The sequence below is a fragment of the Curtobacterium sp. PhB170 genome (assembly GCF_003752345.1).
Taxonomy (GTDB): domain Bacteria; phylum Actinomycetota; class Actinomycetes; order Actinomycetales; family Microbacteriaceae; genus Curtobacterium.
In genome coordinates this window covers 627,664-684,222 of sequence record NZ_RJUM01000008.1, presented here as the reverse complement: position 1 = coordinate 684,222, position 56,559 = coordinate 627,664, and the positions used below count along the sequence as shown (strand labels likewise).

Annotated in this window: 53 protein-coding genes and 1 riboswitch (2 of these 54 cut by a window edge); of the genes, 22 read left to right on the top strand and 31 right to left on the bottom strand. The window is 69.6% G+C overall.

Going from position 1 to position 56,559, the window contains the following annotated elements; genetic code table 11:
* Nucleotides 1–1,109 carry the 3' portion of an AI-2E family transporter gene (locus tag EDF40_RS03730; RefSeq protein WP_243692372.1) on the top strand. 127 nt of this gene lie to the left of the window's left edge, so only the last 1,109 of its 1,236 coding nucleotides appear in the window; its start codon lies beyond the left edge, outside the window; the stop codon is at nt 1,107–1,109.
* Here EDF40_RS03730 and EDF40_RS03725 read toward each other — a convergent pair.
* Together EDF40_RS03725 and dapE are read right to left on the bottom strand one after the other, a co-directional pair.
* Entirely contained in the window at nt 1,088–2,332 is a 1,245-nt protein-coding gene (locus EDF40_RS03725; protein WP_123340790.1) for a hypothetical protein, read from the bottom strand. The genes EDF40_RS03730 and EDF40_RS03725 overlap by 22 nt on opposite strands.
* A complete protein-coding gene (gene dapE / locus EDF40_RS03720) occupies nt 2,317–3,399 on the bottom strand; it encodes a succinyl-diaminopimelate desuccinylase (protein ID WP_123340708.1) in 1,083 nt (360 codons plus the stop codon). Before dapE ends, EDF40_RS03725 begins: the two co-directional genes overlap by 16 nt.
* 131 nt (nt 3,400–3,530) lie before the next feature.
* Between dapE and dapD the strand changes: the two genes are divergently transcribed.
* Nucleotides 3,531–4,517: a 2,3,4,5-tetrahydropyridine-2,6-dicarboxylate N-succinyltransferase gene (dapD, locus tag EDF40_RS03715; RefSeq protein ID WP_123340707.1), complete on the top strand. Its 987-nt coding sequence runs from the start codon at nt 3,531–3,533 to the stop codon at nt 4,515–4,517.
* A gap of 116 nt (nt 4,518–4,633) precedes the next feature.
* Here dapD and EDF40_RS03710 read toward each other — a convergent pair whose 3' ends face one another.
* The 7 genes from EDF40_RS03710 to typA all read right to left on the bottom strand — a co-directional run bounded on the left by EDF40_RS03710 (nt 4,634) and on the right by typA (nt 12,763).
* Entirely contained in the window at nt 4,634–5,932 is a 1,299-nt protein-coding gene (locus EDF40_RS03710; protein WP_123340789.1) for a citrate synthase, read from the bottom strand.
* A gap of 184 nt (nt 5,933–6,116) precedes the next feature.
* The gene (gene dapC, locus EDF40_RS03705; RefSeq protein ID WP_123340706.1) at nt 6,117–7,235 is read right to left on the bottom strand and encodes a succinyldiaminopimelate transaminase; all 1,119 of its coding nucleotides are present in this window, start codon (nt 7,233–7,235) and stop codon (nt 6,117–6,119) included.
* Nucleotides 7,236–7,248: 13 nt separating this feature from the next.
* Complete coding sequence (gene fdxA / locus EDF40_RS03700) at nt 7,249–7,566, bottom strand: ferredoxin (protein WP_069711637.1); 318 nt, start codon at nt 7,564–7,566, stop codon at nt 7,249–7,251.
* 35 nt (nt 7,567–7,601) lie between these two features.
* On the bottom strand, nt 7,602–8,792 hold the full coding sequence (locus EDF40_RS03695; protein WP_185002719.1) for a PIG-L family deacetylase: 1,191 nt from the start codon (nt 8,790–8,792) through the stop codon (nt 7,602–7,604).
* Between the two features lie 19 nt (nt 8,793–8,811).
* Nucleotides 8,812–9,354 carry a hypothetical protein gene (locus EDF40_RS19105; RefSeq protein WP_123673112.1) on the bottom strand — a complete coding sequence of 181 codons (543 nt, stop codon included), beginning with the start codon at nt 9,352–9,354 and terminating at the stop codon, nt 8,812–8,814.
* A gap of 226 nt (nt 9,355–9,580) precedes the next feature.
* Nucleotides 9,581–10,774, bottom strand: coding sequence for an amidohydrolase (locus EDF40_RS03685; RefSeq protein ID WP_185002715.1), 1,194 nt, complete (start codon nt 10,772–10,774; stop codon nt 9,581–9,583).
* A gap of 66 nt (nt 10,775–10,840) precedes the next feature.
* Nucleotides 10,841–12,763, bottom strand: a complete 1,923-nt coding sequence (typA, locus tag EDF40_RS03680; protein WP_111084979.1) for a translational GTPase TypA — start codon at nt 12,761–12,763, stop codon at nt 10,841–10,843.
* A gap of 121 nt (nt 12,764–12,884) precedes the next feature.
* Between typA and EDF40_RS03675 the strand changes: the two genes are divergently transcribed.
* The 3 genes from EDF40_RS03675 to EDF40_RS03665 all read left to right on the top strand — a co-directional run bounded on the left by EDF40_RS03675 (nt 12,885) and on the right by EDF40_RS03665 (nt 14,909).
* The gene (locus EDF40_RS03675; RefSeq protein WP_123340702.1) at nt 12,885–13,634 is read left to right on the top strand and encodes a CPBP family intramembrane glutamic endopeptidase; all 750 of its coding nucleotides are present in this window, start codon (nt 12,885–12,887) and stop codon (nt 13,632–13,634) included.
* 9 nt (nt 13,635–13,643) lie between these two features.
* On the top strand, nt 13,644–14,123 hold the full coding sequence (locus tag EDF40_RS03670; protein WP_123340701.1) for a peroxiredoxin: 480 nt from the start codon (nt 13,644–13,646) through the stop codon (nt 14,121–14,123).
* 234 nt (nt 14,124–14,357) lie between these two features.
* Nucleotides 14,358–14,909 carry a PH domain-containing protein gene (locus EDF40_RS03665; RefSeq protein ID WP_123340700.1) on the top strand — a complete coding sequence of 184 codons (552 nt, stop codon included), beginning with the start codon at nt 14,358–14,360 and terminating at the stop codon, nt 14,907–14,909.
* 92 nt (nt 14,910–15,001) lie between these two features.
* On the opposite strand, the gene EDF40_RS03660 is transcribed toward EDF40_RS03665, so the two are convergent.
* The gene (locus tag EDF40_RS03660; RefSeq protein WP_123340699.1) at nt 15,002–16,720 is read right to left on the bottom strand and encodes an ABC transporter family substrate-binding protein; all 1,719 of its coding nucleotides are present in this window, start codon (nt 16,718–16,720) and stop codon (nt 15,002–15,004) included.
* A gap of 256 nt (nt 16,721–16,976) precedes the next feature.
* Between EDF40_RS03660 and EDF40_RS03655 the strand changes: the two genes are divergently transcribed.
* Genes EDF40_RS03655 through EDF40_RS03645 form a run of 3 tightly spaced genes read left to right on the top strand, consistent with a single transcriptional unit; the run spans nt 16,977 to nt 21,036 of the window.
* Nucleotides 16,977–17,957, top strand: a complete 981-nt coding sequence (locus EDF40_RS03655) for an ABC transporter permease (protein WP_123340698.1) — start codon at nt 16,977–16,979, stop codon at nt 17,955–17,957.
* Between the two features lie 3 nt (nt 17,958–17,960).
* Nucleotides 17,961–18,899 carry an ABC transporter permease gene (locus EDF40_RS03650; RefSeq protein ID WP_123340697.1) on the top strand — a complete coding sequence of 313 codons (939 nt, stop codon included), beginning with the start codon at nt 17,961–17,963 and terminating at the stop codon, nt 18,897–18,899.
* A complete protein-coding gene (locus EDF40_RS03645) occupies nt 18,892–21,036 on the top strand; it encodes a dipeptide ABC transporter ATP-binding protein (protein ID WP_123294114.1) in 2,145 nt (714 codons plus the stop codon). Before EDF40_RS03650 ends, EDF40_RS03645 begins: the two co-directional genes overlap by 8 nt.
* A 181-nt stretch (nt 21,037–21,217) precedes the next feature.
* Here the strand turns inward: EDF40_RS03645 and EDF40_RS03640 are convergent, their stop codons facing one another.
* The 5 genes from EDF40_RS03640 to EDF40_RS03620 all read right to left on the bottom strand — a co-directional run bounded on the left by EDF40_RS03640 (nt 21,218) and on the right by EDF40_RS03620 (nt 27,249).
* The gene (locus EDF40_RS03640) at nt 21,218–21,724 is read right to left on the bottom strand and encodes a PH domain-containing protein (protein WP_123340696.1); all 507 of its coding nucleotides are present in this window, start codon (nt 21,722–21,724) and stop codon (nt 21,218–21,220) included.
* A gap of 62 nt (nt 21,725–21,786) precedes the next feature.
* The gene (locus EDF40_RS03635; RefSeq protein ID WP_123340695.1) at nt 21,787–23,529 is read right to left on the bottom strand and encodes an ABC transporter ATP-binding protein; all 1,743 of its coding nucleotides are present in this window, start codon (nt 23,527–23,529) and stop codon (nt 21,787–21,789) included.
* On the bottom strand, nt 23,526–24,476 hold the full coding sequence (locus EDF40_RS03630) for an ABC transporter permease (RefSeq protein ID WP_123340694.1): 951 nt from the start codon (nt 24,474–24,476) through the stop codon (nt 23,526–23,528). The genes EDF40_RS03635 and EDF40_RS03630 overlap by 4 nt, the downstream gene beginning before the upstream one ends.
* Entirely contained in the window at nt 24,466–25,395 is a 930-nt protein-coding gene (locus EDF40_RS03625) for an ABC transporter permease (RefSeq protein WP_123340693.1), read from the bottom strand. Before EDF40_RS03625 ends, EDF40_RS03630 begins: the two co-directional genes overlap by 11 nt.
* A 228-nt stretch (nt 25,396–25,623) precedes the next feature.
* Nucleotides 25,624–27,249 (bottom strand): ABC transporter substrate-binding protein, encoded by a 1,626-nt coding sequence (locus tag EDF40_RS03620; protein ID WP_123340692.1) that lies wholly within the window; start codon nt 27,247–27,249, stop codon nt 25,624–25,626.
* A gap of 306 nt (nt 27,250–27,555) precedes the next feature.
* Here EDF40_RS03620 and EDF40_RS03615 point away from each other — a divergent pair, with 306 nt between their 5' ends.
* Entirely contained in the window at nt 27,556–29,553 is a 1,998-nt protein-coding gene (locus tag EDF40_RS03615; protein ID WP_123340691.1) for a S9 family peptidase, read from the top strand.
* Here EDF40_RS03615 and gcvP read toward each other — a convergent pair.
* From gcvP to gcvT, 3 genes are read right to left on the bottom strand one after another with little or no spacing between them, the layout of a single operon-like run.
* A complete protein-coding gene (gcvP, locus tag EDF40_RS03610) occupies nt 29,550–32,495 on the bottom strand; it encodes an aminomethyl-transferring glycine dehydrogenase (RefSeq protein ID WP_123340690.1) in 2,946 nt (981 codons plus the stop codon). The two genes, EDF40_RS03615 and gcvP, sit on opposite strands and share 4 nt — an antisense overlap.
* Complete coding sequence (gcvH, locus tag EDF40_RS03605; RefSeq protein ID WP_123294121.1) at nt 32,492–32,869, bottom strand: glycine cleavage system protein GcvH; 378 nt, start codon at nt 32,867–32,869, stop codon at nt 32,492–32,494. The genes gcvP and gcvH overlap by 4 nt, the downstream gene beginning before the upstream one ends.
* A gap of 4 nt (nt 32,870–32,873) precedes the next feature.
* Complete coding sequence (gcvT, locus tag EDF40_RS03600) at nt 32,874–33,992, bottom strand: glycine cleavage system aminomethyltransferase GcvT (RefSeq protein WP_123340689.1); 1,119 nt, start codon at nt 33,990–33,992, stop codon at nt 32,874–32,876.
* Nucleotides 33,993–34,041: 49 nt separating this feature from the next.
* A riboswitch (glycine riboswitch) is annotated at nt 34,042–34,147 on the bottom strand.
* A gap of 196 nt (nt 34,148–34,343) precedes the next feature.
* Between gcvT and EDF40_RS03595 the strand changes: the two genes are divergently transcribed.
* From EDF40_RS03595 to EDF40_RS03580, 4 genes are read left to right on the top strand one after another with little or no spacing between them, the layout of a single operon-like run.
* Nucleotides 34,344–34,718 carry a BlaI/MecI/CopY family transcriptional regulator gene (locus EDF40_RS03595; RefSeq protein ID WP_111084962.1) on the top strand — a complete coding sequence of 125 codons (375 nt, stop codon included), beginning with the start codon at nt 34,344–34,346 and terminating at the stop codon, nt 34,716–34,718.
* Nucleotides 34,719–34,731: 13 nt separating this feature from the next.
* Nucleotides 34,732–35,469, top strand: coding sequence for a M48 family metalloprotease (locus EDF40_RS03590; protein ID WP_123340688.1), 738 nt, complete (start codon nt 34,732–34,734; stop codon nt 35,467–35,469).
* A 40-nt stretch (nt 35,470–35,509) separates the two neighbouring features.
* Nucleotides 35,510–35,992, top strand: coding sequence for an FBP domain-containing protein (locus EDF40_RS03585; protein ID WP_123673093.1), 483 nt, complete (start codon nt 35,510–35,512; stop codon nt 35,990–35,992).
* Nucleotides 35,989–36,243 carry a hypothetical protein gene (locus tag EDF40_RS03580; protein WP_111084959.1) on the top strand — a complete coding sequence of 85 codons (255 nt, stop codon included), beginning with the start codon at nt 35,989–35,991 and terminating at the stop codon, nt 36,241–36,243. Before EDF40_RS03585 ends, EDF40_RS03580 begins: the two co-directional genes overlap by 4 nt.
* A gap of 40 nt (nt 36,244–36,283) precedes the next feature.
* On the opposite strand, the gene EDF40_RS03575 is transcribed toward EDF40_RS03580, so the two are convergent.
* Nucleotides 36,284–37,168, bottom strand: coding sequence for a LysR substrate-binding domain-containing protein (locus EDF40_RS03575; RefSeq protein WP_123340686.1), 885 nt, complete (start codon nt 37,166–37,168; stop codon nt 36,284–36,286).
* Between the two features lie 68 nt (nt 37,169–37,236).
* On the opposite strand from EDF40_RS03575, the gene EDF40_RS03570 reads away from it, so the two are divergent.
* On the top strand, nt 37,237–37,725 hold the full coding sequence (locus EDF40_RS03570) for a GNAT family N-acetyltransferase (protein ID WP_123340685.1): 489 nt from the start codon (nt 37,237–37,239) through the stop codon (nt 37,723–37,725).
* A gap of 84 nt (nt 37,726–37,809) precedes the next feature.
* Nucleotides 37,810–37,995 (top strand): hypothetical protein, encoded by a 186-nt coding sequence (locus EDF40_RS03565; RefSeq protein ID WP_123340684.1) that lies wholly within the window; start codon nt 37,810–37,812, stop codon nt 37,993–37,995.
* Nucleotides 37,996–38,190: 195 nt separating this feature from the next.
* On the opposite strand, the gene EDF40_RS03560 is transcribed toward EDF40_RS03565, so the two are convergent.
* Nucleotides 38,191–39,378, bottom strand: a complete 1,188-nt coding sequence (locus EDF40_RS03560) for a MalY/PatB family protein (RefSeq protein WP_243648879.1) — start codon at nt 39,376–39,378, stop codon at nt 38,191–38,193.
* Nucleotides 39,379–39,488: 110 nt separating this feature from the next.
* Here EDF40_RS03560 and EDF40_RS03555 point away from each other — a divergent pair, with 110 nt between their 5' ends.
* On the top strand, nt 39,489–40,265 hold the full coding sequence (locus EDF40_RS03555) for an isocitrate lyase/phosphoenolpyruvate mutase family protein (protein WP_123340682.1): 777 nt from the start codon (nt 39,489–39,491) through the stop codon (nt 40,263–40,265).
* An 82-nt stretch (nt 40,266–40,347) separates the two neighbouring features.
* On the opposite strand, the gene EDF40_RS03550 is transcribed toward EDF40_RS03555, so the two are convergent.
* Nucleotides 40,348–42,276: an amidase family protein gene (locus tag EDF40_RS03550; RefSeq protein ID WP_123340681.1), complete on the bottom strand. Its 1,929-nt coding sequence runs from the start codon at nt 42,274–42,276 to the stop codon at nt 40,348–40,350.
* Entirely contained in the window at nt 42,273–43,070 is a 798-nt protein-coding gene (locus EDF40_RS03545; protein ID WP_123340680.1) for a hypothetical protein, read from the bottom strand. The genes EDF40_RS03550 and EDF40_RS03545 overlap by 4 nt, the downstream gene beginning before the upstream one ends.
* Nucleotides 43,071–43,207: 137 nt before the next feature.
* Between EDF40_RS03545 and EDF40_RS03540 the strand changes: the two genes are divergently transcribed.
* On the top strand, nt 43,208–43,819 hold the full coding sequence (locus EDF40_RS03540; protein WP_123340679.1) for an HD domain-containing protein: 612 nt from the start codon (nt 43,208–43,210) through the stop codon (nt 43,817–43,819).
* 273 nt (nt 43,820–44,092) lie between these two features.
* A complete protein-coding gene (locus EDF40_RS03535; protein ID WP_111084949.1) occupies nt 44,093–44,380 on the top strand; it encodes a hypothetical protein in 288 nt (95 codons plus the stop codon).
* A 527-nt stretch (nt 44,381–44,907) separates the two neighbouring features.
* Here EDF40_RS03535 and EDF40_RS03530 read toward each other — a convergent pair.
* The 4 genes from EDF40_RS03530 to ychF form a co-directional block, all read right to left on the bottom strand.
* Nucleotides 44,908–45,372 carry a phage tail protein gene (locus tag EDF40_RS03530; protein WP_123340678.1) on the bottom strand — a complete coding sequence of 155 codons (465 nt, stop codon included), beginning with the start codon at nt 45,370–45,372 and terminating at the stop codon, nt 44,908–44,910.
* Nucleotides 45,373–45,764: 392 nt separating this feature from the next.
* Nucleotides 45,765–46,085, bottom strand: a complete 321-nt coding sequence (locus EDF40_RS03525; RefSeq protein WP_123340677.1) for a hypothetical protein — start codon at nt 46,083–46,085, stop codon at nt 45,765–45,767.
* A gap of 565 nt (nt 46,086–46,650) precedes the next feature.
* The gene (locus EDF40_RS03520) at nt 46,651–48,003 is read right to left on the bottom strand and encodes an AAA family ATPase (RefSeq protein ID WP_185002713.1); all 1,353 of its coding nucleotides are present in this window, start codon (nt 48,001–48,003) and stop codon (nt 46,651–46,653) included.
* A 435-nt stretch (nt 48,004–48,438) separates the two neighbouring features.
* Entirely contained in the window at nt 48,439–49,512 is a 1,074-nt protein-coding gene (gene ychF / locus EDF40_RS03510; RefSeq protein ID WP_123340675.1) for a redox-regulated ATPase YchF, read from the bottom strand.
* Between the two features lie 134 nt (nt 49,513–49,646).
* Here ychF and EDF40_RS03505 point away from each other — a divergent pair, with 134 nt between their 5' ends.
* The 4 genes from EDF40_RS03505 (at nt 49,647) to EDF40_RS03490 (ending at nt 52,228) form a co-directional block, all read left to right on the top strand.
* The gene (locus EDF40_RS03505) at nt 49,647–50,111 is read left to right on the top strand and encodes a hypothetical protein (RefSeq protein WP_123340674.1); all 465 of its coding nucleotides are present in this window, start codon (nt 49,647–49,649) and stop codon (nt 50,109–50,111) included.
* 64 nt (nt 50,112–50,175) lie between these two features.
* Complete coding sequence (locus EDF40_RS03500) at nt 50,176–50,814, top strand: exonuclease domain-containing protein (protein ID WP_123294211.1); 639 nt, start codon at nt 50,176–50,178, stop codon at nt 50,812–50,814.
* Nucleotides 50,815–50,915: 101 nt separating this feature from the next.
* Entirely contained in the window at nt 50,916–51,374 is a 459-nt protein-coding gene (locus EDF40_RS03495) for an SRPBCC family protein (protein WP_123340673.1), read from the top strand.
* 95 nt (nt 51,375–51,469) lie between these two features.
* A complete protein-coding gene (locus tag EDF40_RS03490; RefSeq protein ID WP_123294141.1) occupies nt 51,470–52,228 on the top strand; it encodes a GntR family transcriptional regulator in 759 nt (252 codons plus the stop codon).
* 170 nt (nt 52,229–52,398) lie between these two features.
* On the opposite strand, the gene EDF40_RS03485 is transcribed toward EDF40_RS03490, so the two are convergent.
* The 5 genes from EDF40_RS03485 to EDF40_RS03465 form a co-directional block, all read right to left on the bottom strand.
* The gene (locus EDF40_RS03485) at nt 52,399–52,806 is read right to left on the bottom strand and encodes a tautomerase family protein (protein ID WP_123340672.1); all 408 of its coding nucleotides are present in this window, start codon (nt 52,804–52,806) and stop codon (nt 52,399–52,401) included.
* A 122-nt stretch (nt 52,807–52,928) separates the two neighbouring features.
* Nucleotides 52,929–54,122, bottom strand: coding sequence for a Gfo/Idh/MocA family protein (locus tag EDF40_RS03480; protein WP_123340671.1), 1,194 nt, complete (start codon nt 54,120–54,122; stop codon nt 52,929–52,931).
* 146 nt (nt 54,123–54,268) lie between these two features.
* Entirely contained in the window at nt 54,269–55,381 is a 1,113-nt protein-coding gene (locus tag EDF40_RS03475; protein ID WP_123340670.1) for a transaldolase family protein, read from the bottom strand.
* Nucleotides 55,378–56,247, bottom strand: a complete 870-nt coding sequence (locus EDF40_RS03470) for a sugar phosphate isomerase/epimerase (protein ID WP_111084937.1) — start codon at nt 56,245–56,247, stop codon at nt 55,378–55,380. The genes EDF40_RS03475 and EDF40_RS03470 overlap by 4 nt, the downstream gene beginning before the upstream one ends.
* Before the next feature lie 3 nt (nt 56,248–56,250).
* Nucleotides 56,251–56,559, bottom strand: partial view of a Gfo/Idh/MocA family protein gene (locus EDF40_RS03465; RefSeq protein ID WP_123340669.1) — the final stretch only. It continues 723 nt past the right edge of the window; 309 of the gene's 1,032 nt are visible here — the last part of the coding sequence; its start codon lies beyond the right edge, outside the window; the stop codon is at nt 56,251–56,253.

The window sequence follows — 56,559 nt, the reverse complement described above, 5'->3', positions numbered from 1 at the left end:
TCCTCGTCGTCGGTGCCGGCCTCGCCGTCCTGGTGGCGCTGGTCGTGCTGCTGCAGGACATCGTGGTGCCGTTCCTCATCGCGCTGCTGGTCTGCGCGCTCCTCATGCCGATGTCGTCGTTCCTGCAGCGGCACCGGTGGCCGAAGTGGACGGCGGTGCTGTCGAGCCTGGTGGCCTTGGTGCTGGCGCTCGGTGGGCTGGCGCTGCTCGTCACCGAGCAGGTGCGGTCCGACCTGCCGTCGCTCGAACGCCGGCTCCACCACAGCGTGCAGTCCCTGCGGACCCTGCTCGACAGCGAGCCGTTCGGGATCACGGCGAAGGACGTCGACTCGTGGGTGTCGAACGGCTTCGACTACCTGCAGGCGCACGCCGCGACGATCCTGTCCGGGTTCCAGGCCGCTGGAACCGGCGCCGTGCACGTGCTCGAGGGGCTGTTCATCATCGTGTTCACGACGCTGTTCGTGCTCATCGACGGCCCGCGCATCTGGGGGTGGGTCGTCCGGCTCTTCCCACGGCGCGCACGTGCTCGCATCGACGTCGCCGGGCACGCCGGCTGGAAGACCCTGACGAGCTTCATCCGCGTCCAGCTGGTCGTCGCCGTCACCGATGCCCTCGGCGTGACCATCGGCGCGCTCGCCCTGCAGATCCCGCTGGCGATCCCGATCGGCGTGATCGTGTTCTTCGGCGCGTTCGTCCCGGTCGTCGGGGCGATCGTCGCCGGTGCGGTCGCGGTGCTCATCGCCCTGGTCTTCAACGGCTGGGTGCCGGCGCTCGTGATGCTCGGCATCGTGGTGGTCGTGCAGCAGCTCGAGAGCCACGTCCTGCACCCGTTCCTGACCGGCACGGCCGTCAAGGTCCACCCGCTCGGGGTCGTCCTCGGGGTGACCGCGGGCACGACGATCGCGGGTGTCGTCGGCGCGTTCTTCGCGGTGCCGTTCATCGCCACCGTCAACGCGATGGTCGTGGCGGCGGCGAACTGGCGGCCGGGTGACCCGGAGCCGATGTCAGCGACGGTGCCGAAGCGCGAGCGGAGCGGTCCCGCCGCACGGCTCCTGGCCCGTGCCCAGGCCCGTGAGCGCCGTGCCGATCACGGCGGGGTCCAGTCGTAGCCGTCGATCCACCAGCAGTAGTACAGCCAGACCCACTGCAGCCCGACGAACGCCACCACGACGGCGACCCGGTACACGCGGGACCGCGGCAGCGCCACGATGCCGAGCAGCGGCGCGATCGGCACCAGGATCCGCCAGGTGCTCGACTGCGGGAAGAACACGGCGAGCAGGTACACGACGTAGGCGATGCCCCAGAGCCGCAGCTCGATCCCGATCACCCGTGCCGCGGGCATGCAGACGAACGCCACGAAGCCGACGACCACGACGGCCAGCAGGATCCCGCCGGCCGGCTGGTGGAACCACCACCCGAAGCCCTGGATCCACGGCGCGAACGGCACGAGCTCCTGCCACCCGACGTAGGACGACCGCCAGGCGAGCTCGGTGTCGGTGTAGGCCTTGGGCACCCCGGTGACGGCCCACGCGATCGCCGACCACGCCAGGCCGACCAGTCCGGACACGACCGCGACCACGGCGGGCGGCACGAGGCGGCGCAGGGTGAGCGGCTCCGACGACCGCACCCACGCGGGCCGGATCGCCCACGCGCCGACGAACAGCACGACGAGCAGCGCGAACGCGAGCCCGGTCGGCCGGGTCATACCGAGCAGCAGCACGACGGGCAGCATCGTCCACCACCGCCGGTCGACCATGAGCAGCAGCGCGACGAGCAGCAGGAACAGCCCCATCGACTCGGCGTACGCCACCTGGAACATCGCCGACACGGGCGCGACGCAGAACAGCACCGTGGCGAAGGTCGCGCGCGCCGGGTCCAGGAAGCGCCCCATCAGGCGACGGAACACGAGTGCGGCGCCGAGCCCGGCGAGCAGCGAGACCGCCACCGCGACGAACTCGAACGACGCTCCGGTGAGCAGCATCAGGCCACGCACCAGGAACGGGTACGCGGGCATGAACGCCCACGCGTTCTCGGTCACGTGCCCTGCCGCATCCACGGGCAGGGTCGACGGGTAGCCGCCGGTCGCGATGACGCGGTACCAGGCGCCGTCCCAGATGGACGCGAACGACAGGTACGCCGGGTGCTGGACGGTGAACGAGTTCGCCGCCTGCACGCTCGCGAAGGCCTGCATCATCAGTCCGGTGACGAACCGGGCGAGCACGTAGACGACCGTGATGCGAACCCACCACGGCACCACCCGGTAGCGGGCGCGCCAGCGGGTGCGTGCAGGGGTCGGCCGGGTGGCCCCGGCCGTCGTCAGGCCGTCAGCCACCGACGGAGGCCGGCCTCGACCGCGGTGATCTGCGCGACCGGGACCTGCTCGTCGTCGTGGTGGGCGAAGACCGGTTCACCGGGTCCGTAGTTGACCGCGGGCACCCCGAGCGCCGAGAAGCGGGCGACGTCGGTCCAGCCGTACTTCGGGCGGGGCTCCGGGCCACCGACCGCCGACACGAAGTCCTGCGCGAGCGGGGCGTCGAGGCCGGGGCGGGCACCGGCGGCGAGGTCGACGATGGTCACGTCGTAGCCGTCGAAGAGCTCGCGGATGTGCGCCACGGCCTCGTCGGCCGAACGCGACGGCGCGAAGCGGTAGTTCACGTGCACCATCGCCTCGTCCGGGATGATGTTGCCCGCGATGCCGCCGCTGATCCCGACGGCGTTGAGGCCCTCGCGGTACTCGAGCCCGTCGACCGTGACGGTGCGGGGCTCGTAGGCGGCCAGCGTGGCGAGGATCGGTGCCGTCTTGTGGATCGCGTTGTCGCCGATCCAGCTGCGGGCGCTGTGCGAGCGCTTGCCGAACGTGCGGATCTCGGCGCGGAGGTTGCCGTTGCAGCCACCCTCGATCTGCGCGCCGGACGGCTCCCCCAGGATGGCGAAGTCGGCGGCCAGCAGTTCCGGACGGGTCCGGGCGAGACGGCCGAGGCCGTTCAGCAGGTCGCTGACCTCTTCGTGGTCGTACCAGACCCACGTGACGTCGACCGAGGGCTCGACCAGGTCGTACGCGAGCTTGAGCTGCACTGCACAGCCGGCCTTCATGTCGACGGTGCCGCGACCCCACAGGATCTCGGTGCCGTCCGCGGTGGTGCGGAACTCGGTGGGCAGGTTGTCGTTGAGCGGCACGGTGTCGATGTGCCCGGCGATCACGACGCGGCGGTCGCGGCCGAGGTTCGTGCGGGCGACGATCGCGTCGCCGTCCCGGATCACCTCGAGGTGCGGCAGCGGTGCGAGCACCGCCTCGATCGCGTCGGCGAGGGCCTGCTCGTTCCCCGACACCGATTCGATGTCGCAGATGGCACGGGTGATGTCGATGGACGAGGCGGTGAGGTCGAGCTGCTCCGGCATGCGGTCACCTTATCTGCCGTCGCCCCCGTCGCGCTGGCCCACGGCACGGCGGCCGGGAGGCACGGTGCGGTTCCGCAGCGTCCGTCCGGTCGGTCCGGTGCTCCCGTCCAGTGCGTCGGTACCCTGGTGCGGTGACCGACACGACCGCTGCCATCGACCCGACCGCCACCGCCGACCGCCCGACGCACGCCTGGGGCCACGGCCTCGCGACGATCGCCGCCGACGGCACGACGCTCGACACCTGGTACCCGGAGACCCACCTCGGCCCGCTGCCGACCGACGCGGTGTTCCCGGCAGCACTGCAGGCGCACGTCGGCGACGACCCCCGCCGCGAGGTCCGGATCGAGGCCGTCACCACCGAGGTCACCATCGACGCCGCCCCGACCAGCACCGAGGACGCGTACCTGCGCCTGCACCTGCTGAGCCACCTGCACGTGCGTCCGAACACCATCAACCTCGACGGTGTCTTCGGGTACCTGCCGATCGTCGCGTGGACGAACGCCGGGCCGGTCCACCCGGAGTCCCTGACCCGCCTGCGCCCGTCGCTGCAGCGCGCGGGCATCGCCGTGCACGCCATCGACAAGTTCCCCCGCCTGGTCGACTACGTCGTGCCGGACCGCGTCCGCATCGGTGACGCCAACCGCGTCCGTCTCGGTGCGCACCTGGCACCGGGCACGACCGTCATGCACGAGGGCTTCGTGAACTTCAACGCCGGCACCCTCGGCGACGCCATGATCGAGGGCCGCGTCTCGCAGGGCGTCGTCGTCGGCAACGGCACCGACATCGGCGGCGGGGCGTCCATCATGGGCACGCTCTCCGGCGGCGGCACGCACCGGGTCTCCCTGGGCGAGCGCGCGCTGCTCGGTGCGAACGCGGGTCTCGGCATCTCCCTCGGCGACGACTCCGTCATCGAGGCCGGCCTGTACGTCACGGCCGGCACGAAGGTCGTCCTGGTCGGCGCCGCACCGAACCCGGACGGCACGCCGAAGACCGTCAAAGCCGCCGAGCTGTCCGGCACCCCGAACGTCCTCTTCCGGCGCAACAGCGTCAGCGGCGCCGTCGAGGCGCTGCAACGCAAGGGCGAGGGCATCCAGCTCAACACCGCGCTCCACGCGTAGGACGCGTCGGACGGGAGGCCCGTGGCCAGGCCGCCACGGGCCTCCTGTCCGTCACTTCGTGAGCAGAAATGGTCGGGTCCCATCTCGGGACCCGACCATTTCTGCTCACCAAGCGGCTACCGCGCGGGGAGGTCCCGCTTCGGCGCACCCACGTAGAGCTGCTGCGGGCGACCGATCTTGTTGAGCGGGTCGTTGTTCAGCTCGCGCCACTGCGCGATCCAGCCGGGCAGGCGGCCGATCGCGAACAGCACCGTGAACATGCGCGGCGGGAAGCCCATCGCCTTGTAGATGATGCCGGTGTAGAAGTCGACGTTCGGGTAGAGCTTGCGGTCGATGAAGTACTGGTCGCTCAGCGCGATCTGCTCGAGCTCCTTCGCGATGTCGAGCAGGTCGTCCTGCACGCCGAGGGACTCGAGGACCTCGTCCGCCGACTCCTTGACGAGCTTCGCGCGGGGGTCGTAGTTCTTGTAGACGCGGTGTCCGAAGCCCATGAGCTTCACGCCGCGCTCCTTGTTCTTCACCCGCTCGACGAAGCGCTGCACCGGCTCGCCGGAGTCCTTGATCTGCTGCAGCATCTCGAGCACGGCCTCGTTCGCGCCACCGTGCAGCGGCCCGTACAGGGCGTTGATGCCGGCCGAGATCGAGGCGAACATGTTCGCCTTCGTCGAGCCGACCAGGCGGACCGTCGCGGTGGAGGCGTTCTGCTCGTGGTCCTCGTGCAGGATGAGGAGCCGGTCGAGGGCCTTCGACAGCACCGGGTTCGGCTGGTAGGTCTCGGCCATGGTGCCGAAGTTCAGGCGCAGGAAGTTGTCGACGAACGACAGCCCGTTGTCCGGGTACAGGAACGCCTGCCCGATGGACTTCTTGTGCGCGTAGGCGGCGATGACCGGCAGCTTGGCGAGCAGCCGCACGGTCTGCAGCTCGACCTTCTCCGGGTCGTCGACGTCCATGTCGTCCTCGTAGTACGTCGACAGGGCGCTGACGGCGCTGGACAGCACGGACATCGGGTGCGCGGAGTGCGGGAGCGCGTCGAACAGGCGCCGGAGGTCCTCGTGGAGCAGGGTGTGCCGACGGATGCGGGCGTCGAAGTCGGCGAGTTCGGACTCGTCGGGCAGCTCGCCGTAGATCAGGAGCCACGCGACCTCGAGGAAGGTGCAGTTCGACGCGACCTGGTCGATCGGGTACCCGCGGTACCGCAGGATGCCCTCGTCGCCGTCGATGTAGGTGATCGCGCTCTTGGTCGACCCGGTGTTCACGAACCCGTAGTCGAGCGTGTTCATCCCGGTCTGCTTCTTGAACGTCGAGATGTCCATCGTGGACGCGCCGTCGACGCTCGGCAGGATCGGGAACTCCGCGCTGCCGCCCGGGTACGTCAGCGTCGCGGTCTCGCCCGTCTGTTCGGCGGCGGGACTCACGGGCACGGGCGTCGTGGGCGGTGTGGCCGTCTTCTGAGCGTCGTTGGCAGTGTCAGTCACGTTGACAGCCTAATCGCGGCGTCTGTCGCTCGTGCACACATCGATGGTCACGACTTGGTGGGAACCCCCGGTTGCGCTCCGGGCGGAGTGCACGATCCGGCCGGTCGCGGGGTCCGTCCCCGCGCTACGCGGTGCCGAGCCGACGGCTGCTGGCCAGCCGCTGGGCCGCCGCGGCGATGCGCTCGTCGGTCGCCGTGAGGGCCACCCGGACGTGCTCCCCGCCCGCTGTGCCGTAGAACGTGCCCGGTGCGACGAGGATCCCGCGGTCGGCCAACCACGACACCGTGTCGAGCGCCGGCTCACCGCGGGTCGCCCAGAGGTACAGGCCGGCCTCGCTGTGTTCGATGCGGAAGCCGGCGTCCTCGAGTGCCCGTCGGAGCATGTTCCGGCGCGCCCGGTAGCGGGCCTTCTGCTGCTGCACGTGGGTCTGGTCCGCGAGTGCGACGATCATCGCTTCCTGCACCGGCAGCGGTGGCATCAGCCCCGCGTGCTTCCGGACCGCGAGCACGTCGGCGAGCATCAGGGCGTCACCGGCGACGAACGCCGCACGGTACCCGGCCAGGTTCGACTGCTTCGACAGCGAGTACACGCTGAGCACGCCGTCGACCGAGTCGCCGACGACCCGGGGGTCGAGGATCGTGGGGGTCGGGGTGGTCGCGTACTGCGGGTCCCAGCCGAGCTCGGCGTAGCACTCGTCGCCGACGATGACGGCACCGAGTTCGCGGGCGCGGTCGACCGCTGCGCGCAGGTCGTCGATGGAGAGCACGCGGCCGTCGGGGTTGCCGGGCGAGTTCAGCCACACCAGCTTCGTCGTCGCCGGCCACGCCGCCGGGTCGTCCGAGGCGAGGGCGTCCGCACCGACCAGGGCCGCGCCGAGCTCGTAGGTGGGGTACGCAGCGGCGGGGAACACCACGGTGTCGCCGGCGCCGATGCCGAGCCAGAGCGCCAGGCCGGCGATGAACTCCTTCGACCCGATCGTCGGCAGGGTGTGCGCCTCGGTCAGCTGCACCCCGTGCCGGCGGCCGTACCAGTCGGCGATGGCCTGCCGCAGCGCCGGGGTGCCGGCGACCTGCGGGTAGGCGTGCGCGTCGGTGGCGTCGGCGAGGGCGCGTCGGACGACCTCGGGGGTGGGGTCGACGGGCGAACCGACGCTGAGGTCGACGATGCCGCCTTCGTACCCGGCCGCGCGCTGCTTGAACGGGACGAGCTGGTCCCAGGGGAAGTCGGGCAGGTCGAGCGCCACGTGCGTGTCCGGCTCAGCCGCGGGGCGGTTCGGCCATGACGACCGGGTGGTCCTTGTGGATCACACCGACCTTCGCGGCGCCACCGGGCGAGCCGACTTCCTGGAAGAACTCGACGTTGGCCTTGTAGTAGTCGGCCCACTCGTCCGGCAGGTCGTCCTCGTAGTAGATGGCCTCGACCGGGCAGACCGGCTCGCACGCACCGCAGTCGACGCACTCGTCGGGGTGGATGTACAGCGAGCGATCGCCCTCGTAGATGCAGTCGACGGGGCATTCGTCGATGCAGGCACGATCCTTGACGTCGACACAGGGCTGGGCGATCACGTAGGTCACGGTTCGGGTGCTCCCTTCGACGAGCGGGTTCGAGTCTACTCGCGGCCCGGGGCCGTCCGGGACCGCAGCCCCGACAGGTCCGGCCACGCGAGCACCAGGGCGGCGATGACGGCGGGCGCGAACGTCCAGACGTACCCGGCCGCGTTCGCCAGCACGAGCGGGGAGCCCTGGCCGCCGACGGAGACGAGCACCTGCGTGGCGACGAGGATGCCGATGCCGATCGCGGCGACCATCGCCCGCGACCGGTACAGCAGCCGGATGCCCACGGTCAGCCCGATCACGAGCAGCGTGGTGATCACCATGCCGATCGGGAACACGGCGGCGCCGACGGTCTGCTGGTGCGTCACGGTGCCGAGGCCGCCGGTGACGAGCCCGAGCACGAGCGCGACGGCGACCGCGGCGACCTTGCCCTGACCGGACATCTCGGCGTAGGTCTGCGGCGCCGGGGGCTGCGGGTCGGCGTCGTGCCGGAAGGCCTCGACCGCGGGGGCGTGCTCGCGGACGCCGTGCGGCATCACCCACGACAGCGCGGTCGGGTCGGCGGGGTCGACCGGGTCGACCGTGACCTGCGAGCGGTACTGCTCGACCGCGGCACGCACCTTCGCCCGCACCGGCAGGACGTCGACGGTGACGTCGGCGTCACCGGTGTCCGGGGCGACGATCATCGAGAACGCCACCTCCTCCGCCCGGGCCGCGTACCGAGCAGCGTGGTGCACACGCACGTGGTCGGGGTGCCCGTACCCGCCGTCGTCGGCGTAGCTCACGACCGCGTCCGCACCGGTGGAGCGGATCGCGGCACGGACGTCGTCGACGACCTCGCCGAGGTCGGCGGCGGTCAGCGAGTCGACGGGGGCGTCGTCGGCGGCGGTCGCCCGGCCGTCGGGCCCCCACTGCATGCCGGAGTCGACGTACCGTCGTTCCGGCAGGTCGGTGGGCCGCGCACCGCGACCGCCGAGCCACAGGTGCGCCGGGCCGCCGAGGGCCGCGAGCGCCGCGTCGATCTCGGTCTCACGGTGCGCGGCGACGCGCTGCGCGTCGCCGGCCAGGGGTGCGAGCCGCTCGGTGAGCATCTCGCCGCGCTCACCGCGGGTCGCCGTCAACACGGTGACCTCGGCGCCGAGCTCGAGCAGGGTCGCGATCGTCCCGCCGGACGACAGGGTCTCGTCGTCGGGGTGGGCGTGCACGAACAGGACGCGCTCGGGGCGCGTGACGGAGGCCTTCGACATCGCCCCCAAGGGTACGGGACTAGCGGGCCGTGACGATGTAGGTCGCGGTGACGCCGTCGTCGCCGTCCGAGAACGTGAGCACGACGCGGTACCCGTCGCTGCGGAACATCCCGAAGGCACTCGACGAGTCGGCACGCTTCGCCGACTCGGTGTAGCCGGCGTCGGCGAGCTGCTGCGCGGCGGAGGCGAAGTCGTCGACCGACCCGGCGCGCACCTGCACGACCCACCCGGAGCCGTTCGGTCCCGCTCCCCCGCCGAGCACCGTGCCGTCCACCAGCGGCACGTCGGACGACGGGAACCCATCGGGCACCTTGCCGTCAGAGGTCACGTTCGCGCCCTTGAGCGCCGTGTCGAGCGCGCCGTCAATGCCGCCCGCGACCGAGGACATGCCGTCCTGGATCGCCTTGCCGTCGATGCCCGCGACGCCGTCCGCGACCGTCGAGGCCACCGAGGACCCGAGGTCCGTCGCCTGCTTCACGGAGTCGGACGAGCAGCCGGTGAGTCCGGCCAGGGCGATGCCGGCGGCGACGGCGGCGATCAGCGGGGTACGGAGGGAACGCATGCGCCGACGGTAACGGGTGAGCCGGGAGGCACGGCGCGAGTTGGCTGTGAACGTCCTGTCCCCGGAACGGTCACCCGCGCGGCGGGGCCGCCCCGCGCCTCCCGTCCGCCCCGCGCGTACCTGGCCGAAACGGGCGTGCCTGGCCGAAACGGGCGTACCTGGTCCTTCGTTCCGACCAGGTACGCCCGTTCCCGCTTCCCACCGCCCGCGCGATGGGAAGGAAGCGTCAGGCGACGTAGGCGCGCGTCGCGGCCACCAGGGCGTCGACGCCCACCGGGATCGCGGTCTCGGCCTGCGGCGCGTAGAACGGCGAGTGGTTGCTCGGGATGTCCTCGCCACGGCGGAACAGCTCCGGGTCGGTGATCCCCGTGAACCAGTACACGAGCGGGACGCCCGCCGCCGTCGCGAGCTGCCCGACGTCCTCCGACGCCATCGCCAGCCCGATCTCGAGCTCGCGCGCACCCGGCACGGCGGCGCTGACGGCCGCGAGCACCCGGGCAGCGGACTCCGCGTCGTTCACGGTCACCTCGGCACCGGGCGACCGCACGATCGTCGGCTCCGGCAGCCCGCCGGCGTCGCTCTCGGCACGGACGATCCGCTCGATCGACGCGATGATCCGCGCACGGGTCTCCTCGTTGCGGGCACGCGTCGAGATCTCGATGACGGCCTGGTCGGGGATGATGTTGGCGCGGGTGCCGGCGTGGAAGCTGCCGACGGTGACGACACCGGCGTCGCTCGGCGAGACCTCGCGCGAGACCACGGTCTGCAGCCGGACGACGGCGGACGCGGCGGTAACGACCGGGTCGAGGGAGGCCTGCGGTGCGGAGCCGTGCGCCCCGCGACCGTTGAAGGTCACCGTGAGCCGGTCACTCGACGCCATCACGGGGCCGGAACCGATCGCGACGATGCCGACCGGGGCCGGAGCCGAGTGCTGACCGAGCACGACGTCGGGCTTCGGGAACCGGTCGACCAGGCCGTCCTCGACCATGGCGCGGGCGCCGGAGATGACCTCCTCCGCCGGCTGGAAGACGCCGACGACCGTGCCGCTCCACTGGTCCCGGGTGGCGACGAGGCGCTCGAGCGTGCCGAGCAGCCAGGTGACGTGGATGTCGTGGCCGCACGCGTGCATCGTCGGGACGTCGTTGCCGTCCTCGTCGGTGCCGCGGTGCTGGCTGGCGTAGGACAGACCTGTGCGCTCCTGGACCGGCAGGCCGTCCATGTCGGCGCGGAGCCACACGACCGGGCCCTCGCCGTTCGACAGGACGCCGACGACACCGGTGCCACCGACGCCGGTGGTCACCTCGATGCCACCGAGTTCGGCGAGGCGGTCGGCCACGATGTCCGCAGTGCGGTGCTCCTGGAAACCGAGCTCGGGGTGGGCGTGCAGGTCCTGGTACAGCGAGAGGAGGTCGAGGGTCACGGCATCCACCGTAACCCCCGACCTCCTCAGGTCGTGCTCTTGCTGACGCGACGCGTCGCTTGGTGCTTACGCGTCCTGACGCTTCAGGCGGGCGTACGAGCGCTGGCGGGCCTGCGCGTCGAGCTCGACCTTGCGGATGCGGACGACGGCCGGGGTGACCTCGACGCACTCGTCCTCGCGCGCGAACTCCAGGCACTCCTCGAGGGAGAGCTGGCGCGACGGCGTCATCGACTCGAAGGAGTCGGCGTTCGCCGAACGCATGTTCGTGAGCTTCTTCTCCTTCGTGATGTTGACGTCCATGTCGTCGGCGCGCGAGTTCTCGCCGATGACCATGCCCTCGTAGACCTCTTCGGTGGGGTTGACGAAGAACGTCATCCGCTCCTGCAGGTTCGTGATGGCGAACGGCGTGACGACACCCGAACGGTCGGAGACGATCGAGCCGTTGATGCGGGTCTGGATCGGGCCGGCCCACTCGTCGTAGCCGTGCGAGATCGCGTTGGCGATGCCGGTGCCGCGGGTCTCGGTCAGGAACGACGTGCGGAAGCCGATCAGGCCGCGCGACGGGACGATGAACTCCATGCGCACCCAGCCGGTGCCGTGGTTCGTCATGTTCTCCATGCGGCCCTTGCGAGCGGCCATGAGCTGCGTGATCGCGCCGAGGTACTCCTCCGGCGTGTCGATCGTCATGTGCTCGTACGGCTCCTGCAGCTTGCCGTTCTCGTCACGCTTCGTGACGACCTGCGGCTTGCCGACGGTGAGCTCGAAGCCCTCACGACGCATCTGCTCGACCAGGATGGCGAGCGCGAGCTCACCACGGCCCTGGACCTCCCAGGCATCGGGGCGACCGATGTCGAGGACCTTGAGCGAGACGTTGCCGATGAGCTCGCGGTCGAGGCGCTCCTTGACCATGCGGGCGGTCAGCTTGTGGCCCTTGACCTTGCCGACGAGCGGGCTGGTGTTCGTGCCGATCGTCATCGAGATCGCCGGGTCGTCGACCGTGATGGTCGGCAGCGGGCGGACGTCCTCGGGGTCGGTCAGCGTCTCACCGATGGTGATCGTGTCGAAGCCGGCGACGGCGACGATGTCACCGGGGCCCGCCGACTCGGCCGGGTAGCGCTCGAGGGCCTTGGTGATGAGGAGCTCGGTGATGCGGGCGTTCACGACGGTGCCGTCGTGCTTGACCCACGCGACCGTCTGGCCCTTCTTCATCGTGCCGTGGAAGATGCGCAGCAGCGCGAGACGACCGAGGAACGGCGACGCATCGAGGTTGGTGACGTGGGCCTGCAGCGGGTGCTGGTCGTCGTACTTCGGCGCGGGGACGTGCTGCAGGATCGCTTCGAACAGCGGCTCGAGGTCGTCGTTGTCGGGCAGCGAGCCGTCGGCCGGCTTGTTGCGCGACGCGGCACCGGCACGACCCGAGGCGTAGACCACGGGGACGTCGAGGATCGCGTCGAGGTCGAGGTCGTCGACCTCGTCCGACAGGTCGGACGCCAGGCCGAGGAGCAGGTCCTGCGACTCGGAGACGACCTCGTCGATGCGGGAGTCGGGGCGGTCCGTCTTGTTGACGAGCAGGATCACCGGGAGCTTGGCGGCGAGCGCCTTGCGGAGCACGAAGCGCGTCTGGGGCAGCGGGCCCTCGGACGCGTCGACGAGCAGGACGACACCGTCGACCATGGAGAGGCCTCGCTCGACCTCACCACCGAAGTCGGCGTGACCCGGGGTGTCGATCACGTTGATGGTGATGGGGCCGTCCGCGCCGAACTCGGTCGCGTGCTTGCCGTTGTAGAGCACCGACGTGTTCTTCGCGAGGATCGTGATGCCCTTCTCGCGCTCGAGGTCGTTCGAGTCCATCATGCGGTCTTCGCCCTCGAAGTGGGCGTCGAACGAGTTGGTCTGCGTGAGCATCGCGTCGACGAGGGTGGTCTTGCCGTGGTCGACGTGTGCCACGATGGCGACGTTGCGCAGGTCGGACCGGGTGGCGAGCGCCATACAGGACATCCTTCAATTTCTGGGAGAGTGTCGGGCCAGTGATTTGTCGGCACCGCACCCGCGGGCAGAACGCCCGACACGCCAGTCTACCGGTAGTTCGCAACCGTCAGGAGTACAGCAGATGAGCCGACGGCGAACGTGGGTCGAGATCACCATCGTGCTGCTGCTCTCACTGGGTGCCAGCGCGCTGTACTCGATCCTCCAGATCATCGACGACCTGTCGCAGACGACCCCGCTCGGCGAGCAGTCCACGGCGCTCAACACGTCGTCGACGACAGTGCAGTACGTCGACCTGGCCCGGCAGCTGCTCGGCATCGCGGTGGACCTGGCACCGGTCGCGCTCGTCTGCTTCCTGCTGTGGAGCATGTCCCGCCCGCACCTGTCCCGGCTCGGCATCGACCGGTTCCGGGTGAAGCCCGACCTGGGCGGTCCGGCGCTCATCGCGCTGTGCATCGGGATCCCGGGGCTCGCCCTGTACTTCGCCGGGCGTGCGCTCGGCATCACGGTGAACGTGGACCCCGCTGCCCTGAACTCGTACTGGTGGACGGTGCCGGTCCTGCTGCTCTCCGCGATCCGCTCCGGCCTGCAGGAGGAGGTCATCGTGATCGGGTACCTCTACGCCCGGCTCGGCGACCTGGGCTGGGGGCGGTGGCAGGTGATCCTGTCGACGGCACTGCTGCGCGGGAGCTACCACCTGTACCAGGGCTTCGGCGCGTTCGTCGGCAACGCCGTGATGGGCATCGTGTTCGGCTGGATCTACACGAAGTGGGGCCGCCTGATGCCCTTGATCATCACGCACTGCCTGCTCGACGCCGCGGTGTTCGTCGGGTACCCCTGGGTCGCGAGCGCGTTCCCCCGGTTGTTCTCGTAGCGTGAGCACATGAGCATCCCCGAGGTCGGCGAGTCCGCGCCGACGTTCACCCTGCCGGGCATGATCGTCCGCGACGGGGTCCGCACCGACGACGAGTACGACCTGTCGTCGGAGATCGGCCGGACCGTGGTGCTCGCCTTCTACCCCGGCGACGCGACGGCCGTCTGCACCGCGCAGCTGTGCAGCTACCAGGCGGAGCTCGACGAGTTCGACGAACTGGGCGCCGTGGTGTGGGGCATCAGCCCGCAGGCCCTCGACTCGCACGAGACGTTCGCGCGCGGCTCCTCGCTCACGTTCCCCCTGCTGAGCGACACGGCCGGCTCGGTGATCCGCGACCACGGCGTGCGTGCGCCGGGGATCGGACTTCGCCGATCGGTGTTCGTGATCGGCCCCGACGGCATCGTGCGGTGGCGGCACGTCGGGCTGGTCGGTCTGCGGTTCCCGAAGGCCGAGACCATCCGAGAACAGATCGAACTGCTGGTCTCGTAACCGGATCCCGCGGATCCCGCGGATCCGACGGTTCCCGCCGTTCCCGGCGTGGGGAATCTCGGAATCCGTCGCCATGGGGTATTGACACCCGAACTGGGGGCGACGACCATTGTCGGCACGAGAGGTCCACGCAGGATCTGCCTCCCCGGGGAATCGGGTCGTCCGGAGATACGCGCTGGTGTGTCACACCCGCTCCCCGGGCGTCTCCGGGGAGGCATCTCGTAACCTCGTCCGGTGCACACCACCATCGTCGCCCCGGGTCTCCGTCGTCTCGCCATCGTCCTCTGGGTCGTCGCGGTGGCGCTCGTCCCCCTGGCACTGCTCGGTGGCAGCAACCCGTGGCTCGTCCCGGTCCCGAGCATCTGCATCGCGTTCGTGGCGTGGGCCGCGCTCTGGCGGCCGCGCATCGAGCTGACGCCCGAGCACCTGCGGATCGTGGACGTCCGCCGCACCAGCACCTACACGTGGTCGCGCGTCACCGAGGTGCGCACGAAGTACGGCATCGAGGTCGTCACGAGTGAGGGCGTCCGCCGCGTCTGGATCGCGACGCGCCCGACCGCGCGGCTCACCGCCCAGGTCCAGGGCCGACCGGGAGGCCCGGATCACCTCGACGTCGACGCTGCGGCCGCGCGGATGCTGGCCCTCGTACCCGCCCCGGCCCCGCAGGACGGCCCGCCGCCCGCGACCGTGACGGCGGCGCCGATCGCCCACCGGGTGCACGGCTGGACGGTCCTGGCGTTCGTCGTGCTCGGGATCGCGGCGTCGCTGGCGGCGGCCCGGCTGTAGCGTCCGGGCGTCCACGCCCCCGCCGACGCAGAACGACACCCCCGACGTCGTGCGACGTCGGGGGTGTCGTTGCGGGTCGTGCGACCGCGGGACTACTTGGTGTAGCCCACGTCCTGCCACTTGACCGAGTACTGCTGGAACTGCGCGGGCCCGTAGTTCACGAGGTCCTTGCGCACACCCCAGGCGTACGGCTCGGCGAACAGCGGGATGGTGCCGGCGACGGCGACGATCTTCTTGTCGATCGCCTGTGCGTCCTTGATGCGGGCGTCGGCGTCGAGCTCGGCGTTCGCCTTGTCCCATGCCGCGCCGAGCGAGTCGTCCGTCACGCCGGTGTAGTTCTGGCCGGCGTCGGCGGGGTAGTAGATCGACTTGAGCGACGAGATCGGGAACGGCGTGCCCTGCCACGCGAAGTACGTGGCGTCGAAGTCACGGCCGTCGGTGGTGATGTACTTCGTGAAGAAGTCGTCCGAGGGGACGGTGTCGATCGTGACCTTGAAGCCGGCGAGCTTCGTCTGCTGCTGCACGAGCTGCGCGACGTTCGCCGAGTTCGGGTTGTCCGACGGGATCACGAAGCGGACGTCGAGTTCCTTGCCGCCCTTGGTCGCGTAGCCGTCCGAACCGACCTTCCAGCCGGCGTCCTCGAGCTTCGACTTCGCCTTGTCGGTGCTGTAGCCGTAGACCGACGAGACGTCGTCCTTGTACCCCTCCTGACCGGGCAGGTACGTCAGGTTGTTGAGCACGTCACCCGGGCTCTTCACCGGCGACAGGATCGCCTGGGCGAGGACCTTGCGGTTGATGGCCTGGGCGAACGCCTGGCGCACGTCCTGGTCCTTGAAGACGTCCGAGGTGCCGTTCAGCGTGATCTGCCGCTGCGTGGTGCCGAGCGAGCGCTCGATCTTCGAGTCGGAGCGGGAGTTCGCCGTCTTGAGGTTGTCGGCGCTGCCGTTCAGGTTGAACGCGTCGAGTTCCTTGTTGCCGTACGCCTGCGCGACACCGTCACGCGAGACCGTCTTGAAGACGATGGTGTCGAGCTTGCCCGGGTCGCCCCACCACTTCGAGTTCTTCTCGAACGTGAGGACGCCGCCGTTGGCGTCGAAGGACTTCACGATGTACGGGCCACCGGAGACGTAGGTCTTGCCGTCAGCGGCGTACGGGCCCTTGGCCCAGGCGGTGTTGAAGTGCTCGGGGGTGTCGACGGCCCAGTACGGGTAGATGGAGCCCAGGACGCTCGCCCAGTCGGCGTTCGTCTTCGAGAACGTCATGATGACGTCGCGCTCGTCCGAGCCCTGCTTGACCGAGTCGACGTCCTCCCACACGTTGGTGGCGAGGGGCGCGAAGGCCTTGTTCGTGCCGTTCAGCGCCTTCCAGTTGGCGATGACGTCCTTCGCGCTGATCGGGGTGCCGTCAGACCACACGGCCTTCGGGTTGATCTTGATCTCGACGGTCTGGGGTGAGTCCTTGGTCAGCTCGACCGAGGTCGCGAAGTCCTTGTTCACCTCCCACTCGCCGTTCTCCTTGAACTGGATGAAGCCCGGCAGGTACGCACCGGAGATCGTCTGGTCGTCGACGGTTCCGGAGTCGAGGTTGTTGATCTGGAAGTTCGCCGGAGCGGTGTCGATCGGCAGGGTGATCGACCCGCCGTCCTTGACGTCCGCGCGGTCCGCGACGGTCCAGCCGGTCGACTTCAGCGACGACTCGGCGACCGCGGAGCTGCTGTTGCCCGCCTGTCCACCGCCGGAGCAGCCGGCCAGCACGACGGCCGCAGCCGCAGCGGTGGCCAGCACGGCGATGCCCTTGATCCTCTTTCGCATGGCGAGGATTCCCTTTCGTTGTGGTTCGCGCAGTTCGCGCTGGAACGCGGCGACCCCCGCCGCCACGCCTGTTGGTTGAGAACCCTAGTCACATCCGAAGGCTCCACAAGGGTTGATGTGGGGAATCGAAACATGCTCGTAACGAATGTTGCATAGCGTCACAACGGAAGTCCCACCCCTCCGTCGCGAGCGGCTAACCTGTCGCCACCGACAACGCCGTCCGGACGGACGGCCGCACCCCACGAGGTCCCAGTACATGCTTGCCTTCATCGCAAAGCGGATCGTCAACTACATCGTCCTGACGATCGTCGCGACGACCCTCGGTTACATCCTCGCCAGCAGCACGCTCAACCCGGCTGCCCGGTTCCTGGGCCGCAACCCGGCCGTGCCGCAGGGCACGATCGACGCGTCCCTGCGGAAGCTCGGTGCCGATCCGGACACCCCGCTCATCGTCCGGACGTGGACCTGGTGGTCGAACCTCGTCACGCACGGGTCGCTCGGCATGAGCACCCGCGGCACCGAGGTCACGGCCGACATCGTCGCCCGCTCCGGCACGAGCCTGCGCTTGCTGGTCATCGGCACCCTGCTCGGCGCGATCCTCGGGGTGCTGCTCGGTGTCTGGAACGCCGTCCGCCAGTACCGCACGTCGGACCAGGTCTCGACGTACCTGTCGTTCGCGGTGCTCGCGACCCCGACCTTCGTCATCGCGGTCGTCCTGATGATCCTGGCGACGGCGATGAACCAGGGGCTCGGCACCCAGGTGATCCGGTTCACGGGTGAGTACACGCCGGGGGTGAACGGGTTCTTCCCGGTGCTCGGCGACCGACTGATCCACCTGTTGTTACCCACGATCTCGCTGACCATCGGCGCCGTCGCCACGTACTCGCGGTACCAGCGCTCCGCGATGCTCGACGTGCTGTCGAACGACTTCATCCGCACCGCGCGGTCGAAGGGCCGGACGCGTGGATCGGCCATCATGCGCCACGGCGTCCGCGTCGCCCTCATCCCGATGTCGACGTTCTTCGCGTACTCGTTCGGGCTGATCCTGACCGGCGCGAGCATCACCGAGCTGGTCTTCAGCTGGCACGGCATGGGCGAGTACTTCGTCCAGGGCATCACCAACAACGACATCAACGCGGCCTCGGGCACGATCCTCTTCACGGCGATCCTCGTGCTCATCGCAGGAACCCTCGCGGACCTGCTCTACGCCGCGCTCGACCCGCGAGTGAGGGTGTGACCCGTGTCTGTTCTCGACCCCACGACCACGACCACCGCCGGCGACCCCGGTGACGGCAACGCCGGCACCCCGGCGCACGTCATCGAGGTCAAGGGCGGCCGCACGCCGCTCTGGCGCAAGGTGTTCGGCACCTGGCGTGCCCGCATCGGTGGCGGCGCCCTGCTGCTCATCCTGCTGTGGGCCTTCGTCGGCCCGCACCTGTACCACTGGAACGCCGTCGACTCCGACGGTCTGGCGTTCGGCATGCCGCCGAGCGCCGCGCACTGGTTCGGCACGAACGACATCGGCCAGGACATCTACGCGCAGACGCTCGTCGGCCTGCAGAAGTCGCTGCTCATCGGCCTCATCGCCGGTCCGGCCGCCACGCTGATCGCCGGCATCGTCGGTGCGATCGCCGGCTACTTCGGCGGCACCGTGGACCGCGTGCTCGTGTGGGTCATCGACCTGCTGCTCGTGATCCCGTCGTTCTACGCGCTCGTGCTCCTCAGCCCGGTGTTCAAGAACCTGACGTGGGTGGCGCTCATCGTCGGCCTCGCGGTGTTCAGCTGGATGGTGATGGCCCGCGTGATCCGCGGCCAGACGATGTCCCTGCGCGAACGCGACTACGTCAAGGCCGCCCGCTTCATGGGCGTCCCGGCGTTCACGATCATCCGACGGCACATCCTGCCGAACGTGGCGTCCCTGCTCATCATCGACGCGACGCTCGGCGTCGGGGCCGCGATCCTGGCGGAGAGCTCGCTGAGCTTCTTCGGCTTCGGCATCCAGATCCCCGACGTCTCGCTCGGCACCCTGCTCGCCGCCGGCAGCCAGTCCGCCGTCACCCGCCCGTGGCTGTTCGTCCTGCCCGCCGCGACCCTCGTCGCGACCGTGCTCTCGACCAGCCTGCTCGGCGACGCCCTGCGCGACGCCATCGACCCCACCTCCGGAGCCAACCGTGACTGAGCCGCTGCTGACCGTGTCCGACCTGTCGGTCACGTTCAACCCGAAGACCAAGCCCGTCTACGCCGTCCGCGGGGTCGACTACACGGTGGCCCCCGGCGAGTTCCTCGGGATCGTCGGCGAGTCCGGCTCCGGCAAGTCGGTGTCCTCGATGGCCGTGATGGGTCTGCTCCCGTCGTCCGCCCACGTCGAGGGCAGCATCCGCTTCGACGGCCAAGAGCTCTTGGGCAAGAACGACCGCGAGATGTCCCGCCTGCGCGGCGGCGACATCGCGATGGTGTTCCAGGACCCGCTGTCCGCTCTGACGCCCGTGTACACGATCGGCCAGCAGATCATCGAGGGGCTGCGACTGCACGACCGCTCCCTCACCCAGCACGCCGCCCGCACCCGCGCCGAGGAACTGCTGCGCGTCGTCGGCATCCCGAACCCCGCTCGGCGCCTCGACGCGTTCCCGCACGAGTTCTCCGGCGGCATGCGGCAGCGCGCGATGATCGCCATCGCCATCGCGAACGACCCGAAGCTGATCATCGCCGACGAGCCGACCACCGCGCTCGACGTCACGATCCAGGCGCAGATCCTCGACGTGCTGCAGACGGCGAAGGACATGACCGGTGCCGCCGTGGTCCTGATCACGCACGACCTCGGTGTCGTCGCCGGCAACGCGGACCGCGTCGCCGTGATGTACGCGGGCCGCATCGTCGAGACGGCTCCGGTCGAGCCGCTGTTCCGCGAACCCGTCATGCCGTACACGATCGGGCTCCTCCGCTCGATGCCGAACATGACCGCGGCCCGCACCGAACGGCTCGTCCCGCTCGAGGGCCGCCCGCCCCTGCTCACGCAGAAGCCGACCGGCTGCCCGTTCGCCGACCGCTGCCCGGCGGTCATCGACGCCTGCCGCGACGGCGAACCCGCGCTGGTCGAGCCGACCGTCCCGCAGAGCGGCGACAACCCGGTCCTGACCGGGACCGTCCCGACGATCGGCAACGGCACGCTGCTCGACGACCACACCGCCGCGTGCATCCGTCGCGACGAGATCGCCGCGGGCACCCTCGAACGGTCGGAGATCTTCCCCCGCCCCGAGGACATCCCCGAGGCGGCGGTCGACCACGGCGACGACGTCGTGCTCGAGCTCACCGACGTCGTCAAGACGTTCCCGCTCACCAAGGGCGCGCTCTTCCGCCGGCAGATCGGCGAGGTGCACGCGGTCGACGGCATCTCCCTGACGCTGAAGCGCGGGCAGGTGCTCGGGCTGGTCGGTGAGTCCGGTTGCGGCAAGACCACCACGATCATGGAGATCCTCGAGCTCGCCGGCGCCCAGCAGGGCACCATCCGGGTGAACGGCGTCGACACCGCGTCGCTGTCGAAGAAGGACCGCCTGGCGATCCGCCGCGACATCCAGGTCGTGTTCCAGGACCCGATGGCGTCGATCGACCCCCGGCTCGACATCGGTTCGGTGATCGGTGAACCGCTGACGGTGCACGGCGTCGCGAAGGACGAGATCCGCCGGCGGGTCCGCGAGGTCCTCGAGCTCGTCGGGCTCGAGCCGAGCTACATCGACCGGTACCCGCACGAGTTCTCCGGTGGCCAGCGGCAGCGCATCGGCATCGCCCGCGCGCTCATCGTCGAGCCGAAGATCCTCGTGCTCGACGAGCCCGTCTCGGCGCTCGACGTCTCGGTGCAGGCCGGCGTGATCAACCTGCTCGAGGACCTGAAGCACCGCCTCGGCCTGTCGTACCTGTTCGTCGCCCACGACCTGTCCGTCGTGCGGCACATCGCCGACGACGTCGCGGTCATGTACCTCGGCCGCATCGTCGAGTACGGCGACGGCGACAAGGTGTTCTCCGACCCGCAGCACCCGTACACGCGGGCCCTGCTGTCGGCCGTGCCGGTGCCGGACCCGTCCGCCGAGGCCGCCCGCGGGCGGATCCTGCTCGACGGCGACCTGCCCTCGCCCACGGAGCGCATCGACGGCTGCCGGTTCCGCACCCGCTGCCCGCTCTACCAGCTCCTCGACGAGGGCCGGCAGGAGCAGTGCCGTACCGTCGACCCACGCCTGCAGGACGTGCACGGCCGTGGTGTCGCGTGCATCCAGACCGACCAGGAGCACCTGCTCACCGAGCGGGTCGGCGCGGTCGTCTGACGACGCGGGTCACGTTCACCGCTCCACATCGTGAGCAGGAATGGTCGGGTCCTGTTCGCGGACCCGACCATCTCTGCTCACCAAGCGCGGCAGTTGACCTGACCAGCAGACGGACGGGAGGCCCGGCGCACGTCGTGCACCGGGCCTCCCGTCCGTCTCGTGGTCGCGATCGCGAGCCGCGTCAGCCGCCCAGCGTCAGGCTCAGCAGCGAGACCACGAGGAGCGCCAGCGCGACCGCACCGACGATCACGGCGGGGCGGTCCCAGCCGCGCACGGCGTCGCCGTCACCGGCGACGGCACGCTGCTCAGCCCAGCGGTCGAGCAGCACGGTCATCTCGTCCGGCTGGCGCAGCACGGCACGCTCGCCGCGCCGGGCCGGCTTCGGCCGGGGCAGCGACGGGCCGCCCCAGCACTGCACGCGACGGCCCGCGACCGTCTCGATGACGATCTGCCAGCGGAGCTTGACGTCGGCGACCGCGTGCCACGGCACCACGGTGCGGCGGAGCGGGTTGACGACGGTGACGGCCGTGTCGTCGATGCGGATGCACGGGCGGTACGTGAGCACCCACAGGACCCAGACGAGCACGGCGATCGGTCCGACGGCGTCGAGCACCACGATCCAGCTGCCGCGCACGGCCGCGTCGACCAGCAGGAAGAGGCCCAGGACGGCGACGAGGCCGGCCGCCACGGCGCCTCCGCGACCAGCGCGGAGGACGACGGGCCGTCCGGCCTCGTTCGTGTCCAGCAGGATCAGCGTCCGAACTCGAACCCGGCGCCGGGGATGGCGGCCAGGAGGTCCTTCGTGTACTGCTCCTTCGGGGCGGCGAAGACCTCGTCGGTCGTCGCCTTCTCGACGATCTTGCCCTGGCGCATGACGCACACGTTGTCCGCGACCAGGCGGACGACCGCCAGGTCGTGCGTGATGAACAGGTAGGTCAGGCCGAGTTCGGTCTGCAGCTCCGTCAGCAGGTCGAGGATCTGCCCCTGCACGAGCACGTCGAGCGCGGAGACGGCCTCGTCGAGGACGATGACCTCCGGCTTGAGTGCGAGCGCGCGAGCGACGGCGATGCGCTGCCGCTGCCCACCCGAGAGCTCGTTCGGGTAGCGGTTGACCATCGACTTCGGCAGCGCGACCTGGTCGAGCAGCTCGAGCACGCGGGCCCGACGCGACGCCTTGTCGCCCACCTTGTGCGTGGCGAGCGGCTCGGCGATCGTGTTCCCGACGTTGTACATCGGGTCCAGCGAGCCGTACGGGTCCTGGAACACCGGCTGCACGCGGCGGCGGAAGTCGAAGAGGTCCTTGCCCTTCAGGGCGCCGATGTCGATGCCGTCGAACTGCACGGTGCCGCTCGAGATGCTCTCGAGCTGCAGCACCAGCTTGGCGACGGTCGACTTGCCCGAGCCGGACTCGCCGACGAGCGCCGTGGTGGTGCCCTTCGGGATCGCGAACGACACGTCGTCGACGGCCTTGAGCTCGCGGGTGGCGAGGCTCTTGCCGCGCAGCTTGTAGATCTTCTCGAGGTTCTTCACCACGATGAGGTCCTCGGCCGGACGGTGCTCGCGCTCCTGCGCCCGGGCGATGAGCTCGGCGTCGTCGCTGCCGGCGTCGGCGATCTCGATGCGCTCGTGCTGCACCTTCGACTGGATGCGGCGGCTCGCGAGCGAGGGCGCCGCAGCGACCAGACGCTGCGTGTACGGGTGCTGCGGGTTGGCCAGGATCTCCTTCGAGGGACCGGCCTCGACGACCTGGCCCTTGTACATCACGACGAGCTTCTCGGCGCGCTCGGCGGCGAGTCCGAGGTCGTGCGTGATGAACAGCACCGAGGTGCCGAAGTCGCGGGTCAGGCTCTCGAGGTGGTCGAGGATGACGCGCTGGACCGTGACGTCGAGCGCGCTCGTCGGCTCGTCGGCGATGAGCAGCTGCGGGCGGCTCGACAGACCGATGCCGATGAGCACGCGCTGGCGCATACCACCGGAGAACTCGTGCGGGTACTGCTTGAGGCGGGTCGAGGCATCGCCGAGGCCGGCTTCCTTCAGGACCTCGATCGCGCGGTCACGGACGGCCTTCTTGCCGGTCGCCATGCCGTTCGCACGGATCGCCTCCTCGACCTGGAAACCGATCGACCACAGCGGGTTGAGGTTCGACATCGGGTCCTGCGGGACGTAGCCGATCTCCTTCCCGCGGATCTCGGACATCTCCTTGTCGCTCAGCCCGACGAGCTCGCGCCCGTTGAACTTGATCGACCCGCCGGTGACCTGGCCGGTGCCGGGCAGCAGCTTGATGATCGCCTGGGCGCTCGTCGACTTGCCGGAACCGGACTCGCCGACGATGGCCAGACGCTCGCCCTGCTCGAGGGTGAGGTCGACACTGCGCACGGCCTGCACGAGACCGGACTGCGTCTTGAAGCCGACCTGCAGGTCGCGGATCTCGAGCAGCGGAGCACCGTCGGCGTTGGTGCGTCGGCCGGTGGGGTTGGTCAGCGTCTCGCTCATCGGCGGGCCCTCGCCTTCGGGTCGAGCGCGTCGCGCACCACGTCACCGAGGAGCAGGAACGCGAGCACGGTGATGGACAGCGCGGCCGACGGCCAGAAGATCGTCGACGGGTTGGTGCGGATCGACGTCTGCGCCGTGCCGATGTCGAGACCCCAGCTGAGGGCCGACGGCGGCAGTCCGATGCCGAGGAACGACAGGGTCGCCTCGGCCACGATGAACGTGCCGAGCGACACGGTCGCGACCACGATGACCGGAGCCAGCGAGTTCGGGATGACGTGGCGCACGAGCGTCTTGAACCGGCTGACGCCGAGGGCCGCCGACGCCATGACGTAGTCGGCCTGCTTGGCGCTCAGGACGGCACCACGCATGATGCGGGCGATCTGCGGCCACGCGAAGGCCGACAGCACGAGCGCGACGGTGATCGCGTTCCGCGCGGGGATGACCGACATGATCACGATCGCACCGAGGACGGTGGGGATCGAGAAGAAGATGTCACCGATGCGGGACACGATCGTGTCGAGCCAGCCGCCGTAGAACCCGGCCAGCGCACCGATCACGATGCCGACGATGGACACCAAGACCGTCGCGACGATGCCGACGATGAGCGAGTTCTGGGCGCCCCAGATCACGCGGGCGTAGACGTCGGAGCCCTGACGCGTGAAGCCGAGGATGTGCCCGGCCTCGGGCCCGCCGTCGCTGTTGTCGAGGTTCGACGCACGCGGGTCGACGTGGGCGAAGAGCCCGGGGAAGACCGCGACGACGATGATCAGCAGGATCAGGATCGAGGAGATCCAGAACGTCGGACGGGTCCGCATGGACTCCCAGGCGTCGGTCCACAGGGAACGGGTCTTCTCGTCCTCGTTGACCTGGTCGATCGCCTGCAGGGGCGTTTCCTCCAGCGGGGCGACGAAGTGCGTCGCCGAGCGGGGTGCGGCGTTACTTGGCATAGCGGATCCTCGGGTCCAGGACGGCGTAGAGCAGGTCCACCAGGAGGTTGGCGAGCATGAAGATGATGACCATCACGGCGACGAAGGAGACCACCGTCGGGCCCTCGCCGAGCTTGACGGCGCGGAAGACCGTGCCGCCGACACCGTTGATGTTGAAGATGCCCTCGGTGACGATCGCGCCGACCATCAGGTTGCCGATGTCGACACCCAGGTAGGTCACCACGGGGATGAGCGAGTTCCGGAAGATGTGCACGCCGACCACACGACGACGGGGCAGGCCCTTCGCGGTGGCGGTGCGCACGAAGTCCGCCGTGGTGTTCTCGGCCACGCTCGCACGGGTGAGCCGCACGATGTAGGCGAACGACACGGACGCCAGCACGATCGCCGGCAGGATCAGTTCGTCCCAGGGCGCTTGCCCGGACACCGTGACCCGGAACAACCCGAGCTTGATGCCGAACACGTACTGCAGCACGAACCCGACGACGAAGGTCGGCACCGAGATGAGCAGGAGCGAGACGACGAGCGCTGTGGCGTCGAACAGCTTGCCCTTGCGCAGACCCGCGACGACACCGACGACGATGCCGGCGACGGCCTCGAACACGAGCGCGAGGATCGCGAGACGAGCGGTGATCGGGAACGCCGAGGCGAGCTGCTGGCTGACCGGCAGACCGGAGTAGGTCACACCGAGGTCGCCGCGGAACACGCCGCCGATCCAGAGCAGGTACTGGACGATGAACGGCTTGTCCAGGTTGTACTGCTGGCGCAGGGTCTCGATGACCTGCGGCGACGGCTGGCGGTCGCCGAACAGCGCTGCGATGGGGTCGCCGGGCAGCGAGAACACCATGAAGTAGATGAGGAACGTGGCCCCGAAGAACACGGGGATGAGTTGCAGGAGGCGCTTTCCGAGGTACCAGAGCATCAGATCCCTGCCCGGTCCGGAGCGATGTCGATCAGGTTCATTGTGGTGAGGGGTGGACGTTCCGAGGGTCGGCACGGATGTCCGGTTCGGGCGGCGGCGCCCGATGTGGTGGGGGAAGGTGTTGCCGCCGAGGTACGGGGGTTCGGGGACCGTTGCGGTCCCCGAACCCCCGTCCGGTGGTCGCGAGGCAGGATACCTGCCCACGCGGTGCTCTCGAGGAGAGCGGTGTTACTTCGTGACCTCGATGTCGTAGTACAGCGGCACCGAGTTCCAACCGAACTTCACGTTGGACACGTTGTCGGCGTTCCAGACACCAGTGACGTTCGAGTACCAGAGCGGGATCTCCGGGAGGTCCTTGAACAGGAGCTCCTGGGCCTGGTCGAAGGCCTTGTTGCCCTCTTCGACCGTGGCGGCCGAACGGCCCTCGGCGAGCAGCTCGTTGTACTCCTTGGAGTCGTACCGCGAGTAGTTGTTCGACGAGCCCTCACCCATGGTCGGGCCGAGGAAGTTGTACAGCGACGGGTAGTCGGCCTGCCAACCGGTGCGGCTGCCGCCCGTGAGCTTGTCGTTCGTCTGGAGGTCGAGGGCCTCCTGGAACGTCGGGATCGCGTTGCCCTCGGCCTTGATGCCGAGCGTGTTCGAGATCGAGTTCGTGACCGCGGTCACCCACGCCTCGTGCCCACCGTCGGCGTTGTACGTGATGGTGAGGGTGTCGTCGTACTTCGAGATCTTGTCGGCCTCGGCCCACAGCTTCTTGGCCTCGGACTCGTTGTAGTCCAGGACGTCGGAGCCGTCGAGGTCGTCGTTCCAGCCCGCGATGACCGGCGACGTGAAGTCCTTCGCCGGGGTGCGCGTGCCGTCGAAGATCTTGTCGGTGATCTGCTTGCGGTTGATGGCCATCGAGACGGCCTCACGACGCAGCGTGCCTTCCTCGCCCTTCCAGTGGTCGAGGTAGTACGGCAGGTAGATCGCCTGGAAGATGGCGGCCGGCTGGTTGACGTTCGAGTCCGGGAAGTCCGACTTGTACGTCTTGAAGGCGCTGTCCGGCACGGCGTCGAGGACGTCGAGGTTGCCGCCCTGAGCGTCGGAGTACGCGGTGTCCTGCGAGGCGTAGAACGTGATCGTCAGACCACCGTTCTTCGGCTTGCGCTTGCCCTCGTAGTCCTTGTTGGTGACGAGCTTGATGGACTGGTTGTGCGTCCAGGCCTTCTTGCCGTCGAGCTTGTACGGACCGTTGCCGATCGGGTTCTCACCGAACGCCTTGGTGTCGTCGTAGAACGAGGACGGCAGCGGCACGAACGCCGAGTAGCCGAGCGACAGCGGGAAGTCCGACTGGGCCGACTTCAGCGTGACGGTGAACTCGTCGTCGTCGACGACCTTGAGGCCCGTGAGCTCCGAGTCCTTGTCGGCGTCGTAGCCCTCGATGTTCTCGAAGAAGTAGCTGGCGCCCTGGGCGTTCGACTTCTGCGCGGCCCAGTTCCAGGCCTTGGTGAAGGACTCTGCGGTGACCTTCTCGCCGTTCGTGAACGTGTAGTTCGTGTTCAGCTTGACGTCGAAGGTCTTCGAGTCATCGGTGTCGATGCTCTTCGCGACCTCGTTGACGGACTTGCCGTCGGCGTCGTAGGACACGAGGCCCTCGAAGAGCGAGTCGATGATCTTGCCGCCACCGGTCTCGGTGGTGTTCGACGGGATCAGCGGGTTCTGCGGCTCGCTGCCGTTGGTCGTGACGATGCCCGAGGCGTTGGACGAGCCCGAGCCACCCCCACTGTTGCTGTTGCTGGAGCAGGCGGTCAGGGCGAGTGCTGTGGCCCCGAGCACGGCGAGGGCTGCAAGCCCGGCGCGCTTCTTGATCAAGGTTCCTCCTGGTGCATGGGACGCGCAAGGGCACAGCGGTGTCACCCGGGCGCGTTTGACATCTGCACTGTAGGCAAGGTGGACAGCAGCCTCCAAACCCTGGAGCGAACGGTTACAAGCCGGTAACCAACTTGCACGATCCTTGCGAGAAGATGCAAGATTCGCGCGCTTGCTGAACGCCCTCGCGCTTTTGTTGCATCTGCATGAAATTCGTTGCACTGCGACACAGTTCTGTGCAAGGAAGACCTGTTCCGAGGCCGCCTCAGGACCCGGGCATCGGCGCCGCACCAGCCGTACCGTGAACACGTGCTCGCGAACGACATCTCCCATCTCCACGTCCCCTCCTCCCCCACCGTCAGCGGTGATCCCGGGGACGGCGGAGCGGCCTTCGTCGCCGTCTCGCGTCCGGACCTCGAGCAGGACGCGTACCGCAGCACCATCGAGCGCGTGACCACCGAGGGCGCGGTCCGCTGGACGTCCGGCGACCGCGACTCCTCGCCGGCCCTGTCCCCCGACGGTCGTGCCCTCGCCTTCCTCCGGTCCGTCCAGGACGACCACGGCGTCGCCCACCCACAGCTCGCCGTGGCACCGGTGCACGGCGGCGAGGCCCGCGTGGTCACCGCCCTGCCGCTCGGCGCCGGCACCCCGGTCTGGTCGCCCGACTCGACACGCGTCGCCGTGACCGCACGGTTCCCTGAACCCGGGCGCTACGGCTCCGCAGTCCCCGGCGGCGACCGTCGCCCGGCAGCGGCCGCCGAGGCGCCGCGGCTCGTGTCGCGGCTCGACTTCCACGTCGACGGCACGGGGTACCTGCTCGACAAGCCGCAGCAGCTCGTGGTCGTCGACGTCACCGACCCCGGTGCCGCCCCGGTGGACACCCCGCTGACCAGTGCCCCCTGCTCCGTCTCGGCACCGGCCTGGTACCCGGACGGCGGCGCGCTCCTCGTCGTCGCCCCCCGCGACCTCGGTGAACGCGAGACCCACGACGACGACCTGTACCGCGTCGACGCATCCGACGGCACGATGACGCTGGCGGTCCGGACCGAGGGCTCGGTCAGCTCGATCGCGATCGCCCCGGACCGTACCGTCCACTACGTCGGGGCGTCGCACCGCGACGGGCGACTGGTCGGCGAACCCGAAGGGCTGTGGGTCGCGGCCCACGACTCCGAACCGGTCCGACTGACCGCCCGCGAGACGGTCGACGTCTCCGGGACGCCGGCGTTCCACCGCGACGACGTCCTCGTGCAGGTGCTCGACCGCGGCACCGTCACCGTCCGTCGTGTCCCCGCCGGCACGACGGCTCCGCTCCGGCTGGACCAGCTGGGGGTCGTCCTCGGCGGCCGCCTGGTCGTCTCGGGCTTCGACGTCGACGGGGACGTCCTGGTCGCCACGGCTGCCACGACGGACTCGCCCGGCGAGGTGCACGTGGTCGACCTGACCGCGTCCGACGATGCCGTCCCCACGGTCCTCACCGACTACGCGGCCCCGCTCCGGTCCGGGGCATCGGCCCCCGGTGTCCGCCGCATCGAGGAGCTCACCGGCACCGCTCCGGACGGTACCCCGGTGCACGGCTGGGTCGTCCTGCCCGAGGGCGAGGGGCCGCACCCCGTCCTCCGGGTGGTGCACGGCGGACCGTTCGGCCAGGACACCTGGGCGTTCTTCGACGAGGCGCAGGTCTACGCCAGCGCCGGGTACGCCGTCGTCATCGGCAACCCGCGAGGATCCGGTGGCTACGGACTCGACCACGGCCGCGCGGTCATCGGGGCGATGGGCACCGTCGACGTCGACGACGTGCTCGCCCTGCTCGACGCAGCGCTCGAACGCCCCGACCTCGACGCGGCACGCGTCGGCATCATGGGCGGCTCGTACGGCGGGTTCATGACGAGCTGGGTCGCCGCGCACCACGGCGAGCGGTTCGTGGCCGCGTGGAGCGAGCGCGCCGTGAACGCGTGGGACTCGTTCGCGGGCAGCTCCGACATCGGTTGGTACTTCGCCGACGCGTACGTCGGTGCCGACCCCGAAGAGCAGCGTCGCCGGAGCCCGCTGACGTACGCCGCGCAGGTCACCATCCCGTTCATGGTCGCGCACTCGGAAGCGGACTGGCGCTGCCCGATCGAGCAGGGGCAGCGCCAGTTCGTGGCCCTCCGGCGCGCGGGGGTCGACGCGTCGTTCCTCGTGTTCCCCGGCGAGGGCCACGAGCTCTCCCGCTCCGGCACACCGTGGCACCGCGTGCAGCGGTTCGAGCACGTCCTCGCCTGGTGGGCGCAGCACCTGCCCGTCACGCCGGTGGACGCGGGTCGCTAGGCGAACGCCTCCACCGGCGGGCACGCGCACACCAGGTTGCGGTCGCCGTACGCCTGGTCGATCCGGCGCACCGGCGGCCAGTACTTGCGGCCGCTGATGCCCGGCAGCGGGTAGACGGCTTGTTCGCGGGTGTAGGCGTGCGACCACTCCCCCGAGATCACCGAGGACGCCGTGTGCGGGGCGTGCACGAGCGGGTTGTCGTCCGCCGGCCACTCCCCGCGCTCCACGGCCGAGGCCTCGGCACGGATGGCGAGCATCGCGTCGACGAACCGGTCGAGCTCCGCCAGGTCCTCGCTCTCGGTCGGCTCCACCATCAGGGTGCCGGCGACCGGGAACGACATGGTCGGCGCGTGGAAGCCGTAGTCGACCAGGCGCTTGGCGACGTCGTCGACGGTGATGCCGGTCGTGTCGCGCAACGGTCGCAGGTCGAGGATGCACTCGTGCGCCACGAGGCCGTCTTCGCCCGTGTAGAGCACCGGGAACGCGTCGCGCAGTCGGGCCGCGATGTAGTTCGCCCCGAGCACGGCTGCCTCGGTCGCACGGGTGAGGCCCTCGAGCCCCATCATCCGGACGTAGGTCCACGTGATGGGCAGGATGCTCGGGCTGCCGTACGGTGCCGCGCTGACCGGGCCGCCGGCGTGCGCCAGGCGGTCGTCGGCCTCGGCCGCGGCCGCGGTCGAACCGGGCCGTCGGTCGGCCTGCTGCGCGAACGGGTGCCCCGGCAGGTACGGCGCCAGGTGTGCCTTCGCCGCGACCGGACCGACACCGGGTCCGCCGCCGCCGTGCGGGATGCAGAAGGTCTTGTGCAGGTTGAGGTGCGACACATCGCCGCCGAAGTCGCCGAAACGGGCGTGGCCGAGCAGGGCGTTGAGGTTCGCGCCGTCGACGTAGACCTGGCCGCCGGCGTCGTGCACGGCGTCGCAGATCTCGCGGATGTCGTGCTCGTACACGCCGTGGGTCGACGGGTACGTGATCATCAGCGCCGCGAGGGTGTCGGCGTGCTGTTCCGTCTTCGCGCGGAGGTCGGCGAGGTCGACGTTGCCGTTCTCGTCGCAGGCGACCACGACGACCTTCATGCCGGCGAGCACCGCGGACGCGGCGTTCGTACCGTGGGCGCTCGACGGGATGAGGCAGACGGTGCGCTCGGTGTCGCCGTTCGCCAGGTGGTACCCGCGGATCGCGAGGAGTCCGGCGAGCTCACCCTGGCTGCCGGCGTTCGGCTGCAGGGACACGGTGTCGTACCCGGTGACCTCGGCCAGCCAGGACTCCAGGTCACCGATCATGTCGAGGTAGCCCTCGACGTCGCCACGCGGCGCGAACGGGTGGATGTTCGCGAACTCCGGCCACGTCACCGCGGCCATCTCGGTCGCCGCGTTGAGCTTCATCGTGCAGCTGCCGAGCGGGATCATGCCCCGGTCGAGCGCGTAGTCCTTGTCCGCCAGGTGCTTCAGGTACCGCATCATGCGGGTCTCGCTGCGGTGGGCGCTGAACACGGGGTGCGTCAGGTACTCGCTCTCGCGCAGCAGACCGGCCGGGAGGCCCGTGGCCGCGTCCCGCACGGCCGCCTCGGTCGCGGGGACGGTCACGTCCACCGCCCCGAACACGCCCGCCAGTCGGGTGACGTCGTCGGGCGTGGTCGTCTCGTCGACGGAGAGCTGGAACACGTCCTCGTCCACCTGCTGCAGCAGGAAGTCGGCGTCCTGCGCTGCGGCGACGACCGCCCCGGCGCGACCGGTGGCCCGCAGGGTGAGCGTGTCGAAGAACGCGTCGTGCGCGACCTCGAGCCCGGCGTCGCGGGCGACCGCGGCGAGCGCCGACGTCGTCCGGGCGACCCGGTTCGCGATGAAGCGCAGCCCCTCGGGCCCGTGGTAGACGGCGTACATCGAGGCCATCACGGCGAGCAGGACCTGCGCGGTGCAGATGTTGCTCGTCGCCTTCTCGCGGCGGATGTGCTGCTCGCGGGTCTGCAGGCTGAGGCGGTAGGCCATCGCACCGTCGGCGTCGAAGGACACCCCGACCAGGCGACCGGGCAGCTGGCGCTCGAGCCCGGCACGGACGGCGAGGTACCCGGCGTGCGGGCCGCCGAAGCCGAGCGGGACGCCGAAGCGCTGGCTCGTCCCCACGGCGACGTCGGCACCCAGATCACCGGGGCTGGCGAGCAGGGTCATGGCGAGCAGGTCGGCCGCGACGACGGCGATGCCGCCACCGGCGTGGACGCGCTCGATGATCGACGACGGGTCGACGATCCGGCCGGAGGCACCGGGGTACTGCACGATAACGCCGAAGGCGCCGTCGAGCTGCTCGTCGGTCGGCCCGGTGACGGGGTCGAACGCACGCAGCGTGATGCCGACGGCGTCGGCGCGGTGGTCGAGCAGCGCGCGGGTCTGCGGCAGCAGGTCGTCGTCGACCAGGAACGCGTCGCCCTTCACCTTGGAGGCGCGGCGGGCGAGGAGCATGCCCTCGACCACGGCGGTGCCCTCGTCGAGCATCGAGGCGCCGGCGGTGGCCATGCCCGTCAGGTCGGAGACCATCGTCTGGAAGTTGATGAGCGCCTCGAGCCGGCCCTGGGAGATCTCCGGCTGGTACGGCGTGTAGGCCGTGTACCAGCTCGGGTTCTCGAGCACGTTCCGCTGGATCACGGCGGGGGTGTGGGTGCCGTGGTACCCGAGCCCGATCATGGCGCGGCGGACGGTGTTGCGCCCGGCCTTGGCGCGGAGTTCGGCGAGCGCCTCGGTCTCGCCGACGGCGGCGGGGATCACCGAGTCGGTGACGGGTGCTGCGTGGATCGACTCCGGGATCGCGGCGCGGACCAGGGCGTCGAGCGACGGCCGGCCGACGGTGTCGAGCATCGTCTGCTGGTCGGCCGGGGTGGTGCCGATGTGGCGGTCGGCGAACGAAGTCTGCAGGTTCTGGAACTCCTGCTGGTCGTCGGGGCCGGTCATGCGATGGACGCCCGGTACGCGTCGTGGTCCATCAGGTCCTCGGGGAACGAGGTGCCGTCGACCTTGATCTTCACGAGCCAGCCGGTGCCGAACGGGTCCTGGTTGACCGTGTCGGGGGCGTCGACCACGGCGTCGTTGACCGCGACGACCTCGCCCTCGATCGGCGCGAAGAGCTCACCGACGCTCTTGGTGGACTCGATCTCGCCGATCTGCTCGCCCGCGGTGGTGGCGGTGCCGACAGCGGGGAGCTCGACGTAGACGACGTCACCGAGCTGCTCGGCGGCGTGGTCGGTGATGCCGACGGTGACGGTGTCGCCCTCGACGAGGAGCCACTCGTGGTCGGCGGTGTACTGGAGTGCGGTCTGGTCGCTCACGGGATCAGCCTTTCTGAGGACGGCGGTAGAAGGGGAACGCGGTGACGGTGCTGGGGATGGCCGTCCCGCGGACGTCGATGTGCAGGACTTGTCCCTCGGTGGCGAGCGCCGGGTCCACGAAGGCCATCGCGACGGGGTGGCCGAGCGTCGGCGAGAGGGCACCCGAGGTGACGGTGCCGACGACCGTGCCGTCGTGCACCACGTCGTAGCCGGCACGCGGGGCGCGGCGCCCCTCGGTGACGAGCCCGACGAGCACGCGGGCGTCGTCCGACGGCGCGACCCCGGCAGCGCCGACGAAGTCACCGCTCTTGGCGACCACGCGGCCGAGGCCTGCCTGGGCGGGACGCACGTCGGTGCCGAGCTCGTGCCCGTACAGGGGCATGCCGGCCTCGAGCCGCAGGGTGTCGCGCGCTGCGAGCCCGGCGGGGACGACACCGCGGTCGGCGCCGGCCTCGAGCAGCGCGTCCCAGATCGCCGGGGCGACCTCGGGTGCGCTGTACAGCTCGAAGCCGTCCTCGCCGGTGTACCCGGTGCGGGCGACGAGCACCTCGGAGCCGTCGAACACGGCGTGCAGGGCGCGGTAGTAGCCGAGGTCGTCGAGGGGGCTCTCCGGCTGCAGGCGGTCGGCGACGACGAGGGCGTCGAGCGTGCCGGCGGCCGCGGGGCCCTGGATCGCGACGAGTGCGGTGCTGTCCGAGTCGTCCGACACCGCGACGTCGAAGCCGTCGGTGCGCGCGGACAGCGCGGCGACGGCGACCTCGCGGTTCGAGGCGTTCGCGACGACGAGGAACACGTCGTCGTCGGTGCGGTACACGACGAGGTCGTCGAGGATCCCGCCGTCCTCGGCGAGCAGCAGGGAGTACTTCGCGCGGCCGAGTGGCATCGCACCGAACGACCCGGCGAGCGCGTGGTCGAGGAACACGACGGCGTCCGGACCGGTGACGCCGATCTCGGCCATGTGCGACAGGTCGAAGACCCCGGCCGACTGGCGCACCGCGTGGTGCTCGGCGAGGTCGGACGAGTAGCGCACGGGCATGCGGTACCCGGCGAAGTCGGTGAAGGTCGCACCGGCGGCTTCGTGCGCGGATTCGAGCGGGGACGAACGCAGTGGCGTCGGACTCATGGCGGAGTTCTCCTGGCATCAGCAGGGCCCGGCGACGATCGCCGGGTGGAACTCCCCCTCTGTCATGGGCCTGAGAGTTTCACCGCGGCCCGTGAGGTCCGGCGGCTTTCACCGTGGGCGAGACGACTGAGCGTCTGCTTTTCAGAGTGGCCTGTCCGCTGCGGTGTGGGACCTGAGAGATTGACGGGGGGATTGCTCCTTCGGTGCCGTGCGTGCGCCCGAGGGCACGTGCAGGGCGTCTCCCGCGACGGATGAGCGGCCGGTGTGTTCAGTTGTCCGCGCCGAGCATACCGAGACCGCGTTACGAACGTGTGTCGCGTACCGGCCTTCGACATCTCGTAGAATGCGGGGATGGCCGGACAGCGATCACGCCCCAGGGGGCAGCTCGAGCAAGCGGTGCTCGACGCGCTCCGCTCCGTGACCGACGGCCTCACCGCACGACAGGTGCTCGATGCCTTCCCGGAGCCCCGACCGGCGCTGACCACGGTGCTCACCGTCCTCGACCGGCTCGGCCGCAAGGGGCAGGTGGAGCGGCAGGAGCACGACGACGCCCCGCTGAGCTTCCGTGCCGTGCACAGTCGCGACGAACAGACCGCGTCCCTCATGTCGAGTGCGCTCGCCGCCTCGGCCGACCGTGAAGCAGCGTTGCTGCAGTTCACCGGCTCGCTCGCCTCCGACGACCTCGAGGCCCTGCGCCGCGCCCTCGACGCCCGCGCACGTTCCTGACCGGGGCCGCTCCGTGGTCGTCGCCGGCATCGCGCTCATCGTCCTCGCCCTGCTGGTGGTCGTGTTCGCCCCGAGGGTGCTCACCCGGTCCGCCTGGACCATCGACCGGCCGCGCACCGCCCTGGTGTGCTGGTCGCTCGCGGTGCTGCTCGGCGTCGTCGGGTTCGTCGCCGGCATTGCCCTCGTCGTGCTCGCCGACCGCCCGCTCACCGAGCTCCTCGGCGGTGACGGCTCCCCCACGCACGGCTTCAACGTCGGCGTCGCACTGCTCGCGGTCATCGCGTTCGTCGTCGCCGTCCGCGTCCGGCCCGGGCCCGAGCACGAGGCCGTCCGCCAGGCCATGCGCTCCGGCGTCGCGCCGCACCGCGAGATCGACGGCACCCCGGTGGCCGTCGTCGACGCGGACCACGCCCTGGCCTGCGCCGTGCCCGGGCGGAGCGGCGGTGTGCTGGTCAGCACCGGCTTGGCAGACCGGTTGCGGACGGACGAACTGGAGGCCGTGGTCGCCCACGAGCGCGCCCACCTGACCCAGCACCACGCGGCTGCGGTCGCGGTCGCCGAATCGATCGAACGTGCGGTCCCGTGGGTGCCCGGTGCGCGCGCCATGGCGCGCTCGACGCGCGTCCTCGTGGAGTTCGCCGCTGACGACGCCGCGGCCCGACGTGTCGGACGCGACGCCCTGCGCCGGGCCGTCCTGGTGGCGGACGGGAGCAGCGCGCTCGGGGCGATCCGCGCCTCCAGACTGTCCTGAGCGAGCACGTGTCGGAGGCGAGGCATATGGTGATCGAACCGTGAAGCCACTGACCGAAGCCGACATCCGATCCTCGTTCGTCAACGCCACCCCCGACGAGCTCGAGCAGTTGCCGATCCCCGGCCTGCACGAGATGCTCTGGGACGAGCGCGAGTTCCTGGGCTGGCGCGACCCGCAGGCCGCCCGCCGCGGGTACATCGTGTCCTGGATCGACGACCGCCCCGTGGGCATCATCGTCCGGTCCGCGGGCGGGTCCCTGCGCGCCGGGATCGCCGCGATGTGCTCGTTCTGCCACTCCCCGCAGCCGGCGACGCAGGTGCGGCTGTTCTCGGCACCCCGTGCGGGCGAGGCCGGGCGCAACGGCAACACCATCGGCACCTACATCTGCGAGGACCTCGGGTGCTCGATGCTCATCCGCACCGCTCCTCCGCACCTCAACCCGCCGGCGACGATCGCGATGCGCGGTGCCTCGCTGCTGCAGCGCGTGCAGAACTTCACCGCGGACATCATGAAGTCGGCGTGAGCCGCTTCGGCACCGCCCGCTGGGCCGTGGTCGAGGAACTCGGCGACGGCCGCTGGCGCCTCACGCTGCGCGACGAGGCCGACGACGAACTCGGTGCGTTCGGCCTCGGGGTCGAGGGGCCGTGGGACCCGGACGTCGAACCCCACGTCGGGTTCGTGCTCGTGCAGCTCGGGCTGACCCTGCGGGGTGCACGGCCGTGGCACGTCGACGAGCTCGGCGACCACCGGGCGCCGGTCCTCGCGCTCGGCTGAGCGGAGCGCTTCCTGCCGGGCGTCGTTCAGTCGGCTTCGCTCAGTCGGCTTCGACGAAGTTCCGCAGGATCTCGCGGTCGTCGTCGGCGCGCATCGCCCACGACAGCTCGCTGCGGTGATCGCTGTCGGTCAGCGGCAGCAGCACGACGGTGTCCGGTGCGGCGAGCGCGGCACTCTCCGGAGCGACGGTCACGCCGAGTCCCGCGCCCACCAGGTGCAGGACGGTGGCCCAGGTCGTTGCCTCCTGCACGACCACGGGCCGTCGGCCACCGGCGGTGACCGGGGCGAGGTTCCGTTCGGTCGCGAGCGAACCGGCCACGGCGGGGAAGAACACGAACGGCTCGTCCACGAGCTCGGTGCCGCGGATGGACGCACGGCCGGCGAGCCGGTGTCCGCGTGGGACCGCCGCGACGAACGCCTCGGTCCGGAACGGCAGTAGCCGCACGGCGGGGTCCGGGTCCGGGTCGCGCACGACGGCCAGGTCCAGTTCGCCCCGCACGATCCGGGCGAGGAGCGTCGACGAGTAGCCCTCCGTCAGGTCCACACGGACCAGCGGGTACCGCGCACGGAATGCCTGCACGCGCTCGATCGGCCCGAGGGGCAGCGCGGAGACGACGAAGCCGACGTCGAGCCGGCCGGCCTCACCCCGCCCGACCCGGACCGTCTCGTCGAGGTCACGGCGCACCTGCCCGAGCAACGACCGCGCACGCCCCTGCAGCGCCTGGCCGGCGGCGGTGAGGGCGACGCTGCGGCTCGTGCGGACGAACAGGTCGACGCCGAGTTCGCGTTCGGTGCGGCGGATCTGCTGGGACAGCGCGGGCTGCGCGATGCGGAGGCGCTCGGCAGCGCGCCCGAAGTGCAGTTCGTCGGCCACCGCCAGGAACGCACGGAGCTGGCGGAGGTCGACGTCCGGATCCCGATCCATGCACGCAGCCTATCGATCGAAGCGAACGAGTATTGGACGTGACCTCATGCGGGTCGGAGGATGGAGCCATGCCCGAAGCGACCTCCACCGTCACCATCGCCGACCTCGCCACCCCGGCTGACGCCGAGGCGTTCCGCGTCCTCAACGAGGCCTGGATCACCCAGTTCTTCGCGCTCGAGGACGAGGACCGCAAGTTCCTCGGCGACCCCGTCGGTCACGTCGTCGAACCCGGCGGCGCCGTGTTCGTCGCGCGACTCGACGACCAGGTCGTCGGGTGCATCGGCATCGTGCCGACGACCCCGGGGGTGTTCGAGCTCGTGAAGATGGCCGTCGCACCCGGTCACCAGGGGCACGGCACCGGTCGGAAGCTCATCGCCACTGCACTCGACCGCGCCCGGGAGCTCGGCGCGCAGCGGATCGACCTCGAGAGCAACGCACAGCTGGCCAGCGCCGTGCACCTGTACGAGGCGTTCGGCTTCCGGCACCTGCGCGACGACGAGCTCGTCCCGAGCCCCTACGTCCGGGCCGACGTCCACATGACGCTCGAGCTGCGCTGACGTTGGAGCTGCACTGACGTTGGAGCTGCACTGACGTTCGAGCTGCACTGACGGCGGACCCGCCCGCTTCGGTACGCTCGCGACATGGCGACGTACGAAGTGCAGGCAGTCCGTGAGCGCGGCGCGTGGCAGGTGTTCATCGACGGCTTCATGGTCACCGAGGTCGACCGCTGGCCGGCCGTCGGCTTCGTCGCCCGCGAGATCCTGGCGATGGACCGCACCGACGAGCTGCAGATCCGCGTCGTCGGGCGCAACCAGTACGTCGACTGACCCGGCGCCTGCACGAGCCGATCCAGCGGAACGGGCCGTTCGTGGCGGACGCCGTCGTCATGCGGAGACGCCGCCGAGTTCGCATGACGCCGCCAAAGCAGGCGGCGTCTCAGCGTGATGACGGCGTCGCCGCAACACGACGGCGTCTCGCGTCACCACACGCGGCAACGCACACGCGCACACGCGCACACGCGCTCACGCGACGTGCCAGACCAGCCCCTCCTGCGCACTCGACGGGTACGCCGAGGCGATCCGGAACACGGCCTCGCGCAGCGTCTCCGGTGAGCACGCCAGGTTGAGGCGGACGAACCCGCGCCCCTCGCTCCCGAACCCGAGCCCGGAGTTCAGCGCGACGTAGGCGTTCTCACGCAGCGGCACGGCCGGGTCGTCGCCGAGCCCGATCCCGCGGAAGTCGAGCCATGCCAGGTACCCGGCTCGGGGCCGCGTGTAGACGACGCCGGGCAGGTGCTCGGCGAGGAGCTTCGCCAGCAGCCGGTCGTTGGCCACGATCCGGGACACCACATCGTCGAGCCAGGTGGTCCCGACGGTGAACGCGGCGAGGTTCGCGTGCAGCCCGAGGATGCTCGTGCGGCAGGCGACCTCTTCCCACAGGGTGTCGAGGAGTGCGGCGGTCCGGTCGTCACCGGCGACGATGATCGAGCACTTCACGCCCGCGAGGTTCCAGCCCTTGCTCGCCGAGGTCACGCAGACGCTGCGGGCTCCGACGGGCTCGGCGACGGCCGCGAACGGGGTGAACTGCACGCCCGGGTGGGTCAGGGGTGCGTGGATCTCGTCGCTGATGACGAGCACGTCGTACTTCGCCGCGAGTTCGGCGATCGCGAGCAGGTCGGCGCGGTCGTGCACGAGGCCGACGGGGTTGTGCGGGTTGCAGAGCAGGAAGACGCCGACCCCGCTCGCGAACGCCCGCTCGAGTCCCTCGAGGTCGAGTCGGTACTGCCCCCACTGCTCGAGCAGCGGGACCTCTTCCACCTGACATCGGGCCTCGTCGACGAGCTCGAAGAACGGCGGGTACACCGGCGGCGTGATCGCGACGCGACCGCCGTCGGGCAGCGCGAGCCGCAGCGACTCGACGATGCCGACGCTGACGTCGGTGGCCAGGTGGATGCGGGACGGATCGATCTCCCAGCCCCAGCGGTCGAGCGCGAACTGCGCGAACGCGGGCGCGAGCGGCCCGGGCCCGTCGAGGTAGCCGAGGTCGGACTGCGACACGCGCTCGATCAGGGCCTGGCGGATCTCCGGCGCGACGTCGTGGTCCATCTCGGCGACGAACAGGGGCAGCACGTCGGGCGCGTACCGCGTCCACTTGATGCTCGTGCGGACCCCGCGGAGCGTGCCGACCGGGTCCTGCTCGTCGCTCGCCATGCGTCCCAGCATGCACCGACCGGGAGGCCCGGCGCGAGCCCGCCTGTCATCCAGCGTCGTCTTCCGCGCACCCTGGGACGCGGGGCGTCGCCCCGCCTACTGTCGGTCCCATGAGCACGAGCACCGCCGACAAGGCCACCACCCTCAAGCAGCTGCACGAAGCCCCGGAGATCCTCCGCGTCGTGAACGTGTGGGACGCGATCACCGCGAAGGTCGTCAGCGACCTGCCCGGCACGAAGGCGATCGCCACCGCCGGGCACTCGATCGCCGCGTCGTACGGGTACGAGGACGGCGGGATGCCCCTCGACCTCGCGTTGTCGGGCGCCGCGATCGTCGCCGCCGCGACCGACCTGCCGGTCACCGCAGACCTCGACGACGGCTACGAGGACCCGGCTGAGACCATTCGCCGCGCGATCCGCTCGGGCATCGTCGGCGCCAACGTCGAGGACCGTCTGCGTCCCTTCGACGAGGCCGTCGCCCGGGTCGCCGCGATCACGGCCGCTGCCCAGGCCGAGGGCGTCGACTTCCAGTTGAACGCCCGCACCGACGCGATCGCCCGAGGCGGGGACCGTCCGATCGACGAGAGCATCGCGGACGCCATCGCACGCGGCAAGGCGTTCCTCGACAACGGCGCCGCGCTCGTCTTCGTGCCCGGCGCGATCCAGCGCGACGTCGTGGAGCAGCTCGTCGCGGGCCTCGGCCGCGGCAAGCTGTCGGTCATCGGTCTGCCGGGAGCCCTGCCCGCTGCCGAGTACGAGGCCCTCGGCGTCGCCCGCATCTCCTACGGTCCGCTCACGCAGCGCGTCGCGCTGCGGGCGCTCCGCGACCTGGCGACCGACCTGTACGCCGACGGCGTCGTGCCGGAGGACACCCCGACCCTGAACTGACGGAGCAGACGGACGGGAGGCCCGGTGCCAGCTGGCACCGGGCCTCCCGTCTGCATGTGGTCGCGATCGCGACCCGCTCAGCTCAGCCGAGCGCCGGGTACAGCGCGGGCGTGGTGCGCGCCTTCGTCTCCTGCTCGAAGGCGTAGCCGAGGCCGATCAGCGTGCTCTCGTCGAACGAGCGGCCGAGGAACTCGAGGTTCACGCCGGCACCGGTGATCGTGCCGTCGGCCGCGGTCGCCTGCCCCATCGGGACGGTGATCGCCGGCATGCCGGTGTTCGGGCTCAGACGCATGTTCGTCGACTGCGTGCCGTAGGGCGTGCCCGACGGGTAGATGAGCGAGTCGAGGTCCTGGTCGTCGAGCATCTGGGTGACGAGCTGCTTACCGGTGGCGAGCTGCGTCGTGTGCGACCCCGTCGGCCCGGCCCACGCCTGGTACTGCGCGTCGGTGATCAGGTCGCGGGACTCGTAGGTCGACTTGCGGCTCGGCACGTACTCGCCCGAGGCCAGGATGCCCTGCAGCGACCGGGCGGTCACGTCGGGGTCGAGGTGCTTCGCGACGTACTCGTCCAGGTCGTGCTTGAACTCGTTCGTGCTGCCGCTGCCCTCGGACAGGACCCGGTTGAACGCCGTCGTCGCGGTGATCGGGACGACGGTCGCCCCGGCGGCCTCGAGCTTCGCGACGGACGCGTCGAACAGTCGCTTGGCCGTGGCGTTCGTGCCGACCATGCTCGTGACGTAGCCGATGCGGGCGCCGTCGAGCGAGTCCGCGTCGAGCGACGACGTGTACGAGGTCGGCACCTTGCCGGACTGCGCGCTCGTGACGGGGTCGGCTGCGTCCACGCCGGTCACGGCGTCGAGCGCGACGGCCGCGTCGGTCACCGAGCGGGCGATGGGCCCGCCGGTGTCCTGCGACAGCGCGAGCGGGATGATGCCGTCGCGGCTGGCCAGGCCGACCGTCGGGCGGATGCCGACGAGCTGGTTGTACGTGGACGGGATGCGGATCGAGCCACCGGTGTCGGTGCCGAACCCGATGCCGGCGAGGTTCGCCGCGATCGCCGCACCGGTCCCACCGCTGGAGCCACCGGCGGTCTGCGCCGTGTTGTACGGGCTGGCGACCAGCAGGGACGAACCGGCGGGCTGGTTCGACGAGAACTCCGAGACGAAGCCGTAGGCGAACTCGTCGAGGCTGGCCTTGGCGAGGATCACCGCACCGGCCCCTCGCAGTCCGGCGACCATGGTGGCGTCGGTGTCGGTCTGGTTGTCGTCCCAGCAGCCGCAGCCGCCCGTGGTCGGCATGTCCTTGGTGTCGTAGTTGTCCTTCACCGCGATCGGCACACCGAGCAGCATGCTCGTCATGCCGTGCTCGGCACGCTCGGTGTCCGCCGTCTTCGCTGCAGCGAGGGCCTCGGCGTTCGTCGTGACGATCGAGTTGAGCGCGCGGCCGGTCGACGCGGAGTCGACCTTGGTGCGGTCGTACGCGGCGATGCGGTCGAGGTAGTCCTGCGTGATGGCGACCGAGGTGGTGACCCCGGCGTTCATCGCGGCCTGCATGTCGATGGTGGACGCCTCGACGAGCGTGAACGGACCGTCGTCGTAGATCATCCGCTGGGACAGAGCCGCGACGTCCGCGACGGTGATCGTGCCGTCGGCGTCGGAGTCCGCGGCGCTGACCGTCGCCCAGTCACCGCTGGCGCTCGTGGCCCCGAGGTGCTCGGTGAGCACGGCGAGGTCGGCCTTCGTGACCTGGTCGTCGCCGGTCAGGTCGAGGTCCGTGTAGTACGGCGCGAGCATCGCTGCTGGGCTGGCGTCCACGGCTGCCGGTGCTGCTGCGGCGGTGATCGCGGGGGTCGCGGCGAGGACGGTGCCGACGAGGGCGATGAGCGAGGCGCCGGCGACGGCCGAGCGCTTCCGGGCGTGCTTCGTGCTGGCGTCCGGCTTGGTGATCGCCTGCTTGCTGGCGTCCGGCTTGGTGATCGCCTGCTTGCTGGCGTCCGGCTTGGTGGCGGTCATTCGGCTGCTCCGGTGCGTTCGCGGCGGGCGCGGCGCGCACGCAGGGTGATCAGGGTCCCGCCGGCAGCGAGGAGGGCCAGCGACGCGGCGATCCACGGGGCGACGTCGGCGCCCGTCCAGGCGAGTTCGCCGCCGGTCGGACGGTCGCCACCGGCTGCGGCCACGGCGGTGGCGCCGCTGGTCGGGCCGGCGGTGGTCGCCGGGTCGGGGTCGCCCGCGCCGGTGCCCGGGTCGGCCGTGGCGGTGGCGCCCGGGGTCGGCGTGGCCGTCGGGGTCGCCGTCGCCGCTGCTGCGATCGAGATCGTGGTGCTCGCCGGGTCGGTGAGGGTCGTCGAGGTGCCGTCGGATCCGACGAGGGTGATGCTCGTGACCGCCAGGTCGACGCTGCCCGGTGCGGTCGGCGTCAGGCCGATCGAGGCAGCGAGGTCGCCGCTGAGTGCCGGGGAGGTCCCGAGGCGGGTGTGCACGATCGTCAGGGCGTCGCCGTCCTGCTCGACGCTGTCGAAGCCGCCGTCGGGACCGGTGACGCTGTCCTCCACGTACGACACGGACTCCGCGTCGGCGTCGAGGGTGATCTCGTAGGCGTAGACGTCGGTCGTCGCCGGGATCGTCAGGTCGACGTCGAAGGCGGTGCCGACGGTCGCGGTGGTGGGGGCGTCGATGGTCGCGGTCGTCGCGGTCGGTGCTGCCTGGGCCGGCGAGGCGGTCAGGGCGGCGAGGCCGATCGCCCCGGCGGCGACGAGTGTCGAGGACACGATCGTCGCGCGGGGGCGCAGCCGGAGGCGGTGCTGCATGGGTGCAGGTCCTTCGGGAGGAGGTCGGGTGCTGAGCGGGTACTCAGTGATCCGAAAGCTAACGGTGCGCTGTTTCCGGCTCGGGCCCGGCACGTTTCCGCGCCGTTACGGCTCCGTCGCACCGCTACTGTCGTGCCATGTCGCTCGACGTCGAAGCCCTGCTCACCCCGCCCTCCCCCGTCGCCGCACGGGCGTTGGACGTCGTCCGCACCTGGTCCTCCCCCGCCCTGGTGAACCACTGCCTGCGCTCGTGGGCGTGGGCGGTCCTGCTCGCCCCGACCGTCGACCTCGAGCCCGACCCCGAGCTGCTCTTCGTCGCGACGATGCTGCACGACCTCGGCGTCACACCGTCGTTCGACGCCCACGCCGTGCCGTTCGAGGAGGCCGGTGGCGCCGTGGGCTCCGTCTTCGCCCTCGGCGCCGGGTGGGACGCAGCGCGCGCCCGACGCGTCGGCGAGGTCATCGAGCGGCACATGCGGACCTCCGTCGACCCCGCGGTCGACGTGGAGGGGCACCTGCTCGAGGTCGCCACCTCGCTCGACGTCTCCGGTGCCGGGTTCTCCAGGTGGTCCACGGAGGACCTGCACGCGGTCGCCACGGCACTGCCCCGCCTCGGGTTCTCCGGCGCGTTCGACGAGCTCATCCACGCGCAGGCTTCGCGCAAGCCGTCCTCGGCAGCTGCTCGGCTCGACGGCTCCGGCAACGTGGCTGCAGGTGGCGCGCGATGGGACGCGTTCCTGGCGTCCTGAACCGTCTTCCTGGTCTGCGCTGGACTTCTGCGCTTCGGGTGCGTATAGTTATTGGTTGGTGCACTGCAGCGAACCCATCTGACTCGCGCACACCAACGTCTCGAGACCGACTCACCCGAGTCGCATTCCAACCGAGACCACCGCTTGATCCGAACGGATCAGCAGCACGTTGAAACTCGACGTGCGCGCCCCGCACTCGATGCGTCGCGCCGGACTGAGACGTCCGCCGACACCGAGTCGCCCTGGCGCCGAATGACCAGGAAGTACAGCACCATGACCAGCAACGAACGAATCACCGTGTTCGGGACCGCACTCGCGGCCCCGACGATCACCCCCGACCGCATCGCCGAGTTCCCCGTGCGTGACGACCGCTCGCAGCGCGAGTACCTCGTCCGCATCGCGGCCGACGACCTGCAGACCTTCGTCACCCGCGGCACCCGTCTGGACGCCGTCGGCGAGGCCGGCTGGACCGTCCCGGGCCGCTCCTGGGCGGGCGAAGCCAGCCGCACCCTGCTGCAGGCACAGTCCGTGCACGCGGGCGACATGGCCCTCGCGGCCTAGGCTCCACCAGTACGAACGCGAAGCGCCGCCGGGCTCCCCGGCGGCGCTTCGTCGTACCTGCGACCGACCGTGCGACGGTCACACACCTCGACGGGCCGCAGCGACGACCTGCGATGCCGCCCCGAGCACGCCGGGCACGATCGCTGCGAGCGCCCCGACCGTGTGACCGGTCGAGATGAGGATCGCTCCCGGAACGAGCCGCTCGTACTCGGCCAGGACACGCGGGGACGCTAGCGGTCCACTGAACATCTCCGTAGCAGCAATGTTGAGGACGTTCGCGTCCGCCTCTCCTCGGCTGCCGCTCGCTGTGCCGCTGACGCCCGCTTCTCGTTCAGCAGCAACCGCATCGCCCGCGCTCGGGAGCTGTCGCCCGTGAACCCGACGTACAGGCCGCGCATCACCGCAGTCTTCACCAGAGTCGCCGTCATAGCCCATTCCCTGCCCTTCATCACCGGTTCGTGGTGACCAGGGTCGATCAGCACTGCGTGCAGTACCAAGTATTTTGCATGCACGCAATCTTCACGACGTCAGTACTCGCCCTTCACGACGAAGAACGAGCCGCGGATCGTGCCGGCGAGCTTCGACTTCTGCCGCGCGAACTTGAACTTGTCGGCAAGTTCCTCGGGCACGTCCATCCCGTCGGAGAGCTTGAAGCCGACCGCACGCTTGCCGCCCGGTTCGAGCGTGTAGAGCACGTTGATCGCCAGGCCGGACTCGTAGAAGACGTACGTCCAGCGCACGCCGTCGACCAGGGCTTCCGTGGCTTCGAGCGGTGGTGACGCGATCACCAGCCCGCGCTCCTCCTCGAGCACCCGCCGCACGTAGGCGACCAGGTCCGGCACGTCAGCTGCGGCGTGCGTGGTGAACACGTGGTCGTACTTGTTCGCGAAGTACCGTGCTTCGCTGGCCCGCAGCCCGGCGAGTGCGTCGGCAACCGGCAAGGACTCCAGACCCACCGTGGACACGTTCACGAAGTCGACGACGTACGACATGGGGCCTCCTCGGGCACTCGGACGGTCTGAATCTAGCCCCTCGGTCGCCCGCCGAAGCCGACGCGGTCCACCTACAGTCGCGGAGCAACCCGAGCTGAGCGGACCGACTGCGCGGAGCAGTGCAACTGCTCGCACCCGAGAACTGGCTCACGCCGAGGGTCCTCGACCTCGAAGCTGCACCCTCGGTCGCCGGGCCCGATACTCCATCGCACGACTAACGTCCAACATAAAGCGCTTGATGAGGAGCAGCCCAAGCGACTGAGCCATAAGCGCATTGATAGAGGACTCCTGCAAGCACATCCTAGGCGATCCGAGGAGTGAACACGGCGATAAGGGTACGCAATTTCATGCAGCCCTCGCTGCACGATACGCACTCCATCGAGGGCGACGCGTTACAGATGGTCTGTCATATCGCCGACATAAACCCTATCTCCCTCCACGCGGAAATAGATTCTATCGGTGTGGGGCTGGAGACGGATGTGCCACTCACAACGCAGCACCTGCCCATCAAACGTGAACTGCCGGCGCTTCATTGCAGACGAATCACCGCGGGTGTTGCCATTCTCGGGTGCCGCATCGGCCCCACGGCTTCCTAAAGCGGATTGCCTATCTCGCGGCTGATCCAGCTCCCGCCAGATCCTGGCCGCGTGGACGTCCAGCACCGCGAGTGCCTTCGCAATCGCCTCAGGGCGATCCTGCACGTCCAACTTCATGCGCCCAAGATGGGACCACGCGCCTCCATGAAAGACGAGGTTCGGGAATAGATGCTCGGACATACGAGCGAGGTCCTCTTCAGACGCCCCTCCACCGCTCCGCCAAGCTTCGAGCCATGCGCTTGACCTCGGCGCGGCGGGGTCGAAGGCAACTAGCGTCGTCCCCCACCCGGGATCTGGAACATTCCAAGCGCGCTCGTCTGAACCGACGACCACGACCTGATCGTCGCCGATCGGGCGCATATCTGCTTCGAGTAGGCCGCTATTTCCCAGCTCACCCCAAAACGGGGAGTACTCACTAAGCCCATCGCTGACACGACCTCCGTCTCCACTTCCGACGAAGGGCCTTGCGCCCAACTCTCCGATGATGCGCCAGATCTCGGGTGCAGGAATACCTGTGACGCCGGGCGGCGTTCCACATAGTTCCGAAAGCCTCTCGTAGGACCGTGGACCGACGAGGAAGAACCGATCACTAACCCACGGCATCAGGCGAGACCAATATTCGATGGAGTTTCGCATCTGCCCAGCTGGGACGAACAGTTCGGGGTCTAATATCCCCTTCGGCTCAAGCATCTTTTCCAAGGCGCCGAATTCGCTGCAGATTGGCCTCAACAATTGCAGCCGTGTCCTCACCTATTCCCGACAAGAATCCTTCCGGCCAATCACTAAGGTCGCCAAACTGATTGAACAACAAGTCCCGAGACAACGAACCCGTCCTCGAGGACTCCACAAAGGTGACGGCCACCTTTGCTCTCTCAACATCGTCTTCAGATATTCGGCGACGGACGCGCGTCAGGAGCGCCTCGCTATGCGTCTCCAAGACGATCGCCAGGTCTGGTCTAGCGCGGAGAATGAAGTCCGCAAGGCGCGACTGGACGGCAGGATGCAGGTGCAGCTCCGGCTGCTCAACTAAAAACAAAGAGTTCAGCGGAGCAGCCAGCACAGCGACCACGATCGGCAGGGCTTGACTGACTCCGACTCCAACGCTCGTTAGGTCGCGGCGGTGACCATTGACCTCGACTTCAAGACCAATCCCAAGCTTTCCAAGGTTCTCTGCCCATACTTTGTCGCCGATTTCAAGATAGGAGAGCCAGGTGTTTACCGCATCAATTAGCCTATCCGAACGTTGGTCCTTCTCGGGAGTGACGTACGAGATATATTTCTGCCCATTTCGCGAGAGAACCACCGCGCTGTACTCGCCCCGTGTTCCAACCGGTAGTCCGCGGGCCAGCTCATTCCATTGGTTCCAAACCACTCGTGGCTCGTCACGTAACGGTCCAAGATATTGAACCCTATCGGTGATCGAATTCAAAGCCTCACCAAGGGACGACAGAACTAGCTGAGCGCGACCTAGCGTCTCCGCCAGCTGATCCTCAAGGAGGCCCTCACTACCAAACCCGTATTTCCCCCGGACGTTGTGTTCTAGCGGCACGACGATTAGCGGCTTTTTGGCTCTCTGCACTGCAGCTGCCTCAATATATTCGCCCTGCTGATCTGCGCTAAGATTTCGCCATACTGGAGAAAATGTATAAGGATTTCCCGATCTAGCTGTGCGGAGTTCTTCAATGACGGAGGGCAAGTCCTCGTCAATTCCGGCGTGCGCTTCGAAAAGTAGCTCGACAAACTCACTAATAACCGGCGGGTATCGAGACTCGTACAAACGATCCGAGTCACTCTCAAACTCCCGGAAAACCGTCTGCAATTGCCGTCGATATTGCCGGGTCACGTACTCGGCCTCGCGAACCTGGACAACCTCGACGGGGCGAAGTCCCACCACAGCGATGTAGGTGCGCAAGGTTCGCGTGCCCTGCGATATGGCCTGCTTCAGGTGGAGATAATCAGTCCCGTCGCCTTCGCCGCGCGCTTCCCGTATGACAGCGACGTCACCAGCTCGAGCATATGTCTTGTTGAGCACCATTCGGGACGCTCGTTCATCTCCATTCCATCCAACTTCCAGCTCTTGTAGAGCGAAAGTTGTACCCTGCGGAGACGGGGCGAGGTGGAATTGCGCCCACATTTCTCGTTGCAGACGCCCTCGTCTTCCCGAATAGCGCCGATTGTCTCGCGAGAACGACAGCCCGAGCTTTGTTATTTCAGGTCGAGCACCCGACCTGACCAAGTCCGAGGCGCTTCCAAGCCGGGTGAGCGGTCCATTCAGCACCATCGCCCCTCGGTGATAGTGGCTCTGCGCCGTTAAGAGCAGGGATTGGAGCAGGGACGATTTGCCACTGCTATTTACACCAGAGAGAATTGTCACTGCGCCGGGACTGACATCTACCGAAGCTGAAGCGACACCTTTGAAATCCTCGATCCACCAACGCATCGAATCCCCCTGCTCTTTTACGGTGAAACACTAGTTATTGAAGCGGAACTCCACCACGTCGCCGTCCTGCATGACGTAGTCCTTGCCCTCGATCCGGGCCTTGCCGGCAGCGCGGGCCTCGGCGATGGAGCCGGTCTCGACCAGGTCGTCGAACGAGATGACCTCGGCCTTGATGAAGCCCTTCTCGAAGTCGGTGTGGATGACGCCGGCAGCCTGGGGCGCCTTCCACCCCTTGCCGATCGTCCACGCACGGGCTTCCTTCGGACCGGCCGTCAGGTAGGTCTGCAGCCCGAGGGTGTCGAAGCCGATCCGGGCGAGCTGGTCGAGGCCGGACTCGGTCTGCCCGGTCGACTCGAGCAGCTCGGCCGCGTCGGCCGGGTCGAGGTCGATGAGCTCCGACTCGACCTGGGCGTCGAGGAACACTGCCTGGGCGGGGGCGACGAGGGCGGCCAGCTCGGCCTTGCGGGCGTCGTCGGTCAGGATCGCTTCGTCGACGTTGAACACGAAGATGAAGGGCTTGGCCGACAGGAGTCCGAGCTCGGCGATCGGCGCGAGATCGATCGTGGTGGCGGACAGCAGGGTGCCCTGCTCGAGCGCGGCACGGGCCTCGCGAGCGGTCTCGAGCACGATCGGCTCGGCCTGCTTCAGCTTCACGGTCTTCTCGTACCGCGGGAGCGCCTTGTCGATCGTCTCCATGTCGGCGAGGACCAGCTCGGTGTTGATGACCTCGAGGTCGTCCTTCGGGGACACCTTGTTCGCGACGTGCACGACGTCGTCGTCGGTGAAGCCGCGGACGACCTGCGCGATGGCGTCGGCCTCGCGGATGTTGGCGAGGAACTTGTTGCCGAGCCCCTCACCCTCGCTCGCACCCTTGACGATGCCGGCGATGTCGACGAACGACACCGGCGCGGGCACGGTCTTCTCCGAGTGGAAGAGCTCGGCGAGCTGGTCGAGCCGCGTGTCGGGCAGGTTCACCACCCCGACGTTCGGTTCGATCGTCGCGAACGGGTAGTTCGCGGCGAGGACCTGGTTCTTGGTCAGGGCGTTGAACAGGGTCGACTTGCCGACGTTCGGGAGACCGACGATTCCGATGGTGAGAGCCACGGAAGAAGAGCCTACCGGCGGCGGCCCGCCGGAGCCGACCCGGGCCTCCAGTCCGTCCGCCAGAACCGGCGCGAGCCGGTCGTGGCAGCGTGGACCCCGTCGTCCGGACCGGGCGACGGGACAGGAGGACGTCGATGTGGTTCGAACGCGACGAGCGCGGTGTGCACTCGGTGGGCATGGGAGCACCGGCGCTGCGGCAGCGCTTCGCCCCGGAGACCCTCGCCGCACTCGAGCAGGCCTCCCGCGCTGAGCTCGAGCAGCTGCACGACGCGATGGCCGAGCTCGAGGCGGACGTCCTGGTCGTCTACGACCCCGAGGACGACACGATCGACTACGCCGAAGAAGACCGGTTCCGCGGGATCCCCCTCCCCCGGGACGCAGGGTTCCCAGTCGTCACCGGCGATCTGACCGCCGGACTCACCGAACACGTCGAGCGCCTGCCGCTGCGCTGGCGGCTGGACGGCGTCGCGGTGGCGTTCGAGATGGTGGGCACGCTGCTCGCGCCGCACTGGAAGCGCGAACGAGCCCGACGGACGGCGACCTGGCGCGCGACGGCACGACGCCGGCGCAGCGGTTCCCGCTCGGCACGACGCCGCTGAGCGTCCGGCCGCAACGCCGAGGCGGCTTCCGGCGATGTCGGCGCCCCGTGCGACGATCGGAACCGTGCCGTTGAACTTCACCGCGATCGACTTCGAGACCGCGAACAGCTCGCCCGCCAGTGCGTGCTCCGTCGGACTCGTCAAGGTCCGTGCGGGCCGGGTCGTCGACCGGGCGTCGTGGTTCATCCGCCCGCCGTTCGGACACGACGCGTTCCTCGAGTGGAACACCCGGATCCACGGGATCGTCGCCGAGGACGTCGTCCGCGCGAAGACGTGGGAGCAGCAGTACCCCGACCTCGTGGCCTTCGCCGAGGGTGACGTCCTGGTCGCGCACAACGCTCGGTTCGACATGGGCGTCATCGCCGGTGGCTGTTCGGCCACCGGCATCGACCTCGCCGAGCACCACTCGATGTGCTCGCTCGCGGTGGCCCGCAAGACCTACACGCTCGACTCCTACCGACTGCCGGTCGCCGCGATGGCCGCCGGGTTCGAGGGCTTCCAGCACCACGACGCCGCAGCCGATGCCGAAGCGTGCGCCGCGATCGTCATCCACGCTGCCGGCCACCACGGCACCGACACGGTCGAGGCCCTGGGGGCAGCGACCCGCGTGACGATCGCCCCGGTCCGGGCCCGTGCCGAGAAGCCCAAGGCCTCGACGCCGCAGCCGCGGCTGTCGAACCGCCCGATGGTGTTCGCCGACTGAGCTGACAGAGCTCGCCGAGCCGGCCGACTCGGCCGATCCGGCCGAGTCGGCCGATCCGAAGGTCCCTGTCGCGCCCTCGACCGCGGCACTACGCTCAGCGCATGGCTGCGCCCACCACGATCGAACGCGAGACCGTCATCACGGCTCGCGCCGCGGACATCACCCCGTACCTGGCAGACCTGCACCGCTGGGTCGAGTGGTCGCCGTGGGAGGGGCAGGATCCCGCGCTGCAGCGGACGTACACCGGCCAACCGGGGACGGTCGGCTCGACGTACGCCTGGAAGGGCAACCGCAAGGCCGGCGCCGGGTCCATGGCGATCACACGGGTCGATGCCACCGAGGTCGACGTCGACCTGCAGTTCACCGCACCGTTCAAGTCGTCGAGCGCGGTGGCGTTCCGGTTGCACGAAGCGACCGACGGCACGCGGGTCGTCTGGTCGATGACGAGCCCGCAGAACCTGATGTCGCGCGTGATGGGGGTGTTCGTCAACATGGACAAGTTCCTCGGCGGCGACTTCGAGAAGGGCCTCGCCAAGCTGAAGGCCGCGGTCGAGCACTGACGGGAGTGGCACACCGGGGAGCAGGGCACCCGGTGGTATTGTCACGACAATCCCTCGGCATCGATGCCGAACCCGCAATTCCCCGAAGGACCGCGATGACCAACGAAGGCCAGCTGCCGTCCGACCTGTTCATGGACCTGGACCGGTCGGGTCCCATGCCCCTCTACTTCCAGGTGGCCTCGCGCATCGAGGAGTCGATCCGCTCCGGCGTGATGCCTCCCGGCGCCCGTCTCGAGAACGAGATCGCGCTCGGCGAGCGCCTCGGGCTGTCCCGCCCGACGATCCGCCGGGCGATCCAGGACCTCGTCGACAAGGGCCTGCTCGTCCGCCGCCGCGGCATCGGCACACAGGTCGTGCACGGCCCGGTGACCCGCAAGGTCGAGCTCACGAGCCTGTACGACGACCTGGCCCAGGGATCACAGGCACCGGCGACGAAGCTCCTCGAGCGCAACGACGTCCCTGCCTCGGACGAGGTCGCCGCAGCCCTGAGCATCGAGCCCGGCACGATCGTGGCGCACATCCGCCGCGTGCGGTTCGCCGAGGACGTCCCGATGGCGATCCTCGAGAACTACCTGCCGCCGGAGTTCCTCGAGATCACCGACCAGGACCTGCAGGACCACGGGCTCTACCAGCTGCTCCGCGGTCGCGGCGTGACGATGCGGGTGGCGAAGCAGCGGATCGGTGCCCGCGCGGTGACCGACGAAGAGGCCGGTCTGCTCGAGATCGAGGACGGCGACCCCGTGCTCACCATGAGCCGCACGGCGTACGACGCCTCGGGCCGCGCGGTCGAGTACGGCGTGCACTGCTACCGCCCCGACCGCTACTCGTTCGAGGTCACCCTCGTCGACAAGTAGGCAGTTCGTGCTGCCCGCGTGACGTCGAGGTTCCACGAACTGCCGCGTGCGTGACGCCGAGGTTCCACGAATGGCCGCCGGACGCCTCGAGATGCCGAGATTTCGGAACCTCGGGACCGGCAGACGGAGCGAGCGGGCGCAGGACACGGAGCGGACGGACAAACCCCCGCTCAGGCCGGTGCGGGCACGCCGAGCTCGCCGGTCACGTACTGTGCACGGCCGAAGCCGAACGACCAGTCCTGCGGGCCGTTCTCGACGTAGCCGATGAAGACGTCCTCGGACGCGACACCGACCGCCGCCAGGGCGTCGTGGATCGCCGCGTACAGCGTCGTCTTCGCCTCGTCGGTGCGCCCACGCTGCGTGAAGACCTGGATCATGACGACGCCCTCGGTGCGCTCGAACCCCAGGCCGGCGTCCTCGGCGATGATCTGCTGCGCCGGGTGCTCGGTGATCACCTGGAACCGGTCGCGCACGGGGATCGCGTACACGTCGACGATGGCCCGGTGGATCGCGTCGGCGATGGCGCGCACTGCCTGCGGCGTGCGGCCGGTGGCGAGGTCGATACGGACGAGCGGCATGGTGCCTCCTGCAGTTCGGGACTTTGTCCTGACAAACTAACATGGATCGAGACGCAGCAACAGACGGACTGGAGGCGCAGCGCCAGCTGGCACCGCGCCTCCCGTCCGTCGTCCGCGACCGTCTAGAGCACGGGGGTCGCCGCCGCGTAGGTGAGCGGTCCGTCGACACGCGCGACGTCGTGCCACGCACCGTCGGCGAGGGACGCTTCCGCCGCCTCGACGATGGACGCAGCAGCCAGCCCGTCAGCGACCGACGGGGCGAGCTGCTCCCCGCGACGGACGCTCGCGATGAACTGGGCGGCCTCGATCGTCTTCAGGTCGTCGTAGCCCATGGCCGTGCCGGCGCCGGGTTGGAAGCGCGCGAACTCGCCGTCACCCGCGGCGACGTAGTGCGTGGCGTAGCCGTCGACCTCCTGGCCGTCGAGGTACACCTCGAGCTCGTTGAGACGCTGGAAGTCCCACCGCACCGAACCCCTGGTGCCGTAGATCTCGAGCGTGTACTCGGCGTGCGGCCCCCGCATGACACGGCTCGAGTCCATGGTGCCGACGGCGCCGTCCTCGAAGCGGAAGAGCAGGGCTGCGTAGTCCTCGTTCTCGACGCGGCCGAGGTCGCCGGTGGCGGCGGCGCTCCGGTCGACGATGCCCGCGGCTGGCTTCGGGCGCTCCTGGATGAAGGTCTCGGCGAGCGCGCTCACACTGGCGATCCGGCCGACGACGTACTGCGCCAGGTCGAGGCCGTGCGACAGCAGGTCGCCGAGCACGCCCGAACCGGCACGCTCCCGCTCGAAGCGCCAGGTCAGCGGCGCCGCGGGGTCGGACGAGTAGTCGGCGAGCAGCGAGCCGCGCACGTTCGTGATGCGACCGAGGCGGCCGCTGCGGACGAGTTCGCGCGCCCGCTCGATCGCGGGGGCGTGCCGGTAGTTGAACCCGACGCTCGTGATGACGCCCGCGCGCTGGACGGCCTCGTGGATCTGCCGGGAGTCGCTGGCGTAGCGGCCCATCGGCTTCTCGATCCAGAACGGCTTGCCGGCCTCGGCAGCGGCGACCGCCATCTCGCGGTGCAGGAAGTTCGGCGAGCAGATCGACACGACGTCGACGGCTGGGTCGGCGAGGACCTCGTGGTAGTCGGCGACCGCCCGCTCGTAGCCCAGGCGGGTGACGGCCTGGTCGCGTGCGGCCTCGATCGGGTCCGCGGCGACGACGAGCCGGGGCTGCACGCCGAGCTCCGGGAAGTGGTCCGGCAGGGCGCGGTAGGCGCGGGAGTGCAGCCGCCCCATCCAGCCGACCGAGATGAGGCCGACACCGATGCTGTCCATGGGAACTCCTTCGTTCGTGGGCGCCGATTGGAGCGCGCCAACCATCGTACGGGATTGCTCGTGGTTTGTCAGTACAAAGACCGTGAGCAGAAGACGTCGGGTCACCTGGGGCGACCCGACGTCTTCTGCTCACGAAGTGACTCGGCTCAGTTCGGCGGGAAGATGATGTCCCGCACCAGGGCGTCGAGCTGCGCGTCGGCGTCGAGGAACTGGCGCAGCGTCGTCACCGTGGCCCCGAACCGGTCGAACTCGTCGATCGTCATGCCGTCGACGTCGTACCCGCGCGCGAACTCGGGCGTCGCCGCGCGCAGAGCCGCGATGACGTCGGCCGGCACCTCGTCGTGGATGGCGTCCGGACGGAACGGGAACGCGTTCGCGTTGATGTCCTTCGTCCACTGGAACGGCGGCGAGACGACGAGGTCCCCGCCCTGGAACTCCGACCACTGCAGGGCGTTCCGGAAGGCGGCGACGAGCACGCGCGACCGGAAGCCACGCTCCTGGAACACCCGGTAGGCGTTCTTCACCGCGGCGACGCCGGCCCACTCGAGGATGCCGGGGTCGACCATGACGTGGTCGCGCTTGACGACGGTCTTCAACCAGTCGTCGAACCGGCCGGCCATCAGCGTGACGACGTGACCGAACTCCTGGTCGGGCAGCCCGTCGGCGGCACGACGGTCGAGCGCGCGCTCGATGGCCTCACCGACGGCGACGACCTGCGGCACCGTGAACGACACCGTCGCGTTGATCGAGACCCCGCGGTAGGCGGCCTCCTCGATCGCGGCGATGCCGACCTTGGTGGCGGGGATCTTCACGATGATGTTCGGGGCGAGCTGCGAGAACCGCACGGCCTGCTCGACCAGGGCGTCGGCGTCGCGGTGGAAGCGCGGGTCGGTCTGCATCGACAGGCGACCGTTGCGGCCGCCGGACGCCTCGAACGCGGGCAGCAGCTGCTCGGCCGCCGCGATGGAGAGCTCCTCGACGGCCTTCCAACCGATCCAGGACTCCCCCGCGGTCGGGTGCTCCGCGGCGATCTCGCGGATGCGCGGCACCCAGGTCTCCGGGTCCTGCTTGATGCAGGTGTACGCGATCACCGGGTTGCAGGTCGCCCCGACGGCGCCGTACTCGTGGATCGCGGTGGACAGTTCGCGCGGGTCGGCGGAGTCGTTCCACAGGGCGGTCACGGTCTGCGACGCGGCCTGCAGTGTGACGGGTCGGACGTCGGCGTCGGTGGTCGCCGGCGACGAGAGGGTGTCGGTCATCGTGTGAGTCCCTTCTTGATCGTGTCGAGCTGGAAGCGCGAGACCTGGTCGGCGTTCTCGTCCTCGGCGAAGACGCTCGACACCGCGACGGTGTCCTCGCGCGCCGTGAAGCCGACCCGGTCGAGGGCGGCCCAGAAGGCGTCGAAGTCGACGTCCGCCTGGCCGACCGGCAGGTGCTGGTGCACGCGGACCGGGTTGCCGGGCGGGTTGGTGATGTAGCGCAAGCCGTGCGACCGGTGGTGGTCGTACGCGTCGGCGACGTGCACGAGCTGCAGCGAGTCGCCCGCGGCGTCGATGATCTCGTCCATGTTGCCGCCGTAGTGGAACGTGTGGCAGGCGACGTAGACGAAGCCGATGCTCTTCGAGTTCAGCCCGCGGATCACCCGGAGCGCCTCGAGCCCGTCCTCGACGAAGTCGTCGGGGTGCGGGTCGATGAGGACCCGGATGCCCGAGTCCTCGATGATCGGCAGGAGCTCCTCCATCGCCCAGTGGAACTGGTCCTCGGACTCCTCGGCACGCTCGGGGCGGCCGGAGAACTCCGTGTTGATCGTGTCCACGCCCAGGCGCTTCGTGATCTCGATGACCCGCTTCCACTTCTTGACGGCGGCCTCGCGGGCCTCCTTGTCCGGGCCGGCCCAGCGCAGGACGGGCAGGACCGACGCGACCTGGACCCCGGCCGTCGTGCACGCCGCGGCGAACGCGTCGACGAGGTCGTCGTCGGCCGTGGGGTGCCGGTAGAAGGGGATGAAGTCCTTGTGCGGGGTGAGCTGCAGGTACTCGTAGCCGAGGTCGGCCACCTTCTGCGGGAACTCCAGCAGCGACAGGTCGTGGTGGTACGGCGTGGGGTCGAGTGCGATCTTCGGCATCGATCAGGCCGTCTCGTAGAACGCGGGCTTCGCCGTGGCGTACGTGATCGGCTCGAGCGCACCGGACTGTTGCGCACGCACGGCGACCTCGGCGACGACCGAGGCGGTGTACCCGTCCCAGGCGCTCGGGCCGTCGATGCCACCGGTGCGCGCGGCGTCGACCCAGCGCTGCACCTCTTCGTCGTACGCGGCACCGAAGCGCTCGACGAACGACGGGGTGACGCCCTGGCCGGAGACGCCTTGCGACACGAGGTTGAGCGAGGTCTCGCGACCGATGTACGCGACACCGGACTCGAACACCGCGTCGGTCGT

Excerpts from the sequence above, each read along its gene's own strand:
- dapE (WP_123340708.1), bottom strand. The coding sequence starts at position 3,399 with ATGCCGGAGCAGCTCGACCTCACCGCCTCGTCCATCGACATCACCCGT.
- EDF40_RS03695 (WP_185002719.1), bottom strand. The coding sequence starts at position 8,792 with ATGTCGAAGGCCTCCGTCACGCGCCCCGAGCGCGTCCTGTTCGTGCAC.
- EDF40_RS19105 (WP_123673112.1), bottom strand. The coding sequence starts at position 9,354 with ATGCGTTCCCTCCGTACCCCGCTGATCGCCGCCGTCGCCGCCGGCATC.
- typA (WP_111084979.1), bottom strand. The coding sequence starts at position 12,763 with ATGGCGCTCGCCACCCGGTCCGACCTGCGCAACGTCGCCATCGTGGCA.
- EDF40_RS03675 (WP_123340702.1), top strand. The coding sequence starts at position 12,885 with ATGAGCCGACGGCGAACGTGGGTCGAGATCACCATCGTGCTGCTGCTC.
- EDF40_RS03670 (WP_123340701.1), top strand. The coding sequence starts at position 13,644 with ATGAGCATCCCCGAGGTCGGCGAGTCCGCGCCGACGTTCACCCTGCCG.
- EDF40_RS03660 (WP_123340699.1), bottom strand. The coding sequence starts at position 16,720 with ATGCGAAAGAGGATCAAGGGCATCGCCGTGCTGGCCACCGCTGCGGCT.
- EDF40_RS03655 (WP_123340698.1), top strand. The coding sequence starts at position 16,977 with ATGCTTGCCTTCATCGCAAAGCGGATCGTCAACTACATCGTCCTGACG.
- EDF40_RS03635 (WP_123340695.1), bottom strand. The coding sequence starts at position 23,529 with ATGAGCGAGACGCTGACCAACCCCACCGGCCGACGCACCAACGCCGAC.
- EDF40_RS03630 (WP_123340694.1), bottom strand. The coding sequence starts at position 24,476 with ATGCCAAGTAACGCCGCACCCCGCTCGGCGACGCACTTCGTCGCCCCG.
- EDF40_RS03625 (WP_123340693.1), bottom strand. The coding sequence starts at position 25,395 with ATGCTCTGGTACCTCGGAAAGCGCCTCCTGCAACTCATCCCCGTGTTC.
- gcvP (WP_123340690.1), bottom strand. The coding sequence starts at position 32,495 with ATGACCGGCCCCGACGACCAGCAGGAGTTCCAGAACCTGCAGACTTCG.
- gcvT (WP_123340689.1), bottom strand. The coding sequence starts at position 33,992 with ATGAGTCCGACGCCACTGCGTTCGTCCCCGCTCGAATCCGCGCACGAA.
- EDF40_RS03595 (WP_111084962.1), top strand. The coding sequence starts at position 34,344 with ATGGCCGGACAGCGATCACGCCCCAGGGGGCAGCTCGAGCAAGCGGTG.
- EDF40_RS03575 (WP_123340686.1), bottom strand. The coding sequence starts at position 37,168 with ATGGATCGGGATCCGGACGTCGACCTCCGCCAGCTCCGTGCGTTCCTG.
- EDF40_RS03570 (WP_123340685.1), top strand. The coding sequence starts at position 37,237 with ATGCCCGAAGCGACCTCCACCGTCACCATCGCCGACCTCGCCACCCCG.
- EDF40_RS03565 (WP_123340684.1), top strand. The coding sequence starts at position 37,810 with ATGGCGACGTACGAAGTGCAGGCAGTCCGTGAGCGCGGCGCGTGGCAG.
- EDF40_RS03560 (WP_243648879.1), bottom strand. The coding sequence starts at position 39,378 with ATGGCGAGCGACGAGCAGGACCCGGTCGGCACGCTCCGCGGGGTCCGC.
- EDF40_RS03555 (WP_123340682.1), top strand. The coding sequence starts at position 39,489 with ATGAGCACGAGCACCGCCGACAAGGCCACCACCCTCAAGCAGCTGCAC.
- EDF40_RS03550 (WP_123340681.1), bottom strand. The coding sequence starts at position 42,276 with ATGACCGCCACCAAGCCGGACGCCAGCAAGCAGGCGATCACCAAGCCG.
- EDF40_RS03545 (WP_123340680.1), bottom strand. The coding sequence starts at position 43,070 with ATGCAGCACCGCCTCCGGCTGCGCCCCCGCGCGACGATCGTGTCCTCG.
- EDF40_RS03540 (WP_123340679.1), top strand. The coding sequence starts at position 43,208 with ATGTCGCTCGACGTCGAAGCCCTGCTCACCCCGCCCTCCCCCGTCGCC.
- EDF40_RS03535 (WP_111084949.1), top strand. The coding sequence starts at position 44,093 with ATGACCAGCAACGAACGAATCACCGTGTTCGGGACCGCACTCGCGGCC.
- EDF40_RS03530 (WP_123340678.1), bottom strand. The coding sequence starts at position 45,372 with ATGTCGTACGTCGTCGACTTCGTGAACGTGTCCACGGTGGGTCTGGAG.
- EDF40_RS03525 (WP_123340677.1), bottom strand. The coding sequence starts at position 46,085 with ATGAAGTTGGACGTGCAGGATCGCCCTGAGGCGATTGCGAAGGCACTC.
- EDF40_RS03520 (WP_185002713.1), bottom strand. The coding sequence starts at position 48,003 with ATGGTGCTCAACAAGACATATGCTCGAGCTGGTGACGTCGCTGTCATA.
- EDF40_RS03505 (WP_123340674.1), top strand. The coding sequence starts at position 49,647 with ATGTGGTTCGAACGCGACGAGCGCGGTGTGCACTCGGTGGGCATGGGA.
- EDF40_RS03495 (WP_123340673.1), top strand. The coding sequence starts at position 50,916 with ATGGCTGCGCCCACCACGATCGAACGCGAGACCGTCATCACGGCTCGC.
- EDF40_RS03490 (WP_123294141.1), top strand. The coding sequence starts at position 51,470 with ATGACCAACGAAGGCCAGCTGCCGTCCGACCTGTTCATGGACCTGGAC.
- EDF40_RS03485 (WP_123340672.1), bottom strand. The coding sequence starts at position 52,806 with ATGCCGCTCGTCCGTATCGACCTCGCCACCGGCCGCACGCCGCAGGCA.
- EDF40_RS03480 (WP_123340671.1), bottom strand. The coding sequence starts at position 54,122 with ATGGACAGCATCGGTGTCGGCCTCATCTCGGTCGGCTGGATGGGGCGG.
- EDF40_RS03475 (WP_123340670.1), bottom strand. The coding sequence starts at position 55,381 with ATGACCGACACCCTCTCGTCGCCGGCGACCACCGACGCCGACGTCCGA.
- EDF40_RS03470 (WP_111084937.1), bottom strand. The coding sequence starts at position 56,247 with ATGCCGAAGATCGCACTCGACCCCACGCCGTACCACCACGACCTGTCG.